The organism is Pseudomonas sp. A-RE-22, from assembly GCF_019956035.1.
In the GTDB taxonomy this organism is placed as follows: Bacteria; Pseudomonadota; Gammaproteobacteria; order Pseudomonadales; family Pseudomonadaceae; genus Aquipseudomonas; species Aquipseudomonas brassicacearum.
Window position 1 is genome coordinate 1 of record NZ_JAHBCZ010000015.1, and the last position, 57671, is coordinate 57671.

At 60.6% G+C, this 57671-nt stretch carries 44 protein-coding genes and 1 tRNA gene (1 of these 45 running past the window's edge); 33 read left to right on the plus strand and 12 right to left on the minus strand.

Features of this window, described 5'->3' with window-relative positions:
• Window positions 1–7 precede the first annotated feature (7 nt).
• Entirely contained in the window at window positions 8–2404 is a 2397-nt protein-coding gene (locus KGA89_RS09685) for a PAS domain S-box protein (protein WP_223471387.1), read from the minus strand.
• A gap of 74 nt (window positions 2405–2478) precedes the next feature.
• Here KGA89_RS09685 and KGA89_RS09690 point away from each other — a divergent pair, with 74 nt between their 5' ends.
• Complete coding sequence (locus KGA89_RS09690; RefSeq protein WP_223471388.1) at window positions 2479–3471, plus strand: alpha/beta hydrolase family protein; 993 nt, start codon at window positions 2479–2481, stop codon at window positions 3469–3471.
• 28 nt (window positions 3472–3499) lie between these two features.
• Here the strand turns inward: KGA89_RS09690 and KGA89_RS09695 are convergent, their stop codons facing one another.
• The 3 genes from KGA89_RS09695 to KGA89_RS09705 are packed head-to-tail and all read right to left on the minus strand — an operon-like array spanning window position 3500 to window position 5962.
• Window positions 3500–4267, minus strand: a complete 768-nt coding sequence (locus KGA89_RS09695; RefSeq protein WP_223471390.1) for a TerB family tellurite resistance protein — start codon at window positions 4265–4267, stop codon at window positions 3500–3502.
• Between the two features lies 1 nt (window position 4268).
• Window positions 4269–4940, minus strand: coding sequence for an N-acetylmuramate alpha-1-phosphate uridylyltransferase MurU (murU, locus tag KGA89_RS09700; RefSeq protein ID WP_027912954.1), 672 nt, complete (start codon window positions 4938–4940; stop codon window positions 4269–4271).
• A complete protein-coding gene (locus KGA89_RS09705; protein WP_223471391.1) occupies window positions 4937–5962 on the minus strand; it encodes an aminoglycoside phosphotransferase family protein in 1026 nt (341 codons plus the stop codon). The genes murU and KGA89_RS09705 overlap by 4 nt, the downstream gene beginning before the upstream one ends.
• Before the next feature lie 1122 nt (window positions 5963–7084).
• Here KGA89_RS09705 and ltrA point away from each other — a divergent pair.
• From ltrA to KGA89_RS09765, 12 genes are all read left to right on the plus strand, one after another.
• The gene (gene ltrA / locus KGA89_RS09710) at window positions 7085–8782 is read left to right on the plus strand and encodes a group II intron reverse transcriptase/maturase (RefSeq protein ID WP_100263595.1); all 1698 of its coding nucleotides are present in this window, start codon (window positions 7085–7087) and stop codon (window positions 8780–8782) included.
• A 155-nt stretch (window positions 8783–8937) separates the two neighbouring features.
• Complete coding sequence (locus KGA89_RS09715; RefSeq protein WP_223471392.1) at window positions 8938–11775, plus strand: LPS-assembly protein LptD; 2838 nt, start codon at window positions 8938–8940, stop codon at window positions 11773–11775.
• The gene (gene surA / locus KGA89_RS09720; RefSeq protein WP_223471393.1) at window positions 11756–13072 is read left to right on the plus strand and encodes a peptidylprolyl isomerase SurA; all 1317 of its coding nucleotides are present in this window, start codon (window positions 11756–11758) and stop codon (window positions 13070–13072) included. The genes KGA89_RS09715 and surA overlap by 20 nt, the downstream gene beginning before the upstream one ends.
• Window positions 13069–14058: a 4-hydroxythreonine-4-phosphate dehydrogenase PdxA gene (gene pdxA, locus KGA89_RS09725; protein ID WP_003206168.1), complete on the plus strand. Its 990-nt coding sequence runs from the start codon at window positions 13069–13071 to the stop codon at window positions 14056–14058. The genes surA and pdxA overlap by 4 nt, the downstream gene beginning before the upstream one ends.
• Window positions 14055–14873 carry a 16S rRNA (adenine(1518)-N(6)/adenine(1519)-N(6))-dimethyltransferase RsmA gene (rsmA, locus tag KGA89_RS09730; protein ID WP_223471394.1) on the plus strand — a complete coding sequence of 273 codons (819 nt, stop codon included), beginning with the start codon at window positions 14055–14057 and terminating at the stop codon, window positions 14871–14873. Before pdxA ends, rsmA begins: the two co-directional genes overlap by 4 nt.
• Before the next feature lie 115 nt (window positions 14874–14988).
• The gene (gene apaG / locus KGA89_RS09735; RefSeq protein ID WP_003206172.1) at window positions 14989–15369 is read left to right on the plus strand and encodes a Co2+/Mg2+ efflux protein ApaG; all 381 of its coding nucleotides are present in this window, start codon (window positions 14989–14991) and stop codon (window positions 15367–15369) included.
• Entirely contained in the window at window positions 15369–16244 is an 876-nt protein-coding gene (locus KGA89_RS09740; RefSeq protein ID WP_003206174.1) for a symmetrical bis(5'-nucleosyl)-tetraphosphatase, read from the plus strand. Before apaG ends, KGA89_RS09740 begins: the two co-directional genes overlap by 1 nt.
• Window positions 16245–16276: 32 nt before the next feature.
• Complete coding sequence (gene glpE / locus KGA89_RS09745; RefSeq protein ID WP_003206176.1) at window positions 16277–16606, plus strand: thiosulfate sulfurtransferase GlpE; 330 nt, start codon at window positions 16277–16279, stop codon at window positions 16604–16606.
• 300 nt (window positions 16607–16906) lie between these two features.
• The gene (locus tag KGA89_RS09750) at window positions 16907–18829 is read left to right on the plus strand and encodes a PrkA family serine protein kinase (RefSeq protein WP_003206178.1); all 1923 of its coding nucleotides are present in this window, start codon (window positions 16907–16909) and stop codon (window positions 18827–18829) included.
• Window positions 18830–18942: 113 nt separating this feature from the next.
• Complete coding sequence (locus KGA89_RS09755; protein ID WP_003206179.1) at window positions 18943–20214, plus strand: YeaH/YhbH family protein; 1272 nt, start codon at window positions 18943–18945, stop codon at window positions 20212–20214.
• On the plus strand, window positions 20211–21776 hold the full coding sequence (locus tag KGA89_RS09760; RefSeq protein WP_003206181.1) for a SpoVR family protein: 1566 nt from the start codon (window positions 20211–20213) through the stop codon (window positions 21774–21776). Before KGA89_RS09755 ends, KGA89_RS09760 begins: the two co-directional genes overlap by 4 nt.
• 63 nt (window positions 21777–21839) lie before the next feature.
• Entirely contained in the window at window positions 21840–23066 is a 1227-nt protein-coding gene (locus tag KGA89_RS09765; RefSeq protein ID WP_223471395.1) for a multifunctional CCA addition/repair protein, read from the plus strand.
• 124 nt (window positions 23067–23190) lie between these two features.
• On the opposite strand, the gene folK is transcribed toward KGA89_RS09765, so the two are convergent.
• The gene (gene folK / locus KGA89_RS09770) at window positions 23191–23709 is read right to left on the minus strand and encodes a 2-amino-4-hydroxy-6-hydroxymethyldihydropteridine diphosphokinase (protein WP_003206185.1); all 519 of its coding nucleotides are present in this window, start codon (window positions 23707–23709) and stop codon (window positions 23191–23193) included.
• Window positions 23700–24053 (minus strand): dihydroneopterin aldolase, encoded by a 354-nt coding sequence (gene folB / locus KGA89_RS09775; RefSeq protein WP_003206187.1) that lies wholly within the window; start codon window positions 24051–24053, stop codon window positions 23700–23702. Before folB ends, folK begins: the two co-directional genes overlap by 10 nt.
• Window positions 24054–24127: 74 nt before the next feature.
• Between folB and plsY the strand changes: the two genes are divergently transcribed.
• Window positions 24128–24697 (plus strand): glycerol-3-phosphate 1-O-acyltransferase PlsY, encoded by a 570-nt coding sequence (gene plsY / locus KGA89_RS09780; protein WP_003206189.1) that lies wholly within the window; start codon window positions 24128–24130, stop codon window positions 24695–24697.
• Window positions 24698–24705: 8 nt separating this feature from the next.
• Here plsY and tsaD read toward each other — a convergent pair whose 3' ends face one another.
• Window positions 24706–25731, minus strand: coding sequence for a tRNA (adenosine(37)-N6)-threonylcarbamoyltransferase complex transferase subunit TsaD (gene tsaD / locus KGA89_RS09785; RefSeq protein ID WP_003206192.1), 1026 nt, complete (start codon window positions 25729–25731; stop codon window positions 24706–24708).
• A 199-nt stretch (window positions 25732–25930) separates the two neighbouring features.
• On the opposite strand from tsaD, the gene rpsU reads away from it, so the two are divergent.
• From rpsU to KGA89_RS09880, 19 genes are all read left to right on the plus strand, one after another.
• Window positions 25931–26146 carry a 30S ribosomal protein S21 gene (gene rpsU / locus KGA89_RS09790; RefSeq protein ID WP_002551877.1) on the plus strand — a complete coding sequence of 72 codons (216 nt, stop codon included), beginning with the start codon at window positions 25931–25933 and terminating at the stop codon, window positions 26144–26146.
• A 479-nt stretch (window positions 26147–26625) separates the two neighbouring features.
• Window positions 26626–28584, plus strand: a complete 1959-nt coding sequence (gene dnaG / locus KGA89_RS09795; RefSeq protein WP_003206194.1) for a DNA primase — start codon at window positions 26626–26628, stop codon at window positions 28582–28584.
• A gap of 67 nt (window positions 28585–28651) precedes the next feature.
• On the plus strand, window positions 28652–30499 hold the full coding sequence (gene rpoD / locus KGA89_RS09800) for an RNA polymerase sigma factor RpoD (protein ID WP_003206198.1): 1848 nt from the start codon (window positions 28652–28654) through the stop codon (window positions 30497–30499).
• Window positions 30500–30626: 127 nt separating this feature from the next.
• Window positions 30627–34370, plus strand: a complete 3744-nt coding sequence (locus KGA89_RS09805; RefSeq protein ID WP_223471396.1) for a bifunctional diguanylate cyclase/phosphodiesterase — start codon at window positions 30627–30629, stop codon at window positions 34368–34370.
• 15 nt (window positions 34371–34385) lie between these two features.
• Window positions 34386–34462, plus strand: a tRNA-Ile gene (locus tag KGA89_RS09810).
• A 188-nt stretch (window positions 34463–34650) separates the two neighbouring features.
• Window positions 34651–35580 carry a pca operon transcription factor PcaQ gene (pcaQ, locus tag KGA89_RS09815; protein ID WP_057449628.1) on the plus strand — a complete coding sequence of 310 codons (930 nt, stop codon included), beginning with the start codon at window positions 34651–34653 and terminating at the stop codon, window positions 35578–35580.
• Window positions 35581–35707: 127 nt separating this feature from the next.
• A complete protein-coding gene (pcaH, locus tag KGA89_RS09820) occupies window positions 35708–36427 on the plus strand; it encodes a protocatechuate 3,4-dioxygenase subunit beta (protein ID WP_223471448.1) in 720 nt (239 codons plus the stop codon).
• A 12-nt stretch (window positions 36428–36439) separates the two neighbouring features.
• Window positions 36440–37042, plus strand: a complete 603-nt coding sequence (pcaG, locus tag KGA89_RS09825; RefSeq protein ID WP_223471397.1) for a protocatechuate 3,4-dioxygenase subunit alpha — start codon at window positions 36440–36442, stop codon at window positions 37040–37042.
• 387 nt (window positions 37043–37429) lie between these two features.
• Complete coding sequence (locus tag KGA89_RS09830; protein ID WP_223471398.1) at window positions 37430–39712, plus strand: hypothetical protein; 2283 nt, start codon at window positions 37430–37432, stop codon at window positions 39710–39712.
• A 36-nt stretch (window positions 39713–39748) separates the two neighbouring features.
• Window positions 39749–40210, plus strand: a complete 462-nt coding sequence (locus KGA89_RS09835) for an Lrp/AsnC family transcriptional regulator (protein ID WP_018607342.1) — start codon at window positions 39749–39751, stop codon at window positions 40208–40210.
• A 277-nt stretch (window positions 40211–40487) separates the two neighbouring features.
• On the plus strand, window positions 40488–42170 hold the full coding sequence (locus KGA89_RS09840; protein ID WP_003206211.1) for a flavin monoamine oxidase family protein: 1683 nt from the start codon (window positions 40488–40490) through the stop codon (window positions 42168–42170).
• A 12-nt stretch (window positions 42171–42182) separates the two neighbouring features.
• Window positions 42183–42977 (plus strand): carbon-nitrogen hydrolase family protein, encoded by a 795-nt coding sequence (locus KGA89_RS09845; protein WP_223471399.1) that lies wholly within the window; start codon window positions 42183–42185, stop codon window positions 42975–42977.
• Window positions 42978–43039: 62 nt separating this feature from the next.
• A complete protein-coding gene (gene pqqF, locus KGA89_RS09850) occupies window positions 43040–45481 on the plus strand; it encodes a pyrroloquinoline quinone biosynthesis protein PqqF (protein WP_223471401.1) in 2442 nt (813 codons plus the stop codon).
• A gap of 170 nt (window positions 45482–45651) precedes the next feature.
• Window positions 45652–45726, plus strand: coding sequence for a pyrroloquinoline quinone precursor peptide PqqA (gene pqqA, locus KGA89_RS09855; RefSeq protein ID WP_003177660.1), 75 nt, complete (start codon window positions 45652–45654; stop codon window positions 45724–45726).
• 80 nt (window positions 45727–45806) lie between these two features.
• A complete protein-coding gene (gene pqqB, locus KGA89_RS09860; protein WP_003206215.1) occupies window positions 45807–46718 on the plus strand; it encodes a pyrroloquinoline quinone biosynthesis protein PqqB in 912 nt (303 codons plus the stop codon).
• Between the two features lie 104 nt (window positions 46719–46822).
• The gene (gene pqqC / locus KGA89_RS09865; RefSeq protein ID WP_223471403.1) at window positions 46823–47575 is read left to right on the plus strand and encodes a pyrroloquinoline-quinone synthase PqqC; all 753 of its coding nucleotides are present in this window, start codon (window positions 46823–46825) and stop codon (window positions 47573–47575) included.
• Window positions 47572–47847 carry a pyrroloquinoline quinone biosynthesis peptide chaperone PqqD gene (gene pqqD, locus KGA89_RS09870; protein ID WP_204127318.1) on the plus strand — a complete coding sequence of 92 codons (276 nt, stop codon included), beginning with the start codon at window positions 47572–47574 and terminating at the stop codon, window positions 47845–47847. Before pqqC ends, pqqD begins: the two co-directional genes overlap by 4 nt.
• Window positions 47819–48988, plus strand: coding sequence for a pyrroloquinoline quinone biosynthesis protein PqqE (gene pqqE, locus KGA89_RS09875; protein ID WP_223471405.1), 1170 nt, complete (start codon window positions 47819–47821; stop codon window positions 48986–48988). Before pqqD ends, pqqE begins: the two co-directional genes overlap by 29 nt.
• On the plus strand, window positions 48954–50783 hold the full coding sequence (locus KGA89_RS09880) for an alpha/beta hydrolase family protein (protein WP_223471406.1): 1830 nt from the start codon (window positions 48954–48956) through the stop codon (window positions 50781–50783). The genes pqqE and KGA89_RS09880 overlap by 35 nt, the downstream gene beginning before the upstream one ends.
• Before the next feature lie 54 nt (window positions 50784–50837).
• On the opposite strand, the gene KGA89_RS09885 is transcribed toward KGA89_RS09880, so the two are convergent.
• The 5 genes from KGA89_RS09885 to KGA89_RS09905 form a co-directional block, all read right to left on the minus strand.
• Entirely contained in the window at window positions 50838–50996 is a 159-nt protein-coding gene (locus KGA89_RS09885) for a YqaE/Pmp3 family membrane protein (protein ID WP_003177654.1), read from the minus strand.
• Between the two features lie 345 nt (window positions 50997–51341).
• Window positions 51342–53120, minus strand: coding sequence for an acyl-CoA dehydrogenase C-terminal domain-containing protein (locus KGA89_RS09890; protein WP_223471407.1), 1779 nt, complete (start codon window positions 53118–53120; stop codon window positions 51342–51344).
• A gap of 220 nt (window positions 53121–53340) precedes the next feature.
• Window positions 53341–55137 carry an acyl-CoA dehydrogenase C-terminal domain-containing protein gene (locus KGA89_RS09895; protein WP_223471408.1) on the minus strand — a complete coding sequence of 599 codons (1797 nt, stop codon included), beginning with the start codon at window positions 55135–55137 and terminating at the stop codon, window positions 53341–53343.
• A 91-nt stretch (window positions 55138–55228) separates the two neighbouring features.
• Window positions 55229–56518, minus strand: coding sequence for a GGDEF domain-containing protein (locus KGA89_RS09900; RefSeq protein WP_003206228.1), 1290 nt, complete (start codon window positions 56516–56518; stop codon window positions 55229–55231).
• Window positions 56519–56864: 346 nt separating this feature from the next.
• On the minus strand, window positions 56865–57671 hold the 3' portion of the coding sequence (locus tag KGA89_RS09905; RefSeq protein ID WP_003206230.1) for a phenylacyl-CoA dehydrogenase. Its footprint extends 999 nt past the window's final position; only the last 807 of its 1806 coding nucleotides appear in the window; its start codon lies beyond the right edge, outside the window; it ends in the stop codon at window positions 56865–56867.

The following is a 57671-nucleotide window of genomic DNA, read 5'->3' on the forward strand; positions in this document are numbered from 1 at the left end:
CCACCCATCAGGCCCCATGCAACGGCACCCGCACCGACAGGGTCGTCCCCTCCCCCGGCTCACTCTCCAGGGACAATTGCCCGCCCATGATCAACACCCGTTCACGCATGCCGACCAGGCCAAAGGAGGTTGGCCGACCCGTATCGGCAATAAATCCTACACCGTCGTCGCTGACGGTCAGGCACAATTCGTCGCCCTCCTGAACCAGCGTCAGCTCTACAGTATGCGCTTGGGCATGGCGCATCACGTTGGTCAGCGCTTCCTGGAGAATCCGGAACAGGCCAATGGCCTTGGCGTCACTCAGGGCCGGCAGATTGTCCGGCACCTGCACCAGGCATGGAATCTGCGTTCGCGCCTCGAAACGCCGAGCCTGCCATTCGATGGCCGAGGCAATGCCAGCATCCAGAATCGGCGGGCGCAACGCCGTCGCCACGTCCCGCACCAGTTGGAACAACTGGGCAATCAGGCGCTTCATGCTGTTAAGTCGCTCATGCAGGCCTGGGTCGAGTTGTGCGTAGGCCAATTCACACATGGATGTTTCTAGCTTCAACACCGTCAGCATCTGGCCCAGCTCATCGTGGACCTCCCGGGCAATGCGCGCCTTTTCCTCTTCCCGCACGCTTTCCAAGTGCGCCGACAATTCGCGCAACTGTTCCCGGGAGCTGGCCAGCTCCAGCTCGATGCGCTTGCTTTCGGTGATGTCCCAGACGATTCCGTCCCAGACATAAGCGCCATCTTCAAGACGGCGGGTGATCGCCTTGATCTCGGCCCAGCGCTCCTGGCCTTCGCGGGTCAGGATGCGGCCCTGCCATGACCAGTCACTGTCGGTGTCCAGCGCCTGGTCCTGAGTGCGGTGGTAATCGGCCTTGTCCTGCGGGTGCACCAGGCTGCGCAGCCCGGTGTCGCTGCGGGCCAGGGTTGCAGGTGAATAACCCACGAGGCTTTCGCTGCCTTCGCTGATGTAGGCAAAGTCGATCTGGCCGGTCACCGGCGCCCGCTCCAGGCGAAAGACCAGGCCCGGCACGTTGGCGGCAATGCCTTGCAAGCGTGCTTCGCTTTCGCGTAACGCCGCCAGGGCACGTCGGCGCTCGGTCACGTCGTTGAGGTAGACCACCAGGTATTCGGCGTCGCGAAAACGCAGGAAGCTCAGGGAAACGTCAGCCGGCAAGATGCTGCCATCGGCTCGCACGCATTCGGTCTCGAAACTCTGCGGCCCCTCTTCACTGGCCCGGGCGCGCTTCCACAGATTCAGCCAGCGATCCATGTGCAAGCCCGGCTCGAAGTCGATCAAAGGGCGGTCGATGATGGCGCCCGAGGCGTAGCCAAGCATGGTCTCGGCCGCTCGGTTGGCATAACGCACGTGGCTGTCCCAATTGACCCAGAGGATGCCGACCGTACTTTGATCGATGGAAAACTGCGTCAGGCGCAAGGCTTCTTCGCTGGCCGTACGCTGGGCGATGTCTTCCCTCGCGGCACGCAGACGGCGCTCCAGTGCGCGTTGCTGGCGGCGCTGCCAGAAGACGATGGCGACGCTGCTGAGCAGCAGGGCCAGAATCAACAGGGTCAAATTCTGCCAGAAGCCCGGGGTCTCGGTCAGGCGTGGATATTTTGGCTTGAGCCAACGACTGTGCAGTTGCTCCAGCTCCTTGGCCGGGATCGCCTGCAACCCGCTGTCGATGATCTCGGCCAGTTCCGGCCAGTCCCGGCGCGTGGCAACCCGCAGCAACTGTGGCAGGCCGATGTCGCCCACCACCGCCAGCTCGGCGAATTCGGGCTCGACCATCAACCGCCCGAGCTGTGCCTCGTCGACCACCGCGTATCGAGCCTGCTGGGTCAGCAATAATTGCAGGGCCTCGCGCTCCATCGGCACGCCTTGCAGATTCAGCGTCGGGTAGTTGCCGCGCAAGTAGTCGGCCGTGGCGCTGGGCATGCGCACCGCGACCCGGGCCTGGCTGTCGAGTTTTTCCAACTCCACCCCTTCGGCGCCCTTCTGCGCGCCGACGATCAGTTGGGGCACGCGCATATAGGGGTCGGAAAACTGCCAGAGCTTGAGCCCGCCCGGGGATTGGGTCAGGCCCGGAGCGACGTCTACCTCGCCGGCGCGCACCGCGGCTTCCAGTTGTGCCAGGTCCTGGAAGTTGCGCCAGGTGAGTTCGACGTTCAACGCCTTGCCCAACCATTGCATCAACTCGACGTTAGTCCCGGACAAACGCTGCAGGCGCCGGTCGTATTGGGCATAGGGCGCCTGCAATACCAGGCCGACCCGCCATTGCGGATGTTGCACCAACCACTGGCGCTGCCCTGCATTCAATTGCACCCCGTGCGCCGACGGCGCGGGCGCGGCCCACGCCATCAAGGGAAGCCATAAACAGCCGATAACCCACAGGCAGCAAAAACGCATCATCGAAGTCTCATGCACTGACAAATACTGACCAACCCATTAGGCTGCCGGAAATACTTCTGGTCATGGAATAACCGATGCCCTCTGTTTATCGCCTGGCGTTGCCAGCATTGTGCCTGTCGCTGATCCTGCCAAGTGCCTTTTCTGTACAGGCCAGCGAAACGGCGCCCGCCGCGCAGCAACCTGCCGAGGAAAAACCCGTCGAGCGCCAACCCTTGCTCGAGCGTAGCCAGGAAGAAGCGACCGCACTTGAGCGAAAAGTCCCGGCCCAGGAACAACAACAGTTACAGACCGGCAGCGATGCCTTCCTGGCACTGTGGAAACCGGCCAATACCAGCGACCCCAGGGGCGCAGTCATCATAATCCCCGGTGCTGGCGAAACAGCTGACTGGCCTCAAGCTATCGGCCCGTTGCGTAAAAAATTGCCCGATGTTGAGTGGAGCAGCCTGAGTATCACCCTGCCGGACTTGCAAAGCGACGTCATTGCGCCGCGCGTGGTGGAAGCACCGCCCGAGACCAAGCCGGCCGATACCGCTGCTGCAGCACCGGACGCCACCACGGCGGCGCCGATCGAACAGGTCGCAGGCGGCGAAGCCGATGCGGCAGATCCTGTCGTCGCCCAAACCGATGAAGAACATGCCAAGGCCGACGCCGAGCGCATCTTCGCCCGTATCGATGCAGCACTGGCCTACGCCGAACAGCAAAGCGCACGCCGCATCGTGCTGCTGGGCCATGGCACTGGCGCCTATTGGGCGGCGCGTTACCTGAGTGAAAAGCAACCCTCGCAGGTCGAACGCTTCGTGATGGTGGCCGCCCAGACCCCGACCACCGCGAAGCCGGCCCTGGCCGAACTGACCTCGACCTTGAAACTGGCGACCGCCGACATTTTCTACATGGACAAGCCGCTGGATCGCAACGCGGCGCTGGAGCGCTTGCAGGCGAGCAAACGCTTGAAAGGCTCGACCTTCAGCCAGGTGTCCCTCAAGGCCCTGCCGAACCCGGCGGCGGAGCAGGAGCAGCTGTTTCGTCGGGTTCGGGGCTGGTTGAATCCGCAGAACGCGGGGGAGTAAGGCTGACTCCGGCACCGCCCACCGTGGGCTAGCGAAAATCCCGCCGCTCGCGAATCAACCGATAGGCGTTATGCAATTCCCGGGTTTTGTCGGTGGCTTCACGCACCTGCATGGGCGTTGCTCCGCTGCCGGCAATCTTGTCCGGATGATGACGACTGAGCAGGCGTCGGTAAGCGCGCTTGATCTGTGACGGTTCGCTGGTGGCCGAAACCCCCAGCAGGCGCAAGGCTTCCTGATAGGTCACCGCGCTGTTGGGCCGCGACAGTTTCTGCGGCTCGTAATCAGCCGCCAGCGCCTGGACCTGTTGCGGCGTCCAACCCAACCAGCGGCCCCACTGGGCCACCAGTGCTCGCTCGCTGACACCGGCACGCCCATCGGCCCAGACCATCCGCCAACACGCGCGCAATACCCCTTCAGCCGCATGCGGCTGGACGGCTAGGCGGCGCATGTAACCGCGCAAGCGATCGTTCCCCGACTTGCCTCGATTGAACGCGGCGATCGCCCGGCGTTGCGCCGACTCGCTCAAGTCCAGTGCACGCATCTCCTGGCGAGCCTGCTGGATGTGGCCATCGACCACGCGGCCATCGCTTTTCGCCAACCGCCCCAGCAATACAAACAACAACTCATCGTTGCGCAACGCCGGGCGTCCACCCAGACGCTCACGTACCTGCGCCCAGCCCTGCAGATTCAGGCGTCGATCCAGCGCCTGCCCCAACAATGCCCCAAGCATGGCCCCCGGAATGCTGGCTATGGCAAAGCCCGCCCCGGCTCCAATCAGAGTCCCTGGCCACCACATATCAACCGCTCGCTTCTATCAAGGTTTCGACCTGCGCCAAACGTTCATGGGTGCCGACATCGACCCAATGCCCTTTGAGGTGCTCGCCACTGACGCGCCCCTCGGCCATGGCCGCGCGCAACAGCGGTGCGAGCTTGAACGCACCGTCCGAGCAACCGTCGAACAACCGCGGGTGCAGGACGGCGATGCCGCTATAGGTCAGGTTGTCGGCAGGCGCTTGCCTATCGTGAACCTTTCCGTCGACCAGGACGAAATCGCCGTCTGGGTGATGCTCGGGATTATCGGCGAGCACCAGGTGCGCCAACCCTTCGAGCGGCCGGCGCAAAGCGCTGAAGTCGTAGTCGGTCCAGACATCGCCGTTCACCACCACAAACGCTTCGTCGCCCAGCAGCGGCAAGGCCCGGAAGATTCCACCGCCGGTTTCCAGCGGCTCGCCCTCAGGGGAAAACCGAATACTCACGCCAAACCGTGAACCATCCCCCAGGTGATCTTCGATCTGCTGACCGAGCCAGGCGTGATTGATCACGATCTCGGTGAACCCGGCCCTGGCCAGCGCCCGCAGGTGGTATTCGATCAAGGGAACACCACCGACGCGAATCAACGGCTTTGGCGTGGTAAGGGTCAAGGGCCGCATGCGCTCGCCCTTGCCCGCCGCCAGAATCATCGCCTTCATGCCGTTGCTCCGGCCGATTGCCGCAGGCTGCCCAGCAGTTCATCGAGCGGTGCCAGTTCCGGACGACGGGCAATGACCGCTTCTATATAAGCAAAGAAGCGCGGCACATCACCGAGGTAGCGTGGCTTGCCATCACGATGACAAATGCGCGCGAATATCCCGATGACCTTGAGATGGCGCTGCACGCCCATCAAGTCGCTGGCCCGCAGGAAGTCCTCGAAGTCCGGCTGGACGGGAATGCCGAGGGCGCCGGCCTGCTGCCAGTAACTCTCCAGCCAGCCGCGCACACGTGCCTCGGGCCAACTGAGGAAGGCGTCCTTGAACAGGCAGGTCACGTCGTAGGTGACGGGGCCATAGACCGCATCCTGAAAATCCAGCACGCCGGGGTTCGGCACGCTGAGCATCAGGTTGCGCGGCATGTAGTCGCGGTGCACCAGCACTTTGGGCTGGGCCAGGGCGCTGTCGATCAGCAGCTCGCTGGCCCGCTGCCAGAGTTGCTGCTGGGCCGAATCCAATTCGATACCCAGCTCGCGCTTGACGTACCACTCGGGGAACAATTCGAGCTCCCGACGCAGCAACGCGACATCGTAGCTCGGCAACGGCGCAACCATCGGCAATTGCTGGAAAGCCAGCAAGGCTTGCAGGGCATCGCGGAACAAATCGTCGGCATTTTCGCCGTTGATCACGTCCAGATAGGTCTGGTTGCCCAAGTCATTGAGCAAAAGAAAGCCGCGTTCGAGGTCTTCGGCATAAATTTTTGGCACGTTAATGCCGGATTTCGCCAGCAAAAAAGCAATATCCACGAAGGGTTTGCAGTTTTCCTGGGGCGGTGGCGCATCCATTACGATCAAACTGCGACCCTCGCCTTCCCAGCGGAAATAACGCCGGAAACTCGCGTCACTGCTGGCGGCGGTCAACGTGGCCGGGGGTACGGCGCCCCAGTCCTGTTGAGTGAAAAGGATCGGCAGTTGTTCATCGAGCCAAACTTTCAGGTGTTGCAAGCGTACATCTTGGTCGGGCATTGCAAGGGTCTCCGACGGCGCTAGCCGTCAAGCGGGTCATGCTTTATTATCCAGCATCTTGTGCGACACGCGTAGCGTGCCTCCAGCTTCGCGATGAGGAGTCATCGTGAAGGGTTCTTGCAAAGGAACCAACAGCCCGGCAGCCAATTCGGGAAACAAAACCGCCCAAGGAGTCCTTCGCTTAAAAAGACTCGTTGTCGCTGCGGCGCAATAGCGAACCCAAAACCACTTAGCACTCGGAAGCGTGGTTATGGTCCGGATTTCGGACTGGGAGTGCTTACTTCATCACATCGGCCTCATGGCCTTACTCTGACGGGAAGAATCCCCGCAGGGGTTCCTCCTTCTGCAAATAGGGGGAACATCACCCAGACAAGCCGTTTTCCTACGGTCCTTGTCCATTTCAACTGGAGACATGAGCGAAAGTTCTGTCTGTCATTGTCCAACTGTTGCAGTCACTGAACAGTAGCGGACTCGTTGTGCGACCAACGATAGCCTAGGAAGACATGCGTCACTGGTAACGGTGGGGTATGAAGCTCTTCCGACAATGTAGCCCCCGTCAGGGCGTGATCTTGCTGCGAGGCAAGTCATGGATGCTCGGAGCAGTACCGGGTTGAGGCGCTAGGCTGGCTGGCAAGGGCAACGTAAGTGAACTGCTGATAAACGCCGTAAGGATAACCATGCCCAAACTGCTGTCAGGCATGAACCAAAAGGTACGAGGCCAGATATTCCTGTGGGATGTGGGAATACGTCGCTGCACAAGCCTCCGGCGAAAAGGCAGGTCCTAAACCAGTCGTGTGACAGTCAGGGAACGTGGTAAGCCCGTATGGCTGCCTTCGGGCAGGCAAACCGCAAGGTGAACTGTTGGCTGTGCGGGTATGGGATCGCAGAGAAAGCGAACGCCGGGCTGTAATGGTTCGGATAGGGATTGGAACATTATCCCACGGGAAACCGGGCAGACTTCTGCGTGGTCTTTCGTCGCATGAATGCTGATTGAGCCTGTTTCAATGAACTTCGAGGTCCAGAAATACCGGACCTTCCAATAGTCCAACCCTGACGGGAGCGCCCCTCCCCATCAGGGGATGCGTACGTCTTTTGCTCAGGGTCATCTGAGAGGAAGGCAGCATGATAGAACACAGCCAAATGGCCGTGTCTGCGCCTTCCGACGTTCCGCAGCAATGGCACGACATCGACTGGTGTCGCGTTCAGCGGAACGTTCGGGCAATGCAGATACGGATTGCGAAGGCTTGTCGGGAAGGCAACTGGCGCAGGGTGAAAGCCTTGCAACGGATGCTGACCCGCTCACGCTCGGCCAGATACTTGGCCGTACGGCGAGTCACTGAAAACCAGGGTAAGCGCACGGCGGGAGTCGACCGCGTGCTCTGGGATACACCGGATGCCAAATGGAAAGCGGCAGATGGATTGAAGCGCCACGGGTATAAACCTCGGCCGCTACGGCGAGTGTTTATCCCAAAGTCGAATGGAAAGGAGCGCCCTTTGGGCATCCCGACCATGACTGACAGGGCAATGCAGGCGTTGTACTTGCTTGCTCTGGCGCCCATCGCAGAAACCACGGGTGATCCCAATAGCTACGGCTTCAGGATCGAACGCTCGACGGCGGATGCGATGGGGCAGTTGTTCGTTTGCCTGTCCAAGAGGCTATCGGCCAAATGGGTTTTGGAAGCGGACATCAAGGGCTGCTTTGACCATATCAACCACGACTGGCTGATCCACCACGTCCCTACGGACAAAATGGTTCTTCGCAAATGGTTGAAAGCAGGCGTGATCCATAAAGGCCAGCTTCAGGCAACGGATGCCGGTACACCTCAAGGCGGGATTATCTCGCCGACCTTGGCAAACATGGTGCTGGATGGCCTGGAAACACAGCTCAAGCGATATCTGGGCGTGACACGGGCCAAGAAGCTGAAAATCAATGTAGTGCGATATGCGGACGATTTTGTGATCACTGGCGAATCGAAAGAGGTGCTCGATAGCGAAGTCAAACCTTGGGTGGAGCAGTTCCTCGCGGTGCGCGGATTGCAGTTATCCCCTGAGAAAACCCATGTCGTCCATATAGATGCAGGCTTTGACTTTCTGGGTTGGAATTTCCGCAAGTACGGCGGGAAGCTTCTGATCAAGCCGAGCAAGAAAAACGTGAAAGCGTTCTATCGCAAGGCCAAGGAGGTCATCAGCACCAACAAAGCGGTGACGCAAGAGGATCTGATCCGATTGCTGAACCCGATGCTGCGAGGCTGGGCGTTCTATCACCAGCCAGTAGTCGCCAAGAAGGCGTACAGCCGCATGGACTTTCAAATATTCCAAGCGCTATGGCGCTGGGCAAAACGGCGACACCCGAACAAAAACCTCGACTGGATCAGGAAGAAGTATTTCCAACTCATCGAGGGTCGAAACTGGGTGTTCTGCACCACGTTACTGACAGAGACTGGGGACAAAGAGGAGATCAGGCTATACACCCTTGAGGCTACGCCGATCGAGAGGCACAGAAAAATCAGCGGGGAGTACAACCCGTTCGATCCTTCGATGGAGGAAATGGGCGAGAAACTGCGGATGTCCCGGATGCTCGGGAAGCTGAAATACCGTAAACAAGTATCAAACCTGTTTCAATCGCAAAAAGGTCTGTGTTTACTGTGCAAGAACCCGATAACCAGGGAGACGGGGTGGCACGACCACCACATCATTTATCGCTCACAAGGCGGTGGTGACTCGCTAAGCAACCGGGTACTATTGCATCCCATTTGCCACCAGCAGCTTCATGCTCGTGGGCTAACAGTGAACAAACCGGCTCCCGATTTCGGGGGTTAAGTAGAGACTTGAGCCGTATGCGCTGAAAGGCGCACGTACGGTTTTTAGGGGGGAGCAGGCCAGAAATGGTCTGTTCCTACCCAACTTTCAGACCATCGAGAGGCGTGCGGCCCACACCGCGGGCAGATGGCACGCAGGAAGCCCGGACTAATAAGATGGCATTGAAATCCCCCGCGTTTCGTAAAAAATTTCCGTTGCTGGTTACCGGCAGTCTGCTGGCCCTGCAACCCCTGGCCTCTTCATTCGTCGTCGCGGCGCAGCAGTATGACTGCTCCGTCTCCGCTTCGGGTGCCTGGGACTGTGCGCCCAAGACACCGGCCGCCGCGTTGCCGCCGCGTCCCGTGCATGACGGCAGTGCGGTTTCCGACAGCGGCGCGGCTCCGGCCGACAGCAGCTCGGGCGAGGAAGCCGGCGAAAAGCCGATGCTCGTTACCGAAGCCAAGGGCCGTGGCCTGAAGTCGCGCAGTGCAGACTACAGTCACCTGGATTGGGTTCCACGAGAGAACCTCACCCCTGCGCAATTGGCTGAAACCGGGCCTTACTGCTCGGGTGCCTATATCGAGCCGACTCGTCCTGGCATGAACGACAAGACGGCCAAGAGCGACGCCCCCACCTTCCTCGGCGCCAAGGCTTCACGCTATCAGCAGGAAGAACAGGTGGCGACCTTGGCCGGTGATGTGGTCATGCGCCAGGGCAGCATGCAGGTCGAGGCCGACGAGGCCAATCTGTACCAGGCCGAGAACCGTGGCGAGCTGAGTGGCAACGTGCGGGTTCGCGACAACGGCGCACTGATCGTCGGCGACCATGCCGATGTGCAGCTGGACACCGGCGAAGCCAAGGTCGACAACGCCGAATACGTGATGCACAAGTCACGCATCCGCGGTAACGCGTTGTACGCCAAGCGCGCCGAGAACGCGATCATCCGTCTCAAGGACGGTACGTACACCACGTGCGAACCGAACAGCAACGCCTGGACGCTCAAGGGCAACAACATCACCCTGAACCCGGCCACCGGCTTCGGTACCGCGACCAACGTCACGCTGCGGGTCAAGGACATTCCAGTCCTGTACACGCCTTATATTTATTTCCCGATCGACGACCGTCGCCAGTCCGGCTTCCTGCCGCCGACCATCGGCAGCGGCAGCGACACCGGCTTCCTGCTGGTCACTCCGTACTACTTCAACCTGGCACCGAACTACGATGCCACGTTGTACCCGCGCTACATGAGCAAGCGCGGCCTGTTGATGGAAGGCGAATTCCGCTACCTGACCAAGTCCAGCGAAGGTCAGTTCGGCGCGGCGTACCTCAATGACGAAGAAGACGAACGCGCCAAGCAGACCGACTACAGCAAGACTCGCTACATGTACAACTGGCAGCACAAGGGTGGCCTGGACTCCCGCGTGGCGACTGAAGTCGACTACACCAAGATCAGCGACCCTTACTACTTCCAGGATCTGCAGACCGACCAGATCGGTGTCGAGTCCAGGGATTATGTGAACCAGCAGGGTGCGGTCAGCTATCGCGGCGATACCTATACGGCGCGCTTGAACGTCCAGGCCTATCAAATGGCCACGATTTCGAACATCACGCCTTATGACCGTTTGCCACAGATCACCTTCAACGGTGCGCTGCCGCAACATCCGGGGGGCCTGGATTTCGCCTATAACACCGAGTTTGTGCGGTTTGATCGTGATTTGAGGACCGGGCGTTACAAGGACGAAACCGGTGGTCCTTTTAATAGCGATGGAACAATTGGGACACCTTTCCTGGACACAAACGTCACGGGCCTGGCCCGCGCAACCGGCGACCGGATGAATCTGGCCCCCGTCGTCAGCCTGCCAATGAATGCTAGCTATGGTTTCATCAAGCCGTCGCTCAAGTATCAGTACACCCAGTACGATCTGGACCTGGATAGCACAGGCAAAAGCCAGATCATTGCCCAACAACAGGCCGCCGCAGCTGCAGGCACTGATTATGTTGGGGGCGAATACCATGGCAGCCAGAGCCGTGGCGTTCCAATCGCCAGCATTGACAGCGGCCTGTACTTCGACCGCAACACCCAGTGGTTCGGCAAGAACTATCGCCAGACATTGGAACCACGCCTGTACTACCTCTATGTACCAGAGAAAGACCAGAGCGACATTCCGGTCTTCGACACCAGCGAAAGCACCTTCAACTACTCCTCTCTGTTCCGGGATAACCGCTTCAGCGGTTCCGACCGTGTCGGCGACGAGAACAAGCTGTCTCTGGGCGTGACCAACCGCTGGATCGAAGAAAACGGCTTCGAACGTCAGCGCATCAGCGTTGGCCAGGCCTTGTACTTCAAGGACCGCGAGGTCCAATTGCCCGGCATTGACGCCAGGACTCGCGAAGACGCGCATTCGAACGTTTCGCCTTACGCGCTGGAATACGAATACCGCTGGAACCGCGATTGGCGCACGACCGCCGACTACAACTGGGACCCAGATTCCCACAGCCCTCGCTCGGGCAGCGCGATGTTCCACTACCAGCCTGAAGACAACCCGAACAAGGTTATCAATGCCGGTTATCGCTATCGCAACGACCAGATTCGCTACGACCAGACCACTGGCCAGTGGCAAGTGGGCGGCGGCGACTATGGCACCCCAGGCACTCCTGGCTACGTGAAGGACTACTACAAGATCAAACAGCACGACTTCTCGGTCATCTGGCCGATCGTGCCGCAGTGGAACGCGATCAGCCGCTGGCAGTATGACTACAACCGCAACCGTACCCTGGAAGCCTTCGGTGGTTTCGAATACGACAACTGCTGCTGGAAACTGCGCCTGATCAACCGTTACTGGGTCGACTATGAAGAGTTCAGTCAAGCCGCCCCGGAAAACGAAAAAGGCGACCACGGCGTCTTCCTCCAAATTGTTCTGAAGGGACTCGGCGGCCTCACCGGCGCCAAGGTAGAGAGCTTCCTCGACAAAGGCATCCAAGGTTATCGTGAACGTGAAGATCAAGCTTTCTGATTGTCTGCGCCCGCTGATGCTGGGCGCGCTGTTCCTGGGTACCGCGGCCAACGCCGCGGTACAGTCCATCGATAAAGTGGTGGCCATCGTCGACAACGACGTGGTCATGCAGAGCCAGTTGGACCAGCGCGTCCATGAAGTGCAGCAAACCATCGCCAAGCGCGGCGGTGGCCAGCCGCCACCAGGCGTACTGGACCAGCAAGTGCTCGAACGCCTGATTGTCGAAAACCTGCAGTTGCAGATCGGCGAACGCTCCGGCATTCGCATTACCGATGAAGAACTGAACCAGGCCGTCGGCACCATTGCCCAGCGCAACAACATGAGCATCGACCAGTTCCGTGCCGCCCTGGCCCGCGACGGCCTCTCCTACGAGGACGCCCGCGATCAAATCCGCCGTGAAATGGTCATCAGCCGTGTGCGCCAGCGCCGTGTGGCCGAACGCATCCAGGTGTCGGAACAGGAAGTGAAGAACTTCCTCGCCTCGGACCTGGGCAAGATGCAGCTTTCCGAAGAACTGCACCTGGCGAACATCCTGATTCCTACCCCGGAAAGCGCCAACTCCGAAGCGATCCAGAGCGCTTATCGCCAGGCGATGGATGTCTACCAGCAGCTCAAGCAAGGCGCTGATTTCGGTCAGATGGCCATTGCCAAGTCCGGCAGCGACAACGCCCTGGAAGGCGGTGACATGGGCTGGCGCAAGCCCGCTCAACTGCCGCCTCCGTTCGACCGCGAACTGAGCGCCATGGCCGTGGGCGATATCACCCAGCCAGCTCGTACGCCAGGCGGCTTCATCATCCTGAAAGTGCTGGAGAAGCGCGGTGGCGGAACCCAGGTCCGTGACGAAGTGCATGTTCGCCACATCCTGATCAAGCCAAGCGAGATTCGCAGCGAAGCCGAGACCAAGCGCCTGGCGGAGAAACTCTACGACCGCATCGAAGCGGGCGAAGACTTTGCCGAACTGGCGAAGAGCTTCTCGGAAGACCCGGGCTCAGCCCTCAACGGCGGCGACCTGAACTGGGTTGACCCCAATGCACTGGTTCCAGAATTCCGCCAGGTCATGGCCGACACGCCGCAAGGCCAGCTGTCCAAGCCGTTCAAGAGCCCTTATGGCTGGCATGTGCTGGAAGTCCTCGGCCGCCGCGCCACCGACAGCACCACCCAGGCTCGCGAACAGCAGGCGATGACCGTATTGCGCAACCGCAAATACGACGAAGAGCTGCAAACCTGGCTGCGTCAGATTCGCGACGAAGCCTACGTTGAAATCAAACTCCCTGGTGCAGACCAGGCAGCGCAGTGAAACCCAAGCGTTTCGCGCTGACCCCCGGCGAACCAGCCGGCATCGGTCCCGACCTGTGCCTGCTGCTCGCCTCGCAAGCCCAGCCACATCCCCTGATTGCCATCACCAGTCGCGACCTGCTCCTTGAGCGGGCCGCGCAACTGGGGCTGGTCGTCAACCTGTTGCCCGTGACACCGCAGGCCTGGCCGGACGTCCCGGCGCCCGCCAACAGCCTGTATGTCTGGGATACGCCCCTGGGCGCTCCGGTCGTCACAGGGCAGTTGGACAAGGCCAACGCCGCGTTCGTCCTCGAGACCCTGACCCGCGCCGGCCAAGGCTGCCTGGACGGGGCGTTCGCCGGCATGATCACCGCCCCCGTGCACAAAGGCGTGATCAACGAATCCGGGATTGCCTTTTCCGGGCACACCGAATTCCTGGCTGAACTGACCCACACCGCGCAAGTGGTGATGATGCTCGCCACCCGCGGCTTGCGAGTGGCCCTGGTGACCACTCACCTGCCCTTGCGGGACATCGCCGACGCCATTACCGCGCAACGCCTGGAGCGGGTCACGCGCATCCTGCACGCCGACCTGCAGGAAAAATTCGGCATCGCCCAGCCACGCATCCTCGTCTGTGGGCTCAACCCCCATGCCGGTGAAGGCGGACACCTGGGCCGTGAAGAAATCGACATCATCGAACCCACCTTGGAGCGCTTGCGCAGCGAGGGCATGGACCTGCGTGGCCCGCTGCCTGCCGACACTCTGTTTACCCCAAAATATCTGGAGCACTGCGACGCGGTGCTGGCGATGTACCACGACCAAGGCCTGCCCGTACTGAAGTACAAAGGCTTTGGCGCGGCGGTCAACGTGACATTGGGCCTGCCGATCATCCGCACCTCCGTGGACCACGGCACCGCCCTGGACCTGGCCGGCAGCGGCAAGATCGATACCGGCAGCCTGCAAGTCGCGCTGGAAACCGCCTACCAGATGGCCGAGACCCATTTATGACCGAGCAATACCAACACCGCGCGCGCAAGCGTTTCGGCCAGAACTTCCTGCATGACGCCGGCGTGATCGATCGCATCCTGCGCTCGATCCGGGCCAAGCCCGACGACCGCCTGCTGGAAATCGGCCCGGGCCAAGGCGCCCTGACCGAGGGCCTGCTCGACAGCGGCGCGCAACTGGACGTGGTGGAACTGGACAAGGACCTGGTGCCGATCCTCAACCAGCAGTTCGCCGGCCGGAGCAATTTCAGCCTGCATCAGGGCGACGCGCTGAAGTTCGACTTCAATAGCCTGAACGCCGCGCCGAACAGCCTGCGGGTGGTGGGAAACCTGCCATACAACATCTCCACGCCACTGATCTTCCACCTGCTGAGCAACGCCGGCCTGATTCGCGACATGCACTTCATGCTGCAAAAAGAAGTGGTCGAGCGCCTCGCCGCCGGCCCTGGCGGTGGTGACTGGGGTCGCCTGTCGATCATGGTCCAGTACCATTGCCGGGTCGAACACCTGTTCAACGTAGGCCCGGGTGCATTCAACCCTCCGCCGAAAGTCGACTCGGCCATTGTCCGCCTGGTGCCCCACGCCGTCCTGCCGCACCCGGCCAAGGATCATCGCCTGCTGGAGCGGGTGGTGCGCGAAGCGTTCAACCAGCGCCGCAAAACCTTGCGCAACACCTTGAAACTGCTGCTCAGCAGCGCCGAAATCGAAGCCGCTGGCGTCGATGGCAGCCTGCGCCCCGAGCAGTTGGACCTGGCAGCGTTCGTGCGCCTTGCCGACAAGCTCAGTGAACAGGCCACCCCGCAAGTCGACGCCAACTGAACGGGTGACGATCGCTATCGGGCAGTACGCCAGTCTGGTCTACTACCCGATACTTGGCCTAGACTGATCTCTTGAGTCGCGCCCGCGTCCCGCTTCGTTTTTAAGGCCTTTTTGCATGTCCGATCCTCGTTACCAGGTCGACGTCAGCGTCACCACCCGTTTTCTGGCAGAACAGTCGCAACCCGAGCATGACCGCTTCGCTTTCGCCTACAGCATTACCGTGCGCAACAACGGCTCCTTGCCGGCCAGGCTGCTGTCACGTCATTGGATCATCACCGACGGCGATGGCCATGTCGAAGAAGTGCGCGGCGAAGGTGTGGTCGGCCAGCAGCCGTTGATCGACGCTGGCAAAAGCCACAGCTACAGCAGCGGCACGGTGATGACGACCAAGGTCGGCACCATGCAGGGCACCTACCAGATGCTGGCCGAGGACGGCAAACGCTTCGACGCCGTCATCAAACCCTTCCGTCTGGCCGTGCCCGGAGCCCTGCACTGATGGCCACGTATGCGGTCGGCGACCTGCAAGGCTGCCTCGATCCGCTCAAGTGCCTGCTGGAGCGCGTTGCTTTCGATCCTCAAAAAGACACGCTGTGGCTGGTGGGCGACCTGGTCAACCGTGGCCCGCAGTCCCTCGAGACGTTGCGCTTTCTCTACAGTATTCGTCAGTCGCTGGTGTGCGTGCTGGGCAACCACGACCTGCATCTGCTGGCTGCCTGGCAGAACATCGAGCGCCTGAAAAAGTCCGACACCTTGAGCGAAATTCTCGACGCCCCCGATTGCGTTGAACTGCTGGAGTGGTTGCGCCAGCAGAAGCTCATGCACTACGACGAGGCGCGCAACCTCGCACTGGTTCATGCCGGCATTCCGCCCCAGTGGTCCCTGCGCAAGGCGCTCAAGTGTGCTGGCGAAGTCGAACAGGCATTGCGCGACGACAATCTGTTCGCCCCCTACCTGGATGGCATGTACGGCAACGAGCCGGTCAAGTGGGACAACGACCTCACTGGCAGCGCTCGTCTGCGCGTCATCACCAATTATTTCACGCGCATGCGCTTCTGCACCCGCGACGGCAAGCTCGATCTCAAGGGCAAGGAAGGCATCGAGACGGCGCCGCCCGGCTATGCCCCCTGGTTCAAGCACAGTGAGCGCAAGACCCGTAACCTGAAGATTATTTTCGGACACTGGGCGGCACTGGGCGGCCAATCCGACGAGCCCGGCGTCTTCGCCCTCGATACCGGTTGCGTGTGGGGCAGTGCCATGACCCTGATGAACGTCGACACTGGCGAGCAACTGCATTGCGATTGCGATGAACAGGGCCACGCCAAAACCCATCACCCGACCACTGCACCATTGCCGGCCGGCACTGCCGTTTGACCGGCGTTGCGCTTCAGCTACAGGAGCCCCTCATGAGCGAATTCAAACGCATCCCCCCGGAACAGGCCCAGGCCCTGCGCGAGCAAGGCGCGGTCGTCGTCGACGTCCGCGACCCAGCCACTTTTGCGGCTTCGCATATCAGTGGCTCCCGGCATCTGGATAACCATTCCATCGCCGACTTCATCCGTGCCGCCGACCTCGATGCACCTACGGTCGTGGTCTGCTATCACGGCAACTCCAGCCAGAGCGCAGCCGCCTATCTGGTCAGCCAAGGCTTCAGCGACGTCTACAGCCTGGACGGCGGTTTCGAGTTGTGGCGTGCGACTTATCCTTCAGAAACAGCGCAAGACAATCACGAATAATTTTTTATGCCGTCCAAGCCCGCGTGAACCGTGGGCTTGAGCGATGGCAGACGAACGGTCTGCCATAACTAATTACGTATTCCACCTTTACCTCCGCGATTCCGAACTATCCTTAGCCTCAGGCCATCCAAAACAGGGGAGAGCCGGTACACCGGCGCGCGGGTCATCGGGAGTCAGCTTTCAAGAACCTGTATTCTTGAAAGCATTCTGGGGGGTAAAACGGCAACTGGGTTCCCAGCGGCTGTCCAGCATCGACTGATTGATCCGACACCGGCTCCACGTATCGAGCGAGGTGACGTCATGAGCATTTTTAGCCACTTCCAGCAACGTTTCGAGTCCACGCGGCAGGAGGAATACTCGCTGCAGGAATACCTCGAACTCTGCAAGCAGGACCGCAGTGCCTATGCATCGGCTGCGGAGCGTCTGTTGCTGGCAATCGGAGAACCGGAGCTGCTGGATACCTCGACCAATTCGAGGCTCTCGCGAATCTTTTCCAACAAGGTGATTCGCCGCTATCCGGCCTTTGCGGACTTCCACGGGATGGAAGAATGCATCGAACAAATCGTGTCCTATTTCCGCCATGCCGCCCAAGGCCTGGAAGAGAAGAAACAAATCCTTTATCTGCTCGGCCCCGTGGGTGGTGGTAAATCGTCCCTGGCCGAGAAGCTCAAGCAACTGATCGAAAAAGTGCCCTTCTACGCCATCAAGGGCTCGCCGGTGTTCGAATCGCCTCTGGGTCTGTTCAACGCCACTGAAGATGGCGCGATCCTCGAGGAAGACTTCGGCATTCCACGCCGCTATCTCAATACCATCATGTCGCCATGGGCAACCAAGCGCCTGGCCGAGTTCGGCGGTGACATCAGCCAGTTCAAGGTGGTCAAGCTCTACCCATCGATCCTCAACCAGATCGCGGTGGCCAAGACCGAACCGGGTGACGAAAACAACCAGGATATTTCCGCCCTGGTGGGCAAGGTCGATATCCGCAAACTGGAAGAATTCCCACAGAACGACGCCGACGCCTACAGCTATTCGGGCGCGCTGTGCCGGGCCAACCAGGGCCTGATGGAATTCGTCGAAATGTTCAAGGCGCCCATCAAGGTGCTGCACCCACTGCTGACCGCCACCCAGGAAGGCAACTACAACAGCACCGAGGGCCTCGGGGCCATTCCGTTCACCGGCATCCTGCTGGCCCACTCCAACGAATCGGAATGGCATACCTTCCGCAACAACAAGAACAACGAGGCCTTCATCGACCGGATCTACATCGTCAAGGTGCCGTACTGCCTGCGAGTGAGCGACGAGGTGAAGATCTACGACAAGCTGCTGTTCAACAGTTCGCTGTCCAAGGCTCATTGCGCACCCGACACCCTGAAGATGCTTGCCCAGTTCACGGTGCTGTCGCGTCTCAAGGAACCGGAAAACTCCAACATCTATTCGAAGATGCGCGTGTACGACGGTGAAAACCTCAAGGACACCGATCCGAAGGCCAAGTCGATCCAGGAATACCGCGACAACGCGGGGGTCGATGAAGGGATGAACGGACTGTCCACACGTTTCGCGTTCAAGATCCTGTCCAAGGTCTTCAACTTCGACCCTCACGAGATCGCGGCCAACCCGGTTCACCTGCTGTATGTGCTGGAACAGCAGATCGAGCAAGAGCAATTCCAGGCCGAAACCCGCGAGCGCTACCTGCGCTTCCTCAAGGAATACCTGGCCCCGCGCTACATCGAGTTCATCGGCAAGGAAATCCAGACGGCGTATCTGGAGTCCTACAGCGAGTACGGCCAGAACATCTTCGACCGCTATGTGCTGTACGCAGACTTCTGGATCCAGGACCAGGAATACCGCGACCCGGAAACCGGCGAAATACTCAATCGCGTCGCCCTCAACGAGGAACTGGAAAAAATCGAGAAACCGGCGGGCATCAGCAATCCGAAGGACTTCCGCAACGAGATCGTCAACTTCGTACTGCGCGCCCGGGCCAACAACAACGGCAAGAACCCAACCTGGCTCAGCTATGAAAAGCTGCGGGTGGTCATCGAGAAGAAAATGTTCTCCAACACCGAAGACCTGCTGCCAGTCATCAGTTTCAACGCCAAGGCCAGCAAGGAGGACCAGCAAAAACACAACGATTTTGTCACACGCATGGTCGAACGTGGCTACACCGACAAACAGGTACGACTGCTCTCCGAGTGGTATCTGCGGGTCCGGAAATCGCAGTAAGCAGCGGCAAGCTTCTAGCTACAGCCTGTAAGGGAACGGCGTTGAGCCCATGGCTCGACGCCACGCCCCTTGCAGCTTGAGGCTTACGACTTGAAGCTCCCTCGGAGGGGCCTATGAGCTATGTGATCGACCGACGCCTTAATGGCAAGAACAAGAGCACGGTGAACCGCCAACGGTTTCTGCGGCGTTACCGTGACCACATCAAAAAGGCCGTCGAAGAGGCGGTCAGCCGGCGTTCCATTACCGATATGGAGCACGGCGAACAGATCAGCATCCCCGGTCGCGACATCGACGAGCCGGTGCTTCACCATGGTCGCGGTGGCAAACAGACCGTCGTGCACCCCGGCAACAAGGAATTCACCAGCGGCGAGCATATCCCCCGTCCCCAGGGCGGAGGCGGCGGCAAGGGTCCCGGCAAGGCCGGCAACTCCGGCGAAGGCATGGATGAGTTCGTGTTCCAGATCACCCAGGAGGAATTCCTGGAGTTCATGTTCGAGGACCTGGAACTGCCGAACCTGGTCAAGCGCAACCTGACCGGCACCGACACGTTCAAGACCGTGCGTGCAGGTATCAGCAATGAAGGCAATCCGTCGCGCATCAACATCATCCGCACCCTTCGCTCAGCCCACGCCCGGCGCATCGCGCTGTCGGGCAGCAGCCGAGCCAAACTGCGCGAGGCCAAGGAAGAACTGGCCCGCCTGAAACGCGAAGAACCCGACAATTTTGGCGACATTCAGGACCTTGAAGCGGAAATCGAGAAACTCAGCGCCCGCATCCATCGCGTACCGTTCCTCGACACGTTCGACCTCAAGTACAACCTGCTGGTGAAACAACCAAACCCCAGCTCCAAGGCGGTGATGTTCTGCCTGATGGACGTCTCCGGTTCCATGACCCAAGCCACCAAGGACATCGCCAAGCGTTTCTTTATCCTGTTGTACCTGTTCCTGAAACGGAACTACGACAAGATCGATGTAGTGTTCATCCGCCATCACACCAGTGCCCGGGAAGTGGACGAAGAGGAATTCTTCTATTCCAGGGAAACCGGCGGCACCATCGTTTCCAGCGCCCTGAAGCTGATGCAGGAGATCATGGCCGAGCGCTACCCCGCCAACGAATGGAACATCTATGCAGCCCAGGCGTCGGACGGTGACAACTGGAACGACGATTCACCAATCTGCCGCGACATCCTGATCAACCAGATCATGCCGTTCGTCCAGTACTACACCTACGTGGAAATTACTCCACGCGAACATCAGGCCTTGTGGTACGAATACGAACGGATTGCCGAAGCTTTTTCCGACACATTTGCCCAACAGCAATTGGTCTCGGCCGGGGATATCTACCCGGTCTTCCGTGAACTCTTCCAGCGCAGGTTAGTGACATGACCGCCAAAAAAGAGCAGAAGCGCCAGCCCATTTCCACCGGCTCCGAATGGACATTCGAGCTGATCAAGGCCTACGACCGCGAAATAAGCCGTATCGCGGACCGTTATGCCCTCGACACCTACCCGAACCAGATCGAGGTGATCACCGCCGAGCAGATGATGGACGCCTATGCGTCGGTCGGCATGCCGCTGGGCTATCACCACTGGTCCTACGGCAAGCACTTCCTCAGTACCGAGAAATCCTACAGCCGGGGCCAGATGGGGCTGGCCTATGAGATCGTCATCAACTCCGATCCGTGCATCGCCTACCTGATGGAAGAAAACACCATCTGCATGCAGGCCCTGGTGGTGGCGCATGCCTGCTATGGGCACAACAGCTTCTTCAAGGGCAACTACCTGTTCCGCACCTGGACCGATGCCAGCTCGATCATCGATTACCTGGTGTTCGCCAAGCAGTACATCATGCAATGCGAGGAACGCCATGGTATCGACGCGGTGGAGGACCTGCTGGACTCCTGCCACGCCCTGATGAACTACGGCGTGGACCGCTACAAGCGGCCATATCCGATTTCCGCCGAAGAAGAACGCCGGCGCCAGAAGGATCGCGAAGAGCACCTGCAAAAACAGATCAACGATCTGTGGCGCACCATTCCCAAAGGTGCAGACAAGTACAACGAAAAAGACAATGCCCGGTTCCCTGCCGAACCCCAGGAGAACATTCTCTATTTCATTGAAAAACATGCGCCGCTGCTTGAGCCGTGGCAGCGGGAAATCGTGCGCATCGTGCGCAAGATCGCCCAGTATTTCTATCCACAGCGCCAAACCCAGGTCATGAACGAGGGCTGGGCCACGTTCTGGCACTACACGCTGATGAACGACCTGTACGACGAGGGACTGGTCACCGACGGCTTCATGATCGAGTTCCTGACTTCCCACACCAGCGTGGTATTCCAGCCCGGCTTCGACAGCCCGTACTACAGCGGTATCAATCCTTACGCACTGGGCTTCGCCATGTACCGCGACATTCGGCGCATGTGCGAAAACCCCACCGAGGAAGATCGTCGCTGGTTCCCGGACATCGCTGGCTCGGACTGGTTGTCCACCATTAAATTCGCCATGAGCAGCTTCAAGGACGAAAGCTTCATCCTGCAGTACCTCTCGCCCAAGGTGATTCGCGACCTGAAACTGTTCAGCATCCTCGATGACGATCAGAAAGATGACCTGCTGGTACCTGCCATTCACGATGAGGGCGGCTACCGCATCATTCGCGAAACCCTGGCGGCGCAGTACAACCTGGGCAATCGCGAGCCCAATGTGCAGATCTACAGCATCGACCGCCGCGGAGATCGCTCGCTGACCCTGCGGCACCAGGCGCACAACCGCAAACCGCTGGGCGACTCCACCGACGAAGTGCTCAAGCATCTGCATCGCCTCTGGGGTTTCGACATCCACTTGGAAACCCTGCAAGGCGACCAAGTGATGAAAACCCATCACGTGCCACCCAGAGGCGAACAAGCCGAAGGAGACTACGGTCGCCTGGATCTGGCCGTCATTCATCTTTGATCCCGTTTTCGCCTCCGGACGTCCGACGCAAAGGTTATCCTGTCGGACCAACGGAGGTTTTTTATGCAGATCTATAAAGTCGGCGGCGCCGTTCGCGACCGCCTGCTGGGCATTCCCGTCACCGACATCGATCGGGTCGTGGTGGGTGCCACCGCCGAGGAAATGCTCGCCAAGGGATTTCGCCCAGTGGGGGCCGATTTTCCGGTATTCCTCGACCCGAAGAGCGGCGAGGAGTACGCCCTCGCCCGCACCGAACGCAAGAGCGGCCGAGGTTATGGCGGCTTCGTGTTCCATGCCAGCCCTGAAGTGACCCTGGAGGAGGACCTGGTTCGCCGGGACCTGACGATCAACGCCATGGCCGAAGATGACCACGGCAACCTGACCGATCCGTACCATGGTCAACGCGATCTGGAAGCCCGCGTGCTACGCCACGTTTCCCCCGCTTTCGCCGAAGATCCCCTTCGAGTCCTGCGGGTTGCCCGCTTCGCCGCGCGTTATGCTCCGCTGGGTTTCAAGGTGGCGGACGAAACCCTTGAACTGATGCGCCAACTCAGCGATTCCGGCGAACTGGAAGCACTGACGGCCGAGCGCAGCTGGAAAGAAATTTCCCGCGCCCTCATGGAAAAACAGCCACAGGTATTTATCCAGGTCTTGCGCGACTGCACGGCCCTCAAGGTCCTGATGCCAGAGGTCGATGCGCTGTTTGGCGTGCCCCAGCCTGAAGCCCATCACCCGGAAATCGACACCGGCGTCCATACCCTGAGCGTGCTGGAACAAGCCGCCCTGCACCAACAACCGCTGACGGTCCGCTGGGCCTGCCTGCTCCATGACCTGGGCAAAGGCCTGACACCCCGACACGAATGGCCACGACACATCGCCCATGAGCACACGGGGCTGAAGCTGATCAAAGCGGTCAACGAACGCTTCAAGGCTCCCCGCGACTGTCAGGAATTGGCGTTACTGGTTGGCCAATACCACACCCATGGTCATCGCGCGCTGGAGCTCAAGGCGTCAACTTTGCTTGAGCTGCTGCAGAGTTTCGATGTGTACCGTCGACCTCAGCGCTTCGAGGAGTTCATCGCAGCCTGCGAGATGGATGCACGGGGGCGCAAAGGGCTTGAAGACAGAAGTTATCCACAGGCTGATTATTTGCGGGGCGCAGCGGCAGCAGCCCGCGCGGTGGCGGTGCAGCCTTTGCTGGAGAAGGGCTTCAAGGGACCGGAGCTGGGTGAGGCGATCAAGCGCGAGCGCCTCAAGGCGTTGAAAGGCTACAAGGAAGCGGCAAGCTGACGGGCGTTCGTGTCAGTTTGCATTTTGGCTGGATGTTCCGCCGTCATCGCGAGCAAGCTCGCTCCCACAGGGATCTCGGTATACCTGTGTGGGAGCGAGCTTGCTCGCGATAGCGGCAGGCGCCTCAGCGCAGATTCGATGGCGTAAGCTGCTGGCCTCGCCATTCGAAAGCCACTGGCGCCAGCACTTGGTCGATCTGCGATTCCTCCCACAAAGTAGCGAAGCTTTTGCCCACGCCTGGGTGAATCCGATCCGGCGCGATCAACGACAAAGGCCATAGGACGAAGGCGTTCTTGAGGATTTCCGCGCGCGGCAGGATCAGCCCATCGAAGTTGCCGACCTGTTCGCCATACAACAACACGTCGATATCCAGCGGCAGCCCCTTGCGGTCCGGCGCATAGCGACCGTTGTCCGCCTCGATGAACTTGAGACGACGATCCAGCTCCATCAGGGGCAGATCCGTGAAGGCCGAGACGACGAAATTGAAGAATGGCCCGCTCTTGATACCCACCGGCTGGCTCTCGAACACGGCCGAACAGCGGATGTCCACCAGGAAACCGGCCAAGGCTTCAAGACCGGCGCACAGATGGGTTTGGCGCTCGATATTGCTGCCGAGCCCGAGAAAAACCTGAGTCAGCGACATCCGCGCTCGATCTCCACACCAACGCCGCTGGCCGCCGGTACGGCGCCAGGCTTGGTTAATTTCAGACGCAGCCAGGTGATCTTGAACTCGTCCATGAGCTCCTGGGCCAATCGCTCGGCAAAGGTCTCGACCAATTGGAACTGCGCCTGTTCGGCAAATGCCTGGATGCGCGACGATACGCTGGCGTAGTCGAGCGCCAGGGTCAGGTCGTCACCCGCAGCGGCCGGGCGGTTGTCCCAGGCGAAGCTCAGGTCAAGCCGCAGGCACTGTCGAATGCCTCGCTCCCAGTCGTAGGCCCCGATTACCGTGTCGACTTCCAGGCCCTCGATAAACACTCTGTCCAAGCACTCTTCTCCGCAGCACGACAAGGGCGCAATGCGCCGTTAGAATCAGGGCGTCCTCGCCCGGAATAGTTAGCATGTTTTGGTTACTGGCGATTCTCGCCTACCTGCTCGGCTCGCTGTCCTTCGCCATTTTGCTCAGCCGCCTGACCGGTCGCCCGGATCCGCGAATGAGTGGCTCGGGCAATGCCGGCGCCACCAACATGCTGCGCCTGGCCGGACGCAAACTCGCCATCCTGACCCTGCTGGGCGACCTCTGCAAAGGCCTTGTCCCGGTATTGATCGCCAGCCTCGCAGGGCTCTCGTTGCAGCAACAGGCCTGGATCGGCGTCTGCGCCGTCATCGGCCATCTATTCCCGCTGTACTTTCGCTTTCGTGGCGGCAAGGGTGTCGCCACCGCCGCCGGCATGCTGCTGGGCCTGTACCCACCCGCCGCCCTGCTGGCTGTCTGTGCCTGGCTGCTGACGTTCTACCTGACCCGCACCAGCTCCCTGGCCGCGCTGATCGCCACACCGCTGACCCTGCCGTTGCTGGCCTGGCAGGAACCGGCGGCCTTGCTGCCAATGACCGCGCTGGTTGCGCTGATCGTCTGGCGTCACCGGGGCAATCTACGCGACCTGTTCGCCGGGCGCGAACGGCATTTTTAAATGACGTTTCACAGCGGCGCCAACTGCTCCATCGGCCAGCGCGCCTGTACGCTGATCGCCAGGCTTTCGTGCTGGCCGGCCTGCAAGCGCTGACAACCGGCAAAGGCAATCATCGCGCCGTTATCTGTACAGAACTCCGGCCGGGCGTAGTAAACGTCGCCCTTCATGTCGCCGAGCATTTTCTCCAGCGATGTCCGCAAGGCCTTGTTCGCGCTCACGCCGCCTGCGATCACCAGGCGCTTGAGCCCGGCCTGCTTGAGGGCACGCTTGCACTTGATGGTCAAAGTCTCCACCACGGCCTGCTGGAACGCCAGTGAGATGTCGCAACGGGCTTGCTCACTGTCGTCCCCGACGCTGACGCACTGCTGCCAGGTGTTCAGGGCAAAGGTCTTCAACCCGCTGAAACTGAAATCGAGGCCGGGACGGTCGCACATTGGCCGCGGGAACACGAAGCGCCCATCGACCCCTTGCGTCGCAAGCCGAGAGATTTCCGGCCCACCGGGATAATTGAGGCCCATCATTTTTGCAGTTTTGTCGAACGCTTCGCCGGCAGCATCATCGAGCGTCTCGCCGAGCAACTCGTATTGGCCGATGCCATCGACCCGAATGAGCTGCGTATGGCCGCCCGATACCAACAAAGCGACGAACGGAAATTGCGGCGGTTGCGACTCCAGCATCGGCGCCAGCAGGTGGCCTTCCATGTGATGCACGCCCAGGGCCGGAATCCCCCAGGCAAAGGCCAGCGCCTGGGCACAGGAGGCGCCCACCAGCAACGCGCCCACCAGGCCCGGGCCGGCGGTGTAGGCGATGCCGTCGATCTCGGTCGGCACGCAGCCGGCTTCGGCCAGGACCTGGCGGATCAAGGGCAGCATGCGCTTGACGTGATCGCGAGAGGCAAGCTCGGGCACCACCCCGCCGTAGGCACGGTGCAGGTCGATCTGGCTGAACAGCGCATCGGCCAGCAGGCCACGTTCACTGTCGTAAAGTGCGACACCGGTTTCGTCGCAGGAGGTTTCTAATCCCAGTACTAGCATGGGTTTGCGCCTTGTAGAGGCTGAATTCGAAGGCGCGCATAATAGTCGCCGCGTTGTGCCCCGACCAGCGGTTTTCGATCAGAGGCTTTGCATTCCGAGCGTTGAGGGGTTAACATCCGCAACCCTTAAAAACCGACGTCTTCAAGTGCTCTTTTGCCGCGAGGATGTTGACCCCGGTAATGAATGAAGGTAGCTCTGGATGCCAGCCGTCAAAGTAAAAGAGAACGAACCCTTCGACGTAGCTCTGCGTCGTTTCAAGCGCTCCTGCGAAAAAGCCGGTGTTCTGGCTGAGGTTCGTAGCCGCGAATTCTACGAGAAGCCGACTTCTGAGCGTAAGCGCAAGGCAGCAGCCGCTGTTAAGCGTCACGCCAAGAAAGTTCAGCGCGAACAGCGCCGCGCCGTACGTCTGTACTAATACACAGACGTCCGTAGCAAGCTTCTGCCAAGCCCGGCCTTCAAGCCGGGCTTATGGCATTTGCGGAATAACGCTTGATGCTTCACCGTCAAAGCCGCAGACGCGACCAAGACAACCTGCTTCACCGCGTCAGACCTGGCTCTTTTGCCAGCGGTGCACGTCTTTCCTGACGAGCCTTCCAAGGCTACCGACGAGCACACCCTGATTCCTCTAACGACGATCAGCCCAAGGCACCTGCCCGCGTGTCCGCTTCATGAGCTATCCGAGGCCTGAACGGCCGTTACCGGATTCAGCGCAACACATTCAAACAGTCGAATACTGATAGTTATTAACGTCAGTGGATTATCGGCAGATACACTTCCCGACAGCGATGATGCAGACGACCCGGTCGAGCCACCGATTTAGCGTGCCTCAAACCCAGCCCCGGTTACGCCTGCCGATTTCGGGTCCATATTTCGCGCAGTGATGATGAGAACGCCATGGCCGGGCTGATTCCCCAGAGCTTTATTGACGACCTCCTGAACCGCACCGACATCGTCGACGTGGTCAGCTCTCGCCTGCAAATGAAGAAAGCGGGCAAGAACTACACGGCCTGCTGCCCGTTCCATAAAGAAAAAACGCCTTCTTTCAGCGTCAGCCCCGACAAGCAGTTCTACTATTGCTTCGGCTGCGGCGCTGGCGGCAATGCCCTCGGCTTCATCATGGACCACGACAACCTGGACTTCCCCCAGGCCGTCGAAGAACTGGCCAAAGCCGCCGGCATGGAAATACCCCGCGAGGAAAGCGGTCGACAGCACAAGCCACGCCAACCGACCGATTCTCCGCTTTACCCACTGCTGACAGCGGCAGCGGATTTTTATCGCCAGGCCCTCAAAAGCCATCCGGCACGCAAGGCTGCGGTGGATTATCTCAAGGGCCGCGGCCTGACCGGCGAAATCGCCCGGGACTTCGGCCTCGGCTTCGCCCCGCCCGGCTGGGACAACCTGTACAAGCACCTAAGCAGCGATACGCTGCAACAGCGCGCCATGATCGACGCCGGCCTGCTGATTGAAAATGCCGAAACCGGCAAGCGCTACGACCGCTTCCGCGACAGGGTCATGTTTCCGATCCGCGACACACGCGGGCGGATCATCGCCTTTGGTGGCCGGGTGCTGGGGGACGACAAGCCGAAATACCTGAACTCCCCGGAAACCCCGGTGTTCCATAAGGGCCAGGAACTCTATGGCCTGTACGAAGCACGCAAGAACAACCGCAATCTTGATGAAATCATTGTCGTCGAAGGCTACATGGACGTTATTGCCCTGGCCCAGCAAGGCCTGCGCAACGCCGTGGCGACCCTGGGCACGGCCACCAGCGAAGAGCACATGAAGCGCCTGTTTCGCGTGGTGCCCAACGTGCTGTTCTGCTTCGACGGCGACCAGGCCGGCCGTAACGCCGCCTGGCGCGCACTGGAGGCCACCTTGCCGTGCCTGCAGGACGGACGCCGGGCACGCTTCCTGTTCCTGCCCGAGGGCGAGGACCCGGACACCCTGGTGCGCTCCGAAGGTACCGACGCGTTCCGTGCGCGGATCAACCAGCACGCACAACCGTTGGCCGACTATTTTTTCCAGCAATTGACCGAAGAAGCCGATCCACGCTCCCTCGAAGGCAAGGCCCACATGGCCACCCTCGCAGCACCGCTGATCGACAAGGTGCCCGGTGCCAATCTGCGCACACTCATGCGCCAGCGCCTGACCGAGATCACCGGCCTGAACAGCGAAGCGGTCAATCAATTGGTGCACAGCGCCCCCCAGGAGGCGCCACCGGCTTATGACCCGGGCGTCGATTACGACGCGATGCCGGATTTCGCCGACTATCATCAACCCCAACAGGATTACGCCCCCCAGCAGGAATGGACACCGAAAAAACCCGGCAGTGGCGGCAAGAAATGGGACAAGAAACCCTGGGACAAGAACGGCAAGCGCGGCGATCGCGACCAGCCACGTGCCCCGCGCGTGCCGGCCGCCGTCGAACCACCAACACTGGCCGCCTTGCGCACCTTGCTGCATCACCCGCAACTGGCAGAAAAAGTAGAGGACGCCGGGCACTTCGCCGCCGAGGACCACAGCAATACGCAATTGCTGGTTGCACTCCTTGAAGCCGTGCAGAAGAACCCCAAGCTAAACTCTTTCCAATTGATTGCACGGTGGCACGGCACCGAGCAGGGGCGTCTGTTGAAGGCCCTGGCCGAGAAGGAATGGCTGATTGAAGGAGACAACCTTGAACAACAGTTTTTCGACACCATTACTAGCTTATCCGCCCGCCAACGCGAGCGAAACCTGGAACAACTTCTGCGAAAAGCTCGTCAGAGCGAGTTGACCAGCGAAGAGAAAAACCAATTGCGCGACTTACTCAGCCGCAATGTTTGCGCATCAAACCCGACCTCAACTGGCGCGTGAGGTCACAGCTCAGGTATAATCCTCGGCTTGTTTTTTGCCCGCCAAGACCTTCAGTGGATAGGGTGTTATGTCCGGAAAAGCGCAACAGCAGTCTCGTATCAAAGAGTTGATCCTATTGGGTCGTGAGCAGGGCTACCTGACTTACGCGGAGGTCAACGACCACCTGCCGGAGGATATTTCAGATCCGGAACAGGTGGAAGACATCATCCGCATGATCAACGACATGGGGATCAACGTATTCGAGGTTGCTCCAGATAAGGATGCCCTTATGCTGGCCGACGCCGATACCGACGAGGCGGCCGCTGAAGAAGCGGCCGCAGCGTTGGCAGCGGTCGAGACCGACATTGGTCGCACCACCGACCCCGTGCGCATGTACATGCGTGAAATGGGTACGGTAGAGCTCCTCACACGTGAAGGCGAAATCGAAATCGCCAAGCGTATTGAAGAAGGCATCCGTGAAGTGATGGGCGCAATCGCGCACTTCCCTGGCACGGTTGACCATATTCTCTCCGAGTACACCCGCGTCACCACCGAAGGTGGCCGCCTGTCCGACGTCTTGAGCGGCTATATCGATCCGGACGACGGCATTGCGCCGCCTGCCGCCGAAGTGCCGCCACCGATCGACGCGAAAGCCGTCAAGGCCGACGACGACACCGATGACGACGAGGCCGAAGCGAGCGACGACGAGGAAGAAGCCGAAAGCGGTCCGGATCCGGTCATCGCAGCACAGCGTTTCGGCGCTGTGGCCGACCAGATGGAAATCACCCGCAAGGCGCTGAAAAAGCACGGCCGCAACAACAAGCAGGCGATTGCCGAGCTGTTGGCACTGGCCGAGCTGTTCATGCCGATCAAGCTGGTACCGAAGCAATTCGAAGGCCTGGTCGAGCGTGTTCGCAGTGCCCTGGATCGCTTGCGCCAGCAAGAGCGCGCGATCATGCAGCTTTGCGTGCGTGACGCCCGCATGCCGCGTGCCGATTTCCTGCGCCAGTTCCCTGGCAACGAAGTCGACGAAAGCTGGACCGATGCACTGGCCAAGGGCAAGAGCAAATACGCCGAAGCCATTGCCCGCCTGCAACCGGACATCGTTCGTTGCCAGCAGAAGCTCAGTGCGCTGGAGGCCGAGACTGGCCTGAGCATCGCCGAGATCAAGGACATCAACCGTCGCATGTCGATCGGCGAGGCCAAGGCCCGTCGCGCGAAAAAAGAGATGGTCGAAGCGAACTTGCGTCTGGTGATCTCCATCGCCAAGAAGTACACCAACCGCGGCCTGCAATTCCTCGACCTGATCCAGGAAGGCAACATTGGCCTGATGAAGGCGGTGGACAAGTTCGAATACCGTCGCGGCTACAAGTTCTCGACCTATGCCACCTGGTGGATCCGTCAGGCGATCACTCGCTCGATCGCCGACCAGGCCCGCACCATCCGCATCCCGGTGCACATGATCGAGACGATCAACAAGCTCAACCGTATTTCCCGGCAGATGCTGCAGGAAATGGGTCGCGAACCGACGCCGGAAGAGCTGGGCGAACGCATGGAAATGCCTGAGGACAAGATCCGCAAGGTATTGAAGATCGCGAAAGAGCCGATCTCCATGGAAACCCCGATCGGTGATGACGAAGACTCCCATCTGGGTGACTTCATCGAAGACTCCACCATGCAGTCTCCGATCGATGTTGCCACTGTCGAGAGTCTCAAGGAAGCGACTCGCGAAGTACTCTCCGGCCTCACTGCCCGTGAAGCCAAGGTACTGCGCATGCGCTTCGGCATCGACATGAATACCGACCACACCCTTGAGGAAGTCGGTAAGCAGTTCGATGTAACCCGTGAGCGGATTCGTCAGATCGAAGCCAAGGCGTTGCGCAAACTGCGCCACCCGACGCGAAGCGAGCATCTGCGCTCCTTCCTCGACGAGTGACCTTCAAAACCCCCGGCCCTGCCGGGGGTTTTGTTATGCACAGATAAAATCCCCTTCGTTACGCTCCTCAGCACCCTGTTGCCCGTCTACACTCGAATCATCCTCCCCAAGCCATGTCGAGACAGTGATGCCCAGACTGACGGCCGCGCTTTTGCTGTCATTGATGACCTGGACCGCAACAGCTGGCGCGTTGACGCTCACCGACGAGGAGCTCCGCTGGCTCAAGGACCACCCAGACCTGCGCCTGGGTGTCGATGCCTCATGGCCGCCGTTTGAGTTTCGTGACGACCAGGGCCGCTATCAGGGCCTGGCTGCCGACTACGTCGAGATCATTCGTGAACGGCTGGCCATCAAGCTCACCCCCATCGAGCCAGCCAGCTGGACCGCCGTGCTGGAGCAGGTCGTACAGGGAAAGATAGACCTTTTGCCGGGCATCATGTCCACGCCGGAACGCCAGAATTACCTGGCGTTTACCCGGCCTTACCTGGATTTCCCCATTGTCATCCTGGCCCATCGCGGTGGCGCCCAGCCGCACAACCTCAAGGAGCTGTACGGGCTGAAAATCGCCGTGGTGGAGAACTATGCCCCCCATGAATTGCTGCGCAACCACCATCCCGACCTGAACCTCGTGGCGCTGCCCAACGTCAGTTCAGCCCTGCAAGCCCTGGCAACCGACGAGGTGGACGCGGTAGTGGGAGATCTGGCCTCCAGTGTCTGGAGCCTGCGTCAACTCAAGCTCGAAGGCCTTTATGTCAGCGGGGAAACACCGTATCGCTATCAGTTGGCAATGGCCGTCCCTCGAGACAACAAGATATTGGTGGGCATCCTGGACAAGGTCATGGCGGACATGAGCCCGGCCGAAGTTGCCGAGATCCAGCAGAAATGGGTTGGCAATGTACATGACTACCGCCAGCTCTGGTCAGACTTGCTGCTTTACGGCCTGCCTGCGTTGCTGCTCCTGGTCGGCATACTGGCGGTGGTGATTCGCATCAACCGCCGACTGAGCTCGGAAATCGCCCGGCGGGTCGAGCTGGAACAGGAACTGCGCAGCAGCGAATACCATTACCGTGGGCTGGTAGAGAGCTTGTCAGCCATCGCCTGGGAGGCAAGGGTCAGCGACTTCACTTACAGCTACGTGTCGCCCCACGCCGAAGACTTGCTGGGCTATCCCCTTTCCCATTGGCTGATACCGGGCTTCTGGCGCAACATCATTCATCCCGCCGACCTGATCCGTGCCCAGACCTACTGCGATCATGAAGTGCTGGCGGGTCGCGACCACTGCATCGATTATCGCGTGATCACCGCCGACGGCCGCTGCCTGTGGGTGCGCGATATTGTCAGCCTGATCGAACACGGGCACGAACCGGTTATGCGTGGGCTGATGATCGACATCAGCGAAGCCAAGCGCACCGAGGAAGCACTGCGCCTTTCGGAGCAGAAATTTGCCTCGGTGTTCCGCCAGTGCCCGGACATCCTGGTGATTGCACGGCTGTTGGACGGTTGTCTGCTGGAGGTCAACAAGGCCTTCGAAGAACAGGTCGGCCTGAGTGCCGCCGAGGTGGTGGGACGCAACGCAACCGAACTGAATATCTGGGGCATCCAAGGCGTGGGGCCGGCCCTGTTGCAGCGCTTGCAGGCCGGCAGCATTCGCAACCTGGAAATGCCCTTTCGCCGTAGCAACGGCCAGGTGTTCACCGGACTGATCTCTGCCGAGCCCTTCGATCTCGACACGACGCCAGCCCTGGTCGTGGTGGTGCGGGACATCAGCCAGCTCAAGGAAACCCAGCAGCAATTGCAGACATCCGAAGAGAAGTTTGCCAAGGCGTTCCATGCCTCGCCCGATGGCCTGTTGTTGTCCCGGCAAAGCGACGGCCTGCTGATCGAAGTCAACGAAGGCTTCAGCCGCATTACCGGTTTCAACAGTGCCCTGTCGGTGGACCGCTCTACCCTGGACCTGGGCATCTGGGTCAACCTCAACGAGCGAAAGCAGATGCTGGACCTGCTGAAGCGGGACGGCTTCGTCAGGGACTTCAGTTGCCATATCCGTCGCAACGACGGGCAGATCCGGCTCTGCGAAGTCTCCAGTCGCCCGCTACCCATCGGCAACGAAGACTGCATGCTGACCATCGCCCGGGACATCACCGAACGCCATCTCATGCAGGAGAAACTGCAACAGGCCGCCACCGTATTCGAAAGCACGGCCGAAGGCGTGCTGATCACCGATACGCAACAGCACATCAGCGCGGTGAACCGAGCCTTCACCGAAATCACCGGCTACAGCGAAACCGAAGCCTTGGGCCATACACCTCGGTTGTTGGCTTCCGGCCTGCACGACAGCGCGTTTTACGCCGCGATGTGGCACCAGTTGACGGCCGAAGGGCACTGGCAAGGAGAGATCTCCAACCGGCGCAAGAACGGCGAGTTGTACCCCAGTTGGCTGACCATCAGCGCAGTGCGCAATCGGGACCTACAGATCACCCATTTCGTCGCGGTCTTCGCCGATATCTCCAGCCTCAAACACGCCCAGGCCCGGCTCGACTACCAGGCCCACCACGACCCGCTGACGGGCCTGCCAAATCGCACGCTGTTCGAAAGCCGCTTGCTGGCGGCTCTCAATGGCCAGCAGGAAAACGGTGGTCAGGGCGCCGTGCTGTTCCTGGACCTGGACCGCTTCAAGCACATCAATGACAGCCTCGGGCACCCGGTCGGCGACCTGTTGCTCAAGGGCATTGCCGTACGCTTGCGCGAGCAGTTGCGCGACATCGACACCGTGGCGCGCCTGGGCGGCGACGAGTTCATTATCCTGCTGCCGGGCCTGCAACAGCCCAGCGACGCCGAGCACATCGCCCAAAAACTGTTGAACTGCTTTGGCGCGCCGTTCCAGGCCGGCGAGCACGAGTTCTTCATCAGTGCCAGCATCGGCACCAGTCTCTACCCGCAGGACGGCTGTGACGTCGCCACGCTGGTGAAGAATGCCGACGCGGCGATGTACCGCTCCAAGGCCAAGGGACGCAACCGGGTGGAAAGCTACACCCGCGACCTCACCGCCCAGGCCAGCGAGCGAGTGGCCTTGGAGCACGAGCTACGGCGGGCGATTGAACGCAACGAGTTGTCATTGTCCTTCCAACCCAAAATCAGCCTCATCGACAACCAACTGGTGGGTGCCGAAGCATTGATCCGCTGGACGCACCCCACGTTCGGCGACGTGCCGCCGGAACACTTCATCCCTCTGGCGGAAGAAAACGGCATGATCCTGCAAATCGGCGACTGGGTGCTGGAGCGCGCCTGCCGGCAGTTGTGCGAATGGAATGACGCCTACGACAGCCTCGGCCCCCTTTCGGTCAATCTGGCCGGGGCCCAACTGCGCCAACCCAATCTACTGGGGCGCATCGAACAACTGCTGCGCGAGAACCAGCTCGAACCCGGCTTATTGCAACTGGAAATTACCGAAAACTTCATCATGAGCCAGGCCGAAGAGGCCCTGACGGTGCTGCACCAGCTGAAAAAACTCGGCGTGCAATTGGCCATCGACGACTTCGGCACGGGCTATTCCTCTCTGAGTTACCTCAAGCGCCTGCCGCTGGACATCCTCAAGATCGACCAATCCTTCGTCCGCGGCTTGCCCGACGATCCCCACGACGCGGCCATCGTGCGGGCAATCATCGCCCTGGGCCGCAGCATGCAATTCACCATCATCGCCGAGGGCGTCGAAACCCTGGCCCAGCAGCAATTCCTGACCGAAGAAGGTTGCGAACAGATCCAGGGCTACATCGTCAGCCTGCCTCTGTGCGCCGATGAGTTTGCCGCAACGTTTCTTCGCATGACCGTTTCGGATTTTTCGGATAGCACAGCCGAGAAACCGTCGTTATAATCCGCGGCCTACTGAGGGCCTATAGCTCAGTTGGTTAGAGCAGAGGACTCATAATCCTTTGGTCCACGGTTCAAGTCCGTGTGGGCCCACCAATTCGAAAGCCGCGCATTGCGCGGCTTTGTCGTTTTTGAGACTGTGGACTTTGCGCACCAGGCGAAGGTTTTCATAAACGGCTCTGCAAACAGGTAGTCCCCGACGAGCCTCCCACTGTCGCCTTCAGGCGTTGCAACCCGCAGCACAAACACTGCGCATCCCAAGTCCCTTGAAGGCAGCGACCCGATTGAACATCGACACACGCATCAAATTCCGTCATCTGGTGTGTTTTCTCGAAGTGGCGCGCCAGGGAAGCCTGGCCCGTGCGGCAGACAAACTGGCAATCAGCCAACCGGCGCTTTCCAAGACGTTGAAGGAGTTGGAAACGTTGCTGGCCGCCGTGCTGTTCGAACGAAGCAAGAAGGGGGCGACGCTGACGGAAGCCGGCGCAGCTTTTCTGCGATATGCGGGGCCGAGCGTGCAAGCGCTGCGCGAGGGGGTCAACAGCCTGCGCGCTGGTGTCCACGAGCCCGTTGCCATTAGCGTTGGCGTGCTGTCCACGGTTGAAAGCCTGTTGGTCCCTGAGGTTGTCTGTCGACTGCATGCTCGACATCCGGCCCTGGTAATCAGTGTGGTGACCGGCCCCAGTGCCCATTTGCTATCGCAACTTCGCGTCGGTGAATTGGACCTGGTGGTTGGCAGAATGACCGATAGCCCATTGATTCATGGGCTGGCGTTCGAACACCTCTACAGCGAGTCCATGACCCTGGTGGTGTGCAACGACCATCCTGTGCTCGCGAATCCACAGGGGCACAGGAATCTCGAAGACTATCCCTGGGTGCTTCCATTGGCGGGGACGACCATCCGTAAATTCGCCGACGCCCTGTTTGTTCAGCACGGCATTACCCCATCACGCCAACGCCTTGAAACCCTATCGGTCGCGTTGAGTCGACGCTACGTACAATGCAGCCAGGCCATCTGGGTTGCGCCTTTCGACGCGGTCCGGCAGGACTTGAAACAAGGCGCTTTGGTGGAGCTGGAATTAGGGGCACGGGAACCAGGCGGTTCCGTGGGGCTGTGCACCAATCCCGCGTTGCCGGTGACACCCCAGGCACAGTGGTGCATGGAGGTTCTTCGCGAAGTCGGGCAGGAATACCTCGAAGGAAAATATCCATAACCATTTGGATATGGATCAAGTCGGTTTTTTCAATTTTTGGTTGGGCCGCGCAAGAGGAAACTGGGCTACCAGTCGCTGCCAACGCAGCGCTTGCCTTTGCCAAACCATAACAATAGGAAAAATCGACATGTCTGATGCGCATGACAGCCGCTTCGTCATTCGTAACCGTAATTGGCACCCCAAAGCCCTGACACCTGACTACAAGACTTCGATCCTGCGTTCACCGCTCCAGGCCCTGGTGAGTATTCCCCAGTCGCTGTCGGAAACCAGCGGGCCGGATTTTTCCCATCTGAAAATGGGCCAGCACGATAACGATCTGCTGCTCAATTTCAATCACCGCGGCTTGCCCATCGGCGAACGCATCATCGTCGCGGGCCGGGTCTGTGACCAATTCGGCAAACCGGTTCCCCATACCTTGGTGGAAATGTGGCAAGCCAATGCGGGCGGTCGTTACCGGCATAAGAAAGACAGCTATCTGGCGCCGCTTGATCCAAATTTCGGCGGGGTCGGCCGCGCGCTGACTGACCGTGACGGCAACTACAGCTTCCGCACGGTCAAACCGGGGCCCTACCCATGGCGCAACGGACCCAATGACTGGCGGCCGGCCCACATCCATGTCTCCATCAGTGGCCCGTCCATTTCCACGCGCTTGATAACTCAACTGTATTTCGAAGGCGATCCGCTCATTCCCATGTGTCCGATCATAAAGACGATCGCGAATCAGGAAGCGGTGCAGAGCCTGATCGCCAAGCTTGATATGAGCATGGCCAATCCTATGAATTGCCTGGCTTATCGCTTTGATATTGTTCTGCGCGGACAGCGCAAGACCCACTTCGAAAACCGCTGAGGAGGCATGCGCATGTCCGTTCAACTTCTGCCTGAAACCCCTTCGCAAACTGCCGGCCCTTATGTGCATATCGGCTTGGCGCTGGAGGCGGCTGGTAATCCGCCGCGAGAACAGGAAATCTGGAATGAAATGGCCAAGCCTGGCGCGCCAGGTGAGCACATCGTACTGATTGGCCACGTTCATGACGGCAACGGCCATTTGATTCGTGACGCGTTTCTGGAGTTCTGGCAGGCGAATCCGCAAGGCGTCTACGACAGCGCATACGATCTGGAAAAACCCTTCAACTGTTTTGGCCGTACTGCCACCGCCGAAGACGGAACGTGGATCATCAAGACCGTAAAACCCGGCACAGTGAAGAACGCCGCAGGTTTTCCCATGGCCCCGCATATCAACGTTTCCCTGTTTGCTCGCGGGATCAACATTCACTTGCAGACCCGCCTGTATTTCGACGATGAATCCGAGGCGAACGCCGTGGACCCCATCCTGGGTCTGATCGAGCAGTCGCCGCGTCGCGAATCCCTGATTGCCAAGCGCTCCACGCTCGATGGCAAGTTGGTTTATCGATTCGACATTCATGTGCAGGGTGAATCAGAAACGGTGTTCTTCGATTTTTAATCGCCACTTGTACAGTGCCGGGACGTGAGCACTCGGGTTGTTTAGATGCCGCCCGCCCCTAAAACCAGACCCATCAGGGTCTGGTTTTTTGTCGAATCCAGCTTTGAAGGCTGACGGTTTTTTGATCGCCATAACAACTCTGGCAGCCAACCGCTCCCCGCCCTTGCCCCTGTACTCACCTGTAGTAATACTCTGTGACGTTCACCCTCCCCACGCCTAAGCCCTTGCAGCTTCCTCACTGAGACGCCCATCATCGCCAGCCCCAGCCTCTCTCGACTGTTTCTTGAACTGTTCTGGCAACTCGGCATCCTGCTGGCGCCAGCCTTTTTCGTCACCTTGCTGCCGCCCCCATTGGCTTTGCTGGCGGTGGTATGCCTCGGGCTGCTGATGGGGCTTGCCGCCCGCCTGGGCTTTTTGGCAATGGGCCGAGGCATCGCCCGGCTGACGGTCGGCGCTGTGTTTGGCCTGGGTTTCAGCCTGGGCCGGGCGTTGCCTGAGTGGTGGGGCATCTTGGTAGCGATCGTCGGCATCATGGTCGGGCTCGCCTGCGTCAGCAGCTGGGAGAGGCGCCTTGGGTTGACACCCATTTCCAGCAAAGGGCCGAGTGCCTGGGGCGGAAACGAACCGCTGCTGACCCCTGAAGGCGAGCCGATCCGAGCGTTCAACCACGGCGAAATCGCCATGGGCGGCCCGACTTATTGCGACTATCTGTTCCCCGACGGCGTGCTCCTGCAAGGCCTGGGCTCTTCGGCCGTGTTCTCCAGCGACGGGCGCTATTTCGCGGCACCGGTACCGTCCCGGCAGGCATGGGGATTGGTGGTGCTCGACCGTCAGCAACGCCAGTTGTACCGCTGCGCCGACAGCGAACTCTGGGAGTTGGACGCTTTTGACCTCGACCTGTTAAGCGGACGCCATAGCCCACTGGTGGATAACAGCGTTCGCGAAACCCGGCTCGATGAGCTGTTGCAAACGGCCAGCGTCACCCCCCTGGTGCCTGTCGGCGATCTGTGGCTGGAGTCCGATTGTCACCCTGAGCAAACCTTCGAACGACGCTCCGTTGATGGCCGGCAATGCCTACAGGGCAATATTTTTTTGCCCTCGACCTTTGGTGACCTGGCCCAGCCACTGGATCCCCTGCTTTCGCCACGCTATACCGTCAGCGTCAACGGACAAACCTCCAACCTGCTGATGGCGGCAGACGCACCGTTGGTGTGGAGCAGCGATCAACGCGCCCTGGTGTGCCTGGCCCAGGCGCGTGATCCTCAAGCAGATGGCGACCAGTATTGGTTGTGGCAGTTGGACAAAGGCTGGCGCGCCTTGCCGTTGCCGTGGGTGAAGAGTGCTACTGAACCGTCCTTCTACTGGCATGAGTTGCTGAGCCTCGATGCGCTCCATGTGCATATCGGTGCGTACCTCGACTATCCAAGACCGGGTTCCGGCCGGTATGGCTACCGTCTGGACAGCATTCATAGCGACACCGAAACCCAGGCCGGTCATGACGCCCAGGGTCGGGTAAACGTCGCTGAATTCACACTGACCCGCACGGCCATTGTGATGCCGTTGGACAGCCGGGGCCTGCGCGGTGACTCGTACATCGAGACGCAACCGATGCTGGGTGGCGCATGCGCTCAGCTCATCTGGCTTTGCGACAATCGCGAGGGGCTTGGCGGTTATCGCAGCCAGATCGGTGATTGGCACTTGCCAGGCAGGTGGCTGCTGGATCATCGCGTCTCTGACTGCGGGCGTTACCTGGCACTGCTGCCCTTTGCAGACTCAACGACAGTGGCCACCCATGCGGTCATTGCAGACGTGCAGGATCGACGCCTGCTGGAAGGGCCCGCCATGTGGGTGGAACGAATACTCGATTTTCGGGATGGCCAGTTGAGTCTGGCAGTGGTGGCCGGTCGTCTTGACCACGACCTGGACAGCAGCGCGCTGCAACGCTTCAACATCCCGGCGCCGCCGATCGGCAGCGACCCTTCGTTCTTTCATCCCAACGAGCAATCCCGGCTGTTCTACAACACTGTGGACCTGCAGGTGACCGACTCACAACTGCACCGCGTTGCTCCCTGGCGCCTGGTGGATTGTCCACAAGTGGCCAACGCCGACGGTGACTTCATCCAGCCCGCCCCCGACCATCAGGACGCCGCCTGGCTGTTCGGCAGCGAAACGGAATATGCCGACAGTTGGGTCCGTGAGCAGACGCCCCGGCTCGGAGGCCATTTGCTGACAGCCTCAGGCTGCGCGTTGGTCGACCTGGCACCGTCGATGATCTGGTCGACGGATAGCCGTTACCTGGCCCTGACCTGTATGGCGACCGATGTGACAGAACAGTGTGGAAGTTATCGAGGCTGGCAATTACTGCTCCTGGATGTCCAGGAACACACGTTGCGGGTGCATCCGCAGTGGCTGGGCAACCGGCCGCTGTTTGAAAGCTTCGACGCCGGGCAGCTGCATGTACGGTGTTTCGAGCGCGATTGGGAAGCGCAAGATGATGACGACTCAGGCTCGGTGCAGTCGTTCTCACTGCATCTCTTGTTGCAGTTGCCCACCGAACAGCTGGTTTGCCAGGACGGTTTCTGGTTCAGGACTTCACAGGTACACCTGGCCTCCGCCTGGCGCGCACTGGCTTTGCCTGCCATTGGCTATTTCGCACGTGAGAGCCTGTAACATGCTCGCCATCGAATGCCTGCGCCGGAGCCCACTTTGACTGACACCCGCCCTCCCGTCCTCGACGAAATCGACCGGCAGCTGATCGCGGCGCTGCAAATCAACGCCCGGGAAAGCGTCGCCATGCTCGCCCGGCAATTGGGTATCGCCCGCACGACCGTGACCTCGCGGCTGGCACGCCTGGAAAAGACCAAGGTGATTACCGGGTATGGCGTGCGCCTGGGGCAACGAGTGATTGACGGCGGCTTGCAGGCTTACGTCGGCATCAAGGTCCAGCCGCGTTCCGGCAAGGACGTGCTGCGGCGCTTGAGCGCCATGGCCCAGGTACAGCAGCTGTGCGCGGTCAGCGGTGAGTTCGACTATGTCGCCTGGTTGCGCACGGACTCGCCGGAACAGCTGGACCAGTTGCTGGACCAGATCGGCAGCGTGGACGGCGTGGAGAAGACCACCACCTCGATCATCCTCAGCAGCAAGATCGATCGAGGCCAGCCAGTCTAAGCCCTGCGTCACTTAACCTGTGGGAGCGAGCTTGCTCGCGATGATGGTCTGTCAGCCCATGAAAGTGCTGACTGAACCGACGCTATCGCGAGCAAGCTCGCTCCCACAGGGGACCGGTTTCGTCATTATGATTTACGAATAGGTCAAAATGACTGACCCACGCTCAAAACGACGACATATTGTGTCTTATTAACGTGTTCCACCCTCCCTAGAATGGCTGGCATCTTTCCTATACTCAGACGCGAACACCGCGTCGAGTCGTCCATCAAGGTCAGCCATGAACAAGAACAATCGCCACCCAGCAGACGGTAAGAAGCCCATCACCATTTTCGGGCCGGACTTTCCTTTCGCCTTTGACGACTGGATCGAGCATCCGGCTGGCCTGGGCAGCATTCCCGCCCACAACCACGGTACCGAAGTGGCGATCGTCGGGGCCGGGATCGCCGGTCTGGTGGCGGCGTACGAGCTGATGAAGCTGGGTCTCAAGCCCGTGGTCTACGAGGCGTCGAAGATGGGTGGGCGCCTGCGCTCACAAGCATTCAATGGCGCCGAGGGGGTGATCGCCGAGCTGGGCGGCATGCGTTTTCCGGTGTCCTCCACCGCGTTCTACCATTACGTCGACAAGCTGGGCCTGGAGACCAAACCGTTCCCCAACCCGCTGACCCCGGCGTCCGGCAGCACGGTCATCGACCTGGAAGGCCAGACCTACTACGCGCAGAAACTGGCGGACCTTCCCGCACTGTTCCAGGAAGTTGCCGACGCCTGGGCTGATGCGCTGGAGGATGGCTCGCGTTTCGGCGACATCCAGCAGGCGATCCGCGACCGCGACGTGCCACGCCTCAAGGAGCTGTGGAACACCCTGGTGCCACTGTGGGACGACCGCACCTTCTACGACTTCGTCGCCACCTCCAAGGCCTTTGCCAAGCTCTCTTTCCAGCACCGCGAAGTGTTCGGCCAGGTCGGTTTCGGCACCGGCGGCTGGGATTCGGACTTCCCCAATTCGATGCTGGAAATCTTCCGTGTCGTGATGACCAACTGCGACGACCACCAGCATTTGGTGGTCGGCGGCGTCGAGCAGGTGCCCCACGGCATCTGGAACCACGTGCCGGAACGCTGCGTGCACTGGCCGCAAGGGACCAGCCTGAATTCGTTGCACCTGGGCGCCCCACGCAGCGGCGTGAAGCGCATCGCCCGTGCGGCTGATGGCCGATTCAGCGTGACCGACGTCTGGGACAACACCCGCGAGTACGCCGCGGTGCTGGTCACCTGCCAGAGCTGGCTGCTGACCACCCAGATCGAATGTGAAGAAGCGCTGTTCTCGCAAAAAATGTGGATGGCCCTGGACCGCACCCGCTACATGCAATCGTCGAAGACCTTCGTGATGGTCGACCGGCCATTCTGGAAGGACAAGGACCCGGAGACCGGCCGCGACCTGATGAGCATGACCCTGACCGACCGTCTTACCCGTGGCACCTATCTGTTCGACAACGGGGACGACAAGCCAGGGGTGATTTGCCTCTCGTATTCCTGGATGAGCGACGCGCTGAAAATGCTGCCGCACCCGGTGGAAAAACGCGTGAAGCTGGCCCTCGATGCCCTGAAGAAAATCTATCCCAAGGTGGACATCGCCGCCCGGATCATCGGCGATCCGATCACCGTGTCCTGGGAAGCCGACCCGCATTTCCTCGGCGCATTCAAGGGCGCCCTGCCCGGCCACTATCGTTACAACCAGCGCATGTATGCGCATTTCATGCAGGACGACATGCCGGCCGAACAACGCGGGATCTTTATCGCTGGTGATGACGTCTCATGGACACCGGCCTGGGTCGAAGGCGCGGTACAGACCTCACTCAATGCCGTGTGGGGGATCATGAAACACTTCGGCGGTGAAACTCACGCCGAGAACCCGGGTCCAGGTGATGTGTTCCACGAGATCGGTCCGATCGCCCTGCCCGAATAAAAGGAGTTTTCGATGCGTGTAGCCCTCTACCAATGCCCACCGCTGCCACTGGATCCGGCCGGCAACCTGCAACGCCTGCACCAGGTGGCGCTGGAAGCCAGGGGCGCCGATGTGCTGGTGCTGCCGGAGATGTTCATGACCGGCTACAACATCGGCGTCGACGCGGTGAATGTATTGGCCGAGGTCTACAACGGCGAATGGGCGCAACAGATCGCCCGCATTGCCAAGGCCGCCGGCCTGGCGATTGTCTACGGCTACCCTGAACGCGGCGAAGACGGGCAGATCTACAACGCCGTGCAGCTGATCGACGCCCAGGGCGAGCGCCTGGCCAACTACCGCAAGAGCCACCTGTTCGGTGACCTCGATCACGCCATGTTCAGCGCCGGCGACGCCGCATTGCCCATCGTGGAGCTCAACGGCTGGAAGCTCGGCCTCCTGATCTGCTACGACCTGGAATTTCCGGAAAATGCCCGCCGCTTGGCCCTGGCCGGTACCGAGCTGATCCTGGTGCCGACCGCCAACATGCAACCCTACGAGTTCATCGCCGACGTCACCGTGCGAGCCCGGGCCATCGAGAACCAGTGTTTCGTGGCGTACGCCAACTACTGCGGCCACGAAGGTGAATTGCAGTACTGCGGCCAAAGCAGTATCGCCGCACCGAATGGCAGCCGCCCGGCCCTTGCGGGGCTGGATGAGGCCTTGATCGTCGGAGAACTGGATCGACAACTGATGGAAGACTCCCGCGCGGCCTACAACTACCTGCACGATCGCCGCCCAGAGCTTTACAACGATCTGCACAAACACTGATTGAGGATTGAGAACGCGGCCTAATCCGCTAGCATGAGCGCATCTTTGTTCTGGAAGCGCTCATGCCGGCCCCCGACTCCCTCCGCCCCCACACTGAAACCCTGGCCAACGGCTTGCAGGTGACATTGCGTCACGTCCCAGGCCTCAAGCGCAGCGCTGCAGTACTGCGAGTCGCGGCTGGCAGCCATGACGCGCCCCTGGCCTGGCCGGGATTGGCGCACTTGCTCGAACATCTGTTCTTTCTCGGCACCGAGCGCTTTCCCGCTGGGGAGAACCTGATGGCCTACGTGCAGCGGCACGGCGGCCAGGTCAATGCACGTACCAGCGAACGCACCACGGATTTTTTCTTCGAATTGCCACCCGCAACCTTCGCCGACGGACTGGAACGACTGGGGGACATGCTCGCTCACCCACGCCTGGATGAGGCCGATCAGTTGCGCGAACGGGAAGTGCTGCACGCCGAGTTCATCGCCTGGTCCCAGGATGCTGCAGCCCAGCGACAGCTTGCCTTGCATGACGGCCTGTCGGCGTCCCATCCGCTGCGGGGTTTTCATGCCGGCAATCGCGACAGCCTGGCAGTGACCCAAACCGAATTCCAAAGCGCATTGCACGACTTCTATCGCCGCTTCTACCAGAGCGGCCAGATGACCCTGAGCCTGGCCGGCCCGCAAAGCATCGACGCCTTGAAAGCGCTGGCTGAACAGTTCGACAACCACATACCTGCCGGCGAAGCGCTTGCCAGGCCGGCACCGCCAAAGCTGATGGCATCGTCCCAGACGAGTTATCAACAGGCCCGCGAGGGTTGCCTTGATCTGCTGTTCGCCTTCGAAGACCTGCCTGCCGCCTCGCCTCAAGCCCTGGATTTTCTGTGTACGTGGCTGAACTCCAGCAAACCGGGCGGCTTGCTCGCCACATTGCGTCAGCGCGGCCTGGCTGACAGCCTCAAGGCCACCGCGCTGTATGAGTTTGCCGGGCAGGCGCTGCTGCACATCGAATTCAAGCACGCCAACGCCCAGACAGCGACGCAGATCCAGCCGTTGCTGCACGACTGGCTGGGGTTCTTTGCCGCCCAGGACGACTGGGCGCCGTTGCGCCAGGAGTTCACCGCACTGTTGCTGCGCCGGCAGGAGACAGGATCGGCCTTGCAGTTGGCCCGCTGGGATTGTGAAGGACGTGACGAGCCGCTGTTGGCAAACGACCTCGTGAGGCTCAGGGAAATCCTCAAGCAACTGCACCCTGCCGATAACGTCGCGGGACAATGGCAACTGCCCGCGCCCAATCCGTTCCTGCAAACGCCAAGCGAAGCGCCCCGCGCCGGGCTGATACGCGGCCAGACCAGCGCCCATCGCGGCTTGCGAACCTTCGCCCAGGATCGCTCCCGGGGTCGCCGGGAACGCTCGCCCATGCAGTTCAGCCAGGCGCTGCCAGACAACGGTCGTGAAGGCGCGGTGTACCTGCGTTGGCAACTGACAACCCAGGCACCGCTCGACTTTCAATCCAGGCTCGACCGACACCTGCAGGATGTGCGAGAGGATGCTCGCCAGGCCGGCGTGGACGTCAGCTTCGAGCCCTCCGGTCATCAATGGCTACTGAAACTGGTTGGTTTACAGGCGCCGATACCGTTGGTGCTCGAACACGTTCTGACGAAGCTTGCGCAACCACTGCCAATGGCCCTGGCCAGCCACGAAACCCCGCCGATGCCGATTCGGCATCTGTTGAAGGCGCTGCCAGATCACTGCCGTCACAACCGGCAAGCGTCGGCGTTACCAGTGCCCGACAGCGACCAAAGTGTGTGGATAACGGCCCGATGGGACGGGTTGTCCATCGGCCTGTCGGCGGCCACCCAAGGGGCGTTGGGCCCAGCGTTGGCCCGGGTGCCGGGCACCGCCAGCGATGAAGCCGACCTGGCGCCGGCGCCTCGCGGGCAACGCCTCTGGCATGAGCTCCAGACTCACGGCGAAGAACCGGCCGTGCTGTTGTTTTGCCCGACAGCCACCCCGACGCTGGCCGACGAAGCCACCTGGCGGCTGCTGGCACAGCTGTGTCAGACGCCGTTCTACCAGCGCCTGCGCGTGGAGTTGCAGTTGGGTTATGCGGTGTTCAGTGGGTTGAAGCAGATCGACGGGCAAACCGGGGTGTTGTTCGGCGTCCAATCACCCAGCCTGTCTGCGACGCAACTGAGCGTCCACATCGAACAGTTCCTGCTCGGGTTACCAGCATTGCTCCAGCAGCTCGATGATGTCTCCCTGACCGGCCAGCAGCAGGCGCTTGCCGCCCAACTCCAGAGCACCGCCCTGCCCTGCGCCCAGGCCGCCGAACTGCTCTGGCAGGGCAAGCTGGCCGACCGCCCGTCGGATTATCTTGAGCAACTGTCCGCTGCCATCGTGTGCCTGGATCGCACCCAGCTACAAATGGCCGCCCAACGCCTGATCGAGGCTGAAGGGGGATGGTATTGCCTGAGCAACGGAGCCTGCCCGGGAGAGCGCTGGCAAGCGGCGCAATGATCATTGCAGGGGCCGTAATGAGCTTTCTTCGAGAATCGCGGCGAACGAAGATGTCAGATTTAGTAACATAGGCGCCTAAGCATCTGAACATCTCCGAACGGAGGTGGACTATATGTATAGGTCTCAACCGTTCTATCTAACGAAAGCATCCCAACCAAAGGAGTATTCCCATGTCCTGGTCCAAACCCGCATATATCGACCTGCGTATCGGTTTCGAAGTCACCATGTACTTCGCCAGCCGTTGAATGCTGCAGGCGGTTAAGCACGCAGCACTACGCCTCGGCCAGCCGAGGCGTTTTTATTTCGGTTTGCAGATGGAGCAGCCATGTTCGTCCAGATTCTAGGTTCTGCCGCCGGTGGCGGTTTCCCCCAGTGGAACTGCAACTGCGCCAATTGCGCAGGTTTTCGCGACGGCAGCCTGCGGGCCCAGGCGCGCACCCAATCGTCCATCGCCCTGTCCGATGACGGTGTGAACTGGGTGCTGTGCAACGCCTCCCCGGACATTCGCGCCCAGCTCCAGGCCTTCGCCCCGATGCAGCCGGGCCGGGCCCTGCGCGACACGGGCATTGGCGCGATCATCCTGATGGACAGCCAGATCGACCACACCACCGGCCTGCTCAGCCTGCGTGAAGGTTGCCCACATCAAGTCTGGTGCACCGACATGGTCCATGAAGACCTGAGCACGGGCTTTCCGCTGTTCAACATGCTGACCCACTGGAACGGCGGGTTGAGCTGGAATCGCATCGAACTCGACCAGAGCTTCACCATCGCCGCCTGCCCGAACCTGCGCTTCACCCCGCTGCCCCTGCGCAGCGCCGCACCGCCCTATTCACCGCATCGCTTCGACCCGCATCCGGGCGACAACATCGGGCTGATCGTCGAAGACCTGCGCACGGGCGGCAAGCTGTTCTATGCCCCGGGCCTGGGCAAGGTCGACGAGTCGTTGTTGGAGATCATGGCCGGCAGCGATTGCCTGTTGGTGGACGGTACGATGTGGGACGACGATGAAATGCAGCGCCGTGGCGTCGGCACCCGCACTGGCCGGGAAATGGGCCACCTGGCCCAGAATGGCCCCGGCGGTATGCTGGAAGTACTGGAACAAGTGCCTGGGCCGCGCAAGGTCCTTATCCATATCAACAACACCAACCCGATCCTGGACGAAGATTCGCCCGAGCGGGCAGAGCTTGTACGTCGAAAGATTGAAGTGTCTTACGACGGAATGAGTATTGAGTTGTAAGGAGGGCGGAACGATTGTGGGAGCGAGCTTGCTCCGGGCGGCGATCCAACGATGGGGCCAGCCCTGACGCCACAGAACCCACGGGCATTTCCCGGAGAACCAAAATGACTGACACCCCCCTGTCCCCCGCCGAGTTCGAAGCCGCCCTGCGTGCCAAGGGCGCGTATTACCACATCCATCACCCTTATCACGTGGCGATGTATGAAGGCCGCGCGACTCGCGAGCAGATCCAGGGCTGGGTCGCGAACCGTTTTTACTACCAGGTGAATATCCCGCTCAAGGATGCCGCGATCCTGGCCAACTGCCCGGACCGGGAAATCCGCCGCGAGTGGATCCAGCGCCTGCTCGACCACGACGGCGCTCCCGGCGAAGACGGCGGCATCGAAGCCTGGTTGCGGCTGGGCCAGGCGGTGAGCCTGGACCCCGATCAACTGCGCTCCCAGGAGCTGGTGCTGCCCGGAGTGCGTTTTGCGGTGGATGCCTACGTCAACTTCGCCCGCCGGGCCTGCTGGCAAGAAGCCGCCAGCAGCTCGTTGACCGAACTGTTCGCCCCGCAGATCCACCAGTCGCGCCTGGACAGTTGGCCCCAGCATTACCCATGGATCGACCCGACCGGCTATGAATACTTCCGCACCCGCCTGGGCCAGGCCCGGCGTGATGTGGAACATGGCCTGGCGATCACCTTGCAGCACTACACCACTCGCGCAGGTCAGGAGCGCATGTTGGAGATTCTCCAGTTCAAACTGGACATCCTCTGGAGCATGCTCGATGCCATGAGCATGGCCTACGAATTGAACCGCCCGCCCTACCACAGCGTGACCGGGCAACGGGTGTGGCACAAAGGGATCACCTTATGAGTTTCGATCGCAGCAAAACCCCGCGCTGGCGCCCCGGCTATCGCTTCCAGTACGAACCGGCCCAGAAAGGCCACGTGCTGCTCTATCCTGAAGGCATGATCAAGCTGAACGACAGCGCTTCGCTGATCGGTGGCCTGATCGACGGTGAACGGGATGTCGCGGCCATCATCGGCGAGTTGGCGAAGCAGTTTCCCGACGTGCCGGAACTCGGTGACGATATCGAGCAATTCATGGAGGTCGCCCGTGCACAGCATTGGATCGAACTTGCCTGACACCACCGGTCTGCCGCCCAAGCCTGAGGTCGGCTTGCCGCTGTGGTTGCTGGCGGAGCTGACCTATCGCTGCCCGCTGCAATGCCCCTATTGCTCCAACCCGCTGGACTTCGCCGAGCAAGGCCAGGAGCTGAGCACCGAGCAGTGGTTCAAGGTCTTTCGCGAAGCCCGCGAGATGGGCGCCGCGCAGCTGGGTTTTTCCGGCGGCGAGCCGCTGGTGCGCCAGGACCTGGCCGAGCTGATCGGCGAGGCGCGCAAGCTGGGTTTCTACACCAATCTGATCACCTCCGGCATCGGCTTGACCGAGCAGAAAATCAGCGACTTCAAGAAGGCCGGCCTCGACCATATCCAGATCAGCTTCCAGGCCAGCGACGAGCAGGTGAACAACCTCTTGGCCGGCTCGAAGAAAGCCTTCGCGCAAAAACTGGAAATGGCCCGGGCGGTGAAGGCCCACGGCTATCCGATGGTGCTGAACTTCGTGACCCATCGGCACAACATCGACAAGATCGATCGCATCATCGAGCTGTGCATCGCCCTGGAAGCCGACTTCGTCGAACTCGCCACGTGCCAGTTCTACGGCTGGGCGCAGCTCAACCGCGTCGGCCTGCTGCCCACCCGGGAGCAACTGGTACGCGCCGAGCGTGTCACCAACGAATACCGCGCCAAGCTGGAAGCGCAAGGCAACCCGTGCAAGCTGATCTTCGTCACGCCGGACTACTACGAAGAACGCCCCAAGGGCTGCATGAATGGCTGGGGCAGCATTTTCCTCACCGTCACGCCGGACGGCACGGCATTGCCCTGTCACGGTGCCCGCCAGCTGCCGGTGCAATTTCCCAACGTGCGCGACCACAGCATGCAGCACATCTGGTACGACTCGTTCGGCTTCAACCGCTTCCGCGGTTATGACTGGATGCGCGAACCGTGCCGTTCCTGCGATGAAAAGGAGAAGGACTTCGGCGGCTGCCGCTGCCAGGCGTTCATGCTCACAGGCGACGCCAGCAACGCCGACCCGGTGTGCAGCAAGTCCGAACATCACGGTGTGATTCTCAAGGCGCGGGAAGACGCTGAGCACGCTACGCAAACCATTGAACAATTGGCCTTTCGCAATGAACGAAACTCGCGCCTCATCGCCAAAGGCTGAGCCTTTCAGCGCCGCCCAGGCCGTCGCCGCCGGCACCGACTTCGCCGAACTGCAGCTCGGGCCGTTGGGCCTGTTCTGGAATGAATACCGCCCCGCAGACGGCGCCTGCCGGATCTGGCATTGGCAAGACGCCATACCCCGCTGCCTGACACCGGACGGGTTCAGCGCGCGCAGCCGGGTCTATGAATACGGCGGTGGATCATTCTGCCTGAGCCACGACGGTGTGCTGTTCGTCAATGAGGCCGACCAGCAGCTGTACCACCAATCCCTGAACGACGAACACCCCGTGGCGCTGACCTCGGGTGACTGCCGTTATGGGGATCTAGGCTTCGCCGACGGCCAGGTATTGGCGGTGGAAGAACAGGCCAACCAGCATCGGCTGGTGTCGATCGGCTTGGCGGATCATCAGCGGCATCTGCTGGCCGAAGGTGCAGATTTCTATGCTTCACCGACCCTGAGCCCGGACGGTCAACGGCTCGCCTGGATCGAGTGGAGCCGTCCGCATCAACCCTGGACCGCAACGCGCTTGATGCTGGCTGAGCGCAACGCTACGGGGTGGGGTGCGCCGCGCTGTGTCGCGGGCAACGGTGAAGAGGAGTCCATCCAGCAACCACGCTTCGATGCGGCCAGTCGTCTTTATTGCCTGACTGATCGCGGCGGTTATTGGCAGCCTTGGAGGGAATCGGCCCAGGGCCTGGAACCGCTGCCTGCCGCCCAAGCCGATCACGCCCCAGCGCCGTGGCAACTGGCTGGCTGCACCTGGCTGCCGCTGGGCGAACACACGTACCTGGCCAGCTGGACCGAAGCAGGTTTCGGGCGCCTGGGTCTATGCCACGGTGACGATGTCGATGAAGACTTCACCGGCCCCTACACCCGCTTTCGCAGCCTGGCGCTGGATGAACGGTTCATCTACGCCGTTGCAGCCTCGCCGACCCGGCCATCGGCGGTCATTGCCATTGAGCGGCATAGCCACGAAGTGGCCGTGCTGGCCGGCGGCGTCACGCCATTGCCCGTCGAACAGATCAGCCGTCCTCGCACCCTGCGCTATCCGTCCACGTCAGGGGAGGCCCACGGTTTTTTCTACCCAGCCATGAACGCACCCGCAAAGCCGCCATTGGTGGTGTTCATTCACGGCGGCCCCACCTCGGCCTGTTATCCCCTGTTCGACCCGCGTATCCAGTATTGGACCCAGCGTGGCTTTGCCGTCGCCGATCTCAACTACCGCGGCAGCAGCGGCTATGGCCGGGCCTATCGGCAGGCGTTGCATTTGAATTGGGGCGTGGTGGATGTCGAGGACGCCTGCGCGGTGGTCGCGTATCTGGACGAACAAGGCTTGGCCGATGGCCGACGTGCGTTCATTCGAGGCGGCAGTGCCGGTGGCTACACGACGCTCTGCGCCCTGGCATTCCATGATGTATTCCGCGCCGGCGCCAGCCTCTATGGCGTGAGCGATCCTGTCGCCCTGGCCCGTGCTACGCACAAGTTCGAAGGTGATTACCTGGACTGGTTGATTGGCGATCCGCAACAAGACGTCGAGCGTTACCGCGCCCGTACCCCGCTGCTGCACGCCGGGAACATTCGCGTGCCAGTGATCTTTTTCCAGGGTGAACTGGACGCCGTGGTCGTGCCGCAGCAAACCCGCGACATGGTCAACGCTTTACAAGCCAACGGCGTGGCGGTCGAGGCGCACTACTATCCCGATGAACGCCACGGTTTTCGCAAGGCCGCGAACCAGGCCCATGCGCTGGAGCATGAGTGGTTGTTCTATCGCAAGGTGATGGATAGCGACCTTTAGGCAAAAAACTGTGGGAACAAGCTCGCTCCCACAGGGGGTCTATAACCGATGAATTCAGCGCTTGGCGATGATATACACCGCATGCACGATGCCAGGGATATAACCCAGCAACGTCAGCAGGATATTCAGCCAGAAAGCCCCGCCGAAGCCGACCTGCAGGAACACCCCCAGTGGCGGCAGCAGGATGGCGATGATGATGCGAATGAAATCCATGGATGACTCCCTGATCGACGATGGCCAAATTGCCATATAGCTCATTGACCCCAGGCCGCTCGCCAGGGTTCAGTGAAACGCAACCAGAAGCAGCCCCGATGGTGGGCGCCTGCCAGGAACAAAAAACGCAGGCAAAAGAAAACCCCGCCGAAGCGGGGCTTTGCAGACTGTTTCCCTGACATCCATTTCACTCTGCCGTCCTGGCAGAATCCTACGTGTCCATGTTGTTACTTTGCGCGTCCTGCGCTACATCCATGGAAGCTAGATTATCCCTGGATCCAATCCGCCGATAGAGGGAAAACGCCAGCACGATGTGTAAGAGAATGCTTACACATCGTCATGATTTCAGAACTGGCCGGCTTCCAGCAGGAACAGCGACTCGCTGCCCGCCTTGACCGAAGCGCTCAAGGAATGAATACGCGGCAGCAGGCGGGCGAAATAGAACCGCGCCGTACCCAGTTTGCTCGCGTAGAAATCATCCTGGCTTTCTTTGCCCAAGGCCGCCCTGGCCATCAGAGCCCACATGTACGCATACGCGGTGTAGCCAAACGCCTGGAGGTACTCCACCGACGCCGCGCCGATTTCGTTCGGGTTGCTTTTCGCCCGGTCCAACAGCCAGTCGGTCAACTCGTCCAGCGTGTCGACAGCGCTGTTCAACGGCTTGATGAACTCCGCCAGATCGCTGTTCGCGGTGGCAGTAAAGTGACGGATTTCATCGGCAAACAACTTGTAGAACGCACCGCCGCTGCCGACGATCTTGCGCCCCACCAAGTCCAGCGCCTGGATACCGTTGGTACCTTCGTAGATCTGGGTGATACGCACATCGCGCACCAGTTGCTCCTGGCCCCATTCACGAATGTAACCGTGGCCGCCGAACACCTGTTGACCATGGACTGTGGTTTCCAGGCCCAGGTCGGTCAGGAAAGCCTTCGCCACCGGTGTCAGCAACGCCACCAGGTCTTCGGCGCGCTTGCGCGTGACTGGGTCTTCGCTGAACTTGGCGGTGTCCAATTGCATCGCCACGTAAGTGGAAAATGCCCGGCCACCCTCGTTCGAGGCCTTCATGGTCAGCAGCATCCGGCGCACGTCGGGGTGGACGATGATCGGGTCAGCGACCTTGTCCTTGTTCTGCGCACCGGTTGGCGAACGGCTTTGCAGGCGGTCACGGGCATATTCGATGGCATTCTGGTAGGAGCGCTCACCGGAGGCCAGGCCTTGGATACCGACGCCGAGACGTTCGTAGTTCATCATGGTGAACATGGCCGCCAGGCCCTTGTTCGGCTCGCCGACCAGATAACCCACGGCTTCGTCGAAGTTCATCACGCAGGTGGCGGATGCCTGGATGCCCATCTTGTGTTCGATTGATCCGCAGTTGGCCGCGTTGCGCGCGCCCAGGCTGCCGTCGACATTGACCACGAACTTGGGCACCAGGAACAGCGAGATGCCCTTGGGGCCTGCCGGCGCGTCCGGCAGTTTCGCCAGCACCAGGTGAATGATGTTCTCGGTGAGATCGTGTTCACCGCCAGTGATGAAAATTTTCGTACCGCTGACCTTATAGGAACCGTCGGCCTGGGGTTCGGCCTTGGTGCGGATGATCCCCAGGTCCGTACCGGCATGAGGCTCGGTCAGGCACATGGAACCGGCCCAGACGCCGGCGTACATGTTCGGCAGGTACGCCGCTTTCAGTTCTTCGCTGGCATGGGCATTGATCGACAGGCAGGCGCCAGCGGTCAGCATCGGGTACAAGCCGAAGGACAAGCTGGCGGAGTTGACCATTTCCTCGACCTGGGCCGAAACGGCCTTGGGCATGCCCATGCCGCCGTACACCGGGTCACCGCCGACACCGACCCAACCGCCTTCAGCGTAAGTTTTGTAGGCCTGTGGGAAACCTGCCGGCGTGGTGACGGCGCCGTCGGCCCAGTGGCAACCTTCTTCGTCAGCGGCGCGGCTGAGGGGCGCGATGCTTTTGCTAGTGACTTTGCCGGCTTCTTCAAGGATCGCTTCGACCGTTTCGGCATCCACGGTGTCGGCCAGCGCCGGCAATTGGGCCCAGAGTTTCGCGACCTCGAACACTTCATTGAGGACGAAGCGCATATCGCGCAGGGGCGCTTTGTAGTCAGCCATGGCAAACCTCGCAGGATCTAAACAGTTGGTTCGTAAAAGACGGTTTTCGCAATGACCTGAGTGTACCTCAACAACTTTTGCGACACATAGGGTCAACCCATGACCGTTTTGTTATTTTTAGTCACCAGGAAAGATCGCAGGCTTCGCCAGCTCCTACAGGGAATGCGCATTTCCATGTAGGAGCTGGCGAAGACTGCGATCTGTTGGCATTTCCTCTAAATCAAAGCGCAAACAACTCCGCCGGCAGCTTCATCAGGCAATCACTCCCGGCCTCGACGGCAGCCCGATGGGCGGTCGTGCGCGGCAGCAGGCGCTTGAAGTAAAACTCACACGTCGCCAATTTACCCCGGCAGAAATCCCCATCACCCTGGCCGCTGTCGACTTGCGCCTGGGCAACCAAGGCCATCCGCAACCACAGGTAGGCCAGGATGATGTAGCCGCTGTACATCAGGTAATCCACGGAGGCGGCCCCCACTTCATCGGGATTCTTCATGGCAGCCATGCCGACCCGGGTGGTCAGTTCGCCCCATTGCTGGTTGAGCCCATTGAGTTGCTCGACGTAATCCTTGAACTGCGGATGCCCGGCATTCGCGGCGCAGAATTTATGGACGATCCGGGTAAAACCACGCAATAGCTTGCCCTGGCTGCCCAGAACCTTGCGCCCCAGCAGATCCAGGGCCTGGATGCCATTGGTGCCCTCGTAGATCGGCGCAATGCGGCAATCTCGCACCAACTGCTCCATGCCCCACTCACGAATAAAGCCGTGACCGCCAAACACTTGCATGCCGTGGTTGGTCACCTCCAGCCCGGTGTCGGTCATGAAGGCCTTGCAGATCGGGGTGAGGAACGCCAGCAGGTCCTCGGCCTCCTGGCGGGCGGTTTCGTCCGCACTCAGGTGCGCGGTATCGAGCAATTGCGCGGTGAAATACGTCAGCGCCCGGTTGCCTTCGTTGAAGGCTTTCATGGTCAGCAACATCCTGCGCACATCGGGATGGACGATGATCGGGTCGGCGACCTTTTCCGGCGCCTTGGGGCCGGTCAGCGCGCGCATCTGCAAACGGTCGTTGGCGTACTTGATGGCGCCCTGGAAGCTCGCCTCGCCCAGGCACAGGCCCTGCATGCCGGTGCCGAGCCGGGCGTGGTTCATCATGGTGAACATGCAATTGAGGCCCTTGTTCGGCTCGCCGATCAGGAACCCCTTGGCCCCATCGAAGTTCAGCACGCAAGTGGCCGAGGCCTTGATACCCATCTTGTGCTCGATCGAGCCACAGGACACGCCATTGCGCGGCCCGGCCTCACCCGTGGCGTCGGGCAGGAACTTGGGCACGATAAACAGCGAGATGCCCTTGGTCCCGGCGGGAGCGTCCGGCAACTTGGCCAGCACCAGATGGATGATGTTATCGCTCATGTCGTGTTCACCGGCGGAAATGAAGATCTTGCTGCCGGAGATCGCATAGCTGCCGTCGGCCTGGGGCACGGCGCGGGTCTTGATGATGCCCAGGTCGGTGCCGCAGTGGGCTTCGGTCAGGCACATGGTGCCGGTCCACTGGCCGGCGGTGAGTTTGCTCAGGTAGGTCTGTTTCTGTTCCGACGTGCCGTGGGCATGGATCGCCGACATGGCGCCGTGAGTCAGGCCTGGGTACATTCCCCAGGAGGTGTTGCTGGAGCCGATCATCTCGCTGATGACCAGGCCCAGGGAGCTGGGCAAGCCCTGGCCACCATACGCCGGGTCCGCCGCCAGCCCATGCCAGCCGCCCTCCACGTACTGTGCGAAAGCCTGCTTGAAGCCTGTCGGCGTGGTGACTACGCCGTTGTCGAAATGGCAACCCTCTTCGTCACCGGAGCGATTGAGCGGCGCCAGAACGTTCTCGCAGAACCTGGCGCCTTCCTCGAGGATCGCACTGACCATGTCCGGGCTGGCATCGCTGGCGCCCAGCTCGGCATAGCGACCATGGAAATCGAAGACGTGATCGATCAGAAAGCGCATGTCGCGCAGGGGGGCTTTGTACTCGGGCATGGTGGTTTTCTCCGGTAGCAGATCGTTGCAACCTACTGCCGGCCACCGAGGCCCACAATCACAGTCCAGACGCTGAATGCGCCGTCATCACTCAACCCGCGGCAGTCTCCATGCGCACCGCACCGCGGCGGTTCTGCCCGAAGGCAATCACACAGTTACGCCCCGCGCCCTTGGCGTTATAGAGCGCCTGGTCGGCGGACTTGAGCACTTCTTCAGGCGTGCGCTGCTCAAGGCGTTCCGCGACGCCGATGCTGACCGTCACCGAGACGCTGGACGCACCGGCGCCAGAACGGCGCTGACGGCCTTGTTGATCGTCCTGGGGGCGACTGTCGGGGTTGCGCAGCTGGATGGCGTACGTCTCGATGGACTGGCGGATGACCTCCAGATGGGGCATGCACTCGTCGATGGTCTTGCCGGCGAACACCAGGGCAAACTCCTCACCGCCGTAGCGATACGCCCTGCCGCCACCGCCGATCTTCGACAATTTGCTGGCGACCAGGCGCAGCACCTGGTCACCCACATCGTGGCCGTGGGTGTCGTTGAATTTCTTGAAGTGGTCCACATCGCTCATCGCCAGCACATAGTTGCGCCCCAGGCGCTGCATGCGTTCGTTCAGCGCCCGCCGGCCCGGCAGGCCGGTGAGTTCGTCACGGAAGGCCATTTGATAGGCCTCATGGGCGACCGCCGCGGCGATCATCAACATCACCTGGCTGCACATGATGTTCAGGGTGAACGGCAGGATGAAGGTTTTCGGCAACATCCAGAACAACCCCAGCACCCCCACCAATTGCGCAGCATGCAGTGGCCGGGGGTTACGCCAGTATTGCCAGGCCAGCAGCAGGAACGCGGCGGCGAACATCGGGTAAGACAATTGGATCAAGCTCATCCAGGCGCCGTGCAACGCCGGCCAGCGGATCTCCGAGAGCCACAACAGCAAGGCCTGGGGAAAACTCTGCTCCAGGGCCAGCGCCACGCTGCCAAAGACCAGCAACACCGCGAACCGGGCCACCATGTCTTGGAACAAGTGGGTACGCTCCTGCCACGCGGCGAACAGCCCAAACAACAGCGGCAGCAACAGGCAAACGAGATGGAACACCACCGCCGCGTCTTCACGCACCTTGCCGTTATCGCGGTAGAAGTCAGTCTGGGTGTCCAAGAGGAAGTAGGCGATGTACACCGTGACCATCAGAAACAGCTCACGTTGACGTCGGTAGACCGCGCAATACGCCCCGCCCAGCAATAACACCAGGGTCGGGAGAACGTTGAACAGCGAGGTGAAGAAAACATTGAGATCCTTGACGTAGGCAGCCGCAAGCCCCGCCAGCAACAGCAGCAATGACGGTAGGAAATGGCTCAAACGTACAGCGGAAGAACGCGGCAAGGGTAAAGCTCCAACCCGGCTGATCAAAGATGGCATTGTGCCTGCAACTGGAGCAGTAAGGCACGCGAGATGTGACAGATGTCACACTGCCATCGCTGTAACGGCAGAGGGGGCGGTTTTCTTAGGGTCGAGTTGGATGAATATTGTTTCAGAATCACAATTGATCCCTGTGTGAGCGAGCTTGCTCGCGATAGCGGTGTGTCAGCCATGACGGTGCGGACTGAACAAACGCCATCGCGAGCAAGCTCGCTCCCACAAGGGCCTGCGGTGGATACAGATTTGCGGCGGACATGAAAAAGCCGCTGCTCCCGAAGGAGCAGCGGCTTTTGGAAGAACCGCGTGAGGCTTAGTAGCCCAGCGCGAAGTCCTCTTCCTTCATGTCCATCAGGTTGTTGGCGCCCGACAGCATGGTTGCCACGTGGGTACGAGTACGCGGCAGGATGCGCTGGAAGTAGAAGCGCGCGGTCTGCAGCTTGGCGGTGTAGAAAGCTTCTTCAGTGGTACCGGCTGCGAGTTTTTCCGCCGCCAGGCGCGCCATGTCGGCCCAGAAATAGGCCAGGCAGGCGTAACCGGAGTACATCAGGTAGTCCACCGACGCTGCGCCGACTTCTTCGCGATCCTTCATGGCCGCCATACCGACCTTCATGGTCAGCTCGCCCCATTCCTTGTTCAGCGCAGCCAGGGGTTCTACGAACTCCTTGACCGCTTCGTTGCCTTCGTTGCCCTGGCAGAACTTGTGGACGATCTTGGTGAAGCCCTTGAGTGCCTCGCCCTGGGTCATCAGCACTTTACGGCCCAGCAGGTCGAGGGCCTGGATGCCGGTGGTGCCTTCGTACAGCATCGAGATACGGCTGTCGCGAACGTTCTGCTCCATGCCCCACTCGGCGATGAAGCCGTGGCCGCCATAGATCTGCACGCCGTGGTTGGCCGATTCGAAGCCAACTTCGGTCATGAACGCCTTGGCGATCGGCGTCATGAACGCCAGCAGCGCATCGGCCTTTTTCTTCTCTTCTTCATCCACGCCGTACTTGACGATGTCGACCTGCTTGGCGGTGAAGTAGACCATCGCCCGGTTACCCTCGGCGAAAGCCTTCATGGTCAGCAGCATGCGACGCACGTCAGGGTGGACGATGATCGGGTCAGCGGCCTTGTC

Coding starts and splice junctions, on each gene's coding strand:
- KGA89_RS09685 (WP_223471387.1), bottom strand. CDS start 2,404: ATGATGCGTTTTTGCTGCCTGTGGGTTATCGGCTGTTTATGGCTTCCC.
- KGA89_RS09690 (WP_223471388.1), top strand. CDS start 2,479: ATGCCCTCTGTTTATCGCCTGGCGTTGCCAGCATTGTGCCTGTCGCTG.
- KGA89_RS09695 (WP_223471390.1), bottom strand. CDS start 4,267: ATGTGGTGGCCAGGGACTCTGATTGGAGCCGGGGCGGGCTTTGCCATA.
- murU (WP_027912954.1), bottom strand. CDS start 4,940: ATGAAGGCGATGATTCTGGCGGCGGGCAAGGGCGAGCGCATGCGGCCC.
- KGA89_RS09705 (WP_223471391.1), bottom strand. CDS start 5,962: ATGCCCGACCAAGATGTACGCTTGCAACACCTGAAAGTTTGGCTCGAT.
- ltrA (WP_100263595.1), top strand. CDS start 7,085: ATGATAGAACACAGCCAAATGGCCGTGTCTGCGCCTTCCGACGTTCCG.
- KGA89_RS09715 (WP_223471392.1), top strand. CDS start 8,938: ATGGCATTGAAATCCCCCGCGTTTCGTAAAAAATTTCCGTTGCTGGTT.
- rsmA (WP_223471394.1), top strand. CDS start 14,055: ATGACCGAGCAATACCAACACCGCGCGCGCAAGCGTTTCGGCCAGAAC.
- apaG (WP_003206172.1), top strand. CDS start 14,989: ATGTCCGATCCTCGTTACCAGGTCGACGTCAGCGTCACCACCCGTTTT.
- KGA89_RS09740 (WP_003206174.1), top strand. CDS start 15,369: ATGGCCACGTATGCGGTCGGCGACCTGCAAGGCTGCCTCGATCCGCTC.
- glpE (WP_003206176.1), top strand. CDS start 16,277: ATGAGCGAATTCAAACGCATCCCCCCGGAACAGGCCCAGGCCCTGCGC.
- KGA89_RS09750 (WP_003206178.1), top strand. CDS start 16,907: ATGAGCATTTTTAGCCACTTCCAGCAACGTTTCGAGTCCACGCGGCAG.
- KGA89_RS09755 (WP_003206179.1), top strand. CDS start 18,943: ATGAGCTATGTGATCGACCGACGCCTTAATGGCAAGAACAAGAGCACG.
- KGA89_RS09760 (WP_003206181.1), top strand. CDS start 20,211: ATGACCGCCAAAAAAGAGCAGAAGCGCCAGCCCATTTCCACCGGCTCC.
- KGA89_RS09765 (WP_223471395.1), top strand. CDS start 21,840: ATGCAGATCTATAAAGTCGGCGGCGCCGTTCGCGACCGCCTGCTGGGC.
- folK (WP_003206185.1), bottom strand. CDS start 23,709: ATGTCGCTGACTCAGGTTTTTCTCGGGCTCGGCAGCAATATCGAGCGC.
- plsY (WP_003206189.1), top strand. CDS start 24,128: ATGTTTTGGTTACTGGCGATTCTCGCCTACCTGCTCGGCTCGCTGTCC.
- tsaD (WP_003206192.1), bottom strand. CDS start 25,731: ATGCTAGTACTGGGATTAGAAACCTCCTGCGACGAAACCGGTGTCGCA.
- rpsU (WP_002551877.1), top strand. CDS start 25,931: ATGCCAGCCGTCAAAGTAAAAGAGAACGAACCCTTCGACGTAGCTCTG.
- dnaG (WP_003206194.1), top strand. CDS start 26,626: ATGGCCGGGCTGATTCCCCAGAGCTTTATTGACGACCTCCTGAACCGC.
- rpoD (WP_003206198.1), top strand. CDS start 28,652: ATGTCCGGAAAAGCGCAACAGCAGTCTCGTATCAAAGAGTTGATCCTA.
- KGA89_RS09805 (WP_223471396.1), top strand. CDS start 30,627: ATGCCCAGACTGACGGCCGCGCTTTTGCTGTCATTGATGACCTGGACC.
- pcaH (WP_223471448.1), top strand. CDS start 35,708: ATGTCTGATGCGCATGACAGCCGCTTCGTCATTCGTAACCGTAATTGG.
- pcaG (WP_223471397.1), top strand. CDS start 36,440: ATGTCCGTTCAACTTCTGCCTGAAACCCCTTCGCAAACTGCCGGCCCT.
- KGA89_RS09830 (WP_223471398.1), top strand. CDS start 37,430: ATGGGGCTTGCCGCCCGCCTGGGCTTTTTGGCAATGGGCCGAGGCATC.
- KGA89_RS09840 (WP_003206211.1), top strand. CDS start 40,488: ATGAACAAGAACAATCGCCACCCAGCAGACGGTAAGAAGCCCATCACC.
- KGA89_RS09845 (WP_223471399.1), top strand. CDS start 42,183: ATGCGTGTAGCCCTCTACCAATGCCCACCGCTGCCACTGGATCCGGCC.
- pqqF (WP_223471401.1), top strand. CDS start 43,040: ATGCCGGCCCCCGACTCCCTCCGCCCCCACACTGAAACCCTGGCCAAC.
- pqqB (WP_003206215.1), top strand. CDS start 45,807: ATGTTCGTCCAGATTCTAGGTTCTGCCGCCGGTGGCGGTTTCCCCCAG.
- pqqC (WP_223471403.1), top strand. CDS start 46,823: ATGACTGACACCCCCCTGTCCCCCGCCGAGTTCGAAGCCGCCCTGCGT.
- pqqD (WP_204127318.1), top strand. CDS start 47,572: ATGAGTTTCGATCGCAGCAAAACCCCGCGCTGGCGCCCCGGCTATCGC.
- KGA89_RS09880 (WP_223471406.1), top strand. CDS start 48,954: ATGAACGAAACTCGCGCCTCATCGCCAAAGGCTGAGCCTTTCAGCGCC.
- KGA89_RS09885 (WP_003177654.1), bottom strand. CDS start 50,996: ATGGATTTCATTCGCATCATCATCGCCATCCTGCTGCCGCCACTGGGG.
- KGA89_RS09890 (WP_223471407.1), bottom strand. CDS start 53,120: ATGGCTGACTACAAAGCGCCCCTGCGCGATATGCGCTTCGTCCTCAAT.
- KGA89_RS09895 (WP_223471408.1), bottom strand. CDS start 55,137: ATGCCCGAGTACAAAGCCCCCCTGCGCGACATGCGCTTTCTGATCGAT.